Source organism: Sulfitobacter sp. KMM 9851, assembly GCF_057178245.1.
Map to the genome: position 1 here is coordinate 3,580,362 of NZ_CM169991.1, position 57,671 is coordinate 3,638,032.

The 57,671-nt window shown below is 59.8% G+C and carries 50 protein-coding genes, 2 tRNA genes, 1 pseudogene and 2 riboswitches (2 of these 55 cut by a window edge); of the genes and pseudogenes, 22 read left to right on the forward strand and 31 right to left on the reverse strand.

Going from position 1 to position 57,671, the window contains the following annotated elements; all coding sequences use genetic code 11:
- The 7 genes from ade to msrA all read left to right on the forward strand — a co-directional run.
- Window positions 1–462, forward strand: partial view of an adenine deaminase gene (gene ade, locus AC1965_RS17750; protein WP_483885155.1) — the end only. 1,341 nt of this gene lie to the left of the window's left edge; 462 of the gene's 1,803 nt are visible here — the last part of the coding sequence; its start codon lies off the left edge, out of view; it ends in the stop codon at window positions 460–462.
- Window positions 459–1,922: an AMP nucleosidase gene (locus tag AC1965_RS17755; RefSeq protein ID WP_483885156.1), complete on the forward strand. Its 1,464-nt coding sequence runs from the start codon at window positions 459–461 to the stop codon at window positions 1,920–1,922. Before ade ends, AC1965_RS17755 begins: the two co-directional genes overlap by 4 nt.
- Window positions 1,923–2,050: 128 nt before the next feature.
- Window positions 2,051–2,338, forward strand: a complete 288-nt coding sequence (locus AC1965_RS17760) for an HU family DNA-binding protein (protein WP_483885157.1) — start codon at window positions 2,051–2,053, stop codon at window positions 2,336–2,338.
- 213 nt (window positions 2,339–2,551) lie between these two features.
- Window positions 2,552–3,421: a DMT family transporter gene (locus AC1965_RS17765; protein ID WP_483885158.1), complete on the forward strand. Its 870-nt coding sequence runs from the start codon at window positions 2,552–2,554 to the stop codon at window positions 3,419–3,421.
- A gap of 69 nt (window positions 3,422–3,490) precedes the next feature.
- The gene (locus AC1965_RS17770) at window positions 3,491–4,474 is read left to right on the forward strand and encodes a GlxA family transcriptional regulator (RefSeq protein ID WP_483885159.1); all 984 of its coding nucleotides are present in this window, start codon (window positions 3,491–3,493) and stop codon (window positions 4,472–4,474) included.
- Window positions 4,475–4,595: 121 nt separating this feature from the next.
- Complete coding sequence (gene msrB / locus AC1965_RS17775) at window positions 4,596–5,045, forward strand: peptide-methionine (R)-S-oxide reductase MsrB (protein WP_483885160.1); 450 nt, start codon at window positions 4,596–4,598, stop codon at window positions 5,043–5,045.
- Window positions 5,042–5,551 carry a peptide-methionine (S)-S-oxide reductase MsrA gene (gene msrA / locus AC1965_RS17780; RefSeq protein WP_483885161.1) on the forward strand — a complete coding sequence of 170 codons (510 nt, stop codon included), beginning with the start codon at window positions 5,042–5,044 and terminating at the stop codon, window positions 5,549–5,551. Before msrB ends, msrA begins: the two co-directional genes overlap by 4 nt.
- Before the next feature lie 43 nt (window positions 5,552–5,594).
- Here the strand turns inward: msrA and AC1965_RS17785 are convergent, their stop codons facing one another.
- The 11 genes from AC1965_RS17785 to AC1965_RS17835 form a co-directional block, all read right to left on the reverse strand.
- Window positions 5,595–7,601 carry a hydantoinase/oxoprolinase N-terminal domain-containing protein gene (locus AC1965_RS17785; protein ID WP_483885162.1) on the reverse strand — a complete coding sequence of 669 codons (2,007 nt, stop codon included), beginning with the start codon at window positions 7,599–7,601 and terminating at the stop codon, window positions 5,595–5,597.
- 15 nt (window positions 7,602–7,616) lie between these two features.
- Complete coding sequence (gene queG, locus AC1965_RS17790) at window positions 7,617–8,654, reverse strand: tRNA epoxyqueuosine(34) reductase QueG (protein ID WP_483885163.1); 1,038 nt, start codon at window positions 8,652–8,654, stop codon at window positions 7,617–7,619.
- Window positions 8,655–8,702: 48 nt separating this feature from the next.
- On the reverse strand, window positions 8,703–9,368 hold the full coding sequence (fzlA, locus tag AC1965_RS17795) for an FtsZ-binding protein FzlA (protein ID WP_483887080.1): 666 nt from the start codon (window positions 9,366–9,368) through the stop codon (window positions 8,703–8,705).
- A 62-nt stretch (window positions 9,369–9,430) separates the two neighbouring features.
- Complete coding sequence (gene mtgA, locus AC1965_RS17800; RefSeq protein WP_483885164.1) at window positions 9,431–10,153, reverse strand: monofunctional biosynthetic peptidoglycan transglycosylase; 723 nt, start codon at window positions 10,151–10,153, stop codon at window positions 9,431–9,433.
- 7 nt (window positions 10,154–10,160) lie between these two features.
- Window positions 10,161–10,868 (reverse strand): SGNH/GDSL hydrolase family protein, encoded by a 708-nt coding sequence (locus tag AC1965_RS17805; protein WP_483885165.1) that lies wholly within the window; start codon window positions 10,866–10,868, stop codon window positions 10,161–10,163.
- Between the two features lie 316 nt (window positions 10,869–11,184).
- Window positions 11,185–15,717 carry a glutamate synthase large subunit gene (gene gltB / locus AC1965_RS17810; RefSeq protein ID WP_483885166.1) on the reverse strand — a complete coding sequence of 1,511 codons (4,533 nt, stop codon included), beginning with the start codon at window positions 15,715–15,717 and terminating at the stop codon, window positions 11,185–11,187.
- Window positions 15,714–16,148, reverse strand: coding sequence for a GFA family protein (locus AC1965_RS17815; RefSeq protein ID WP_483885167.1), 435 nt, complete (start codon window positions 16,146–16,148; stop codon window positions 15,714–15,716). The genes gltB and AC1965_RS17815 overlap by 4 nt, the downstream gene beginning before the upstream one ends.
- Window positions 16,145–16,582, reverse strand: coding sequence for a GFA family protein (locus AC1965_RS17820; protein ID WP_483885168.1), 438 nt, complete (start codon window positions 16,580–16,582; stop codon window positions 16,145–16,147). The genes AC1965_RS17815 and AC1965_RS17820 overlap by 4 nt, the downstream gene beginning before the upstream one ends.
- A 134-nt stretch (window positions 16,583–16,716) precedes the next feature.
- Complete coding sequence (locus AC1965_RS17825; RefSeq protein ID WP_483885169.1) at window positions 16,717–18,150, reverse strand: NAD(P)-dependent oxidoreductase; 1,434 nt, start codon at window positions 18,148–18,150, stop codon at window positions 16,717–16,719.
- Window positions 18,151–18,309: 159 nt separating this feature from the next.
- A complete protein-coding gene (locus tag AC1965_RS17830; protein WP_483885170.1) occupies window positions 18,310–19,116 on the reverse strand; it encodes an undecaprenyl-diphosphate phosphatase in 807 nt (268 codons plus the stop codon).
- Window positions 19,116–20,102, reverse strand: a complete 987-nt coding sequence (locus tag AC1965_RS17835; RefSeq protein ID WP_483885171.1) for a complex I NDUFA9 subunit family protein — start codon at window positions 20,100–20,102, stop codon at window positions 19,116–19,118. Before AC1965_RS17835 ends, AC1965_RS17830 begins: the two co-directional genes overlap by 1 nt.
- A gap of 171 nt (window positions 20,103–20,273) precedes the next feature.
- Here AC1965_RS17835 and AC1965_RS17840 point away from each other — a divergent pair.
- The 5 genes from AC1965_RS17840 (at window position 20,274) to rfbA (ending at window position 24,110) form a co-directional block, all read left to right on the forward strand.
- Window positions 20,274–20,359, forward strand: a tRNA-Leu gene (locus AC1965_RS17840).
- A gap of 309 nt (window positions 20,360–20,668) precedes the next feature.
- On the forward strand, window positions 20,669–21,235 hold the full coding sequence (gene rfbC / locus AC1965_RS17845) for a dTDP-4-dehydrorhamnose 3,5-epimerase (protein WP_483885172.1): 567 nt from the start codon (window positions 20,669–20,671) through the stop codon (window positions 21,233–21,235).
- Window positions 21,236–21,238: 3 nt separating this feature from the next.
- Entirely contained in the window at window positions 21,239–22,279 is a 1,041-nt protein-coding gene (gene rfbB / locus AC1965_RS17850) for a dTDP-glucose 4,6-dehydratase (protein WP_483885173.1), read from the forward strand.
- A complete protein-coding gene (rfbD, locus tag AC1965_RS17855) occupies window positions 22,276–23,127 on the forward strand; it encodes a dTDP-4-dehydrorhamnose reductase (RefSeq protein ID WP_483885174.1) in 852 nt (283 codons plus the stop codon). The genes rfbB and rfbD overlap by 4 nt, the downstream gene beginning before the upstream one ends.
- Window positions 23,128–23,228: 101 nt before the next feature.
- Window positions 23,229–24,110 (forward strand): glucose-1-phosphate thymidylyltransferase RfbA, encoded by an 882-nt coding sequence (gene rfbA / locus AC1965_RS17860; protein WP_483885175.1) that lies wholly within the window; start codon window positions 23,229–23,231, stop codon window positions 24,108–24,110.
- Window positions 24,111–24,299: 189 nt separating this feature from the next.
- On the opposite strand, the gene AC1965_RS17865 is transcribed toward rfbA, so the two are convergent.
- The 4 genes from AC1965_RS17865 to AC1965_RS17880 form a co-directional block, all read right to left on the reverse strand.
- Window positions 24,300–25,379 (reverse strand): DUF2793 domain-containing protein, encoded by a 1,080-nt coding sequence (locus AC1965_RS17865; protein WP_483885176.1) that lies wholly within the window; start codon window positions 25,377–25,379, stop codon window positions 24,300–24,302.
- Between the two features lie 129 nt (window positions 25,380–25,508).
- Window positions 25,509–26,930 (reverse strand): mannose-1-phosphate guanylyltransferase/mannose-6-phosphate isomerase, encoded by a 1,422-nt coding sequence (locus AC1965_RS17870; RefSeq protein ID WP_483885177.1) that lies wholly within the window; start codon window positions 26,928–26,930, stop codon window positions 25,509–25,511.
- 190 nt (window positions 26,931–27,120) lie between these two features.
- Window positions 27,121–29,385: a pre-peptidase C-terminal domain-containing protein gene (locus AC1965_RS17875; protein ID WP_483885178.1), complete on the reverse strand. Its 2,265-nt coding sequence runs from the start codon at window positions 29,383–29,385 to the stop codon at window positions 27,121–27,123.
- A gap of 117 nt (window positions 29,386–29,502) precedes the next feature.
- Complete coding sequence (locus AC1965_RS17880; protein WP_483885179.1) at window positions 29,503–31,956, reverse strand: calcium-binding protein; 2,454 nt, start codon at window positions 31,954–31,956, stop codon at window positions 29,503–29,505.
- Window positions 31,957–32,070: 114 nt separating this feature from the next.
- Here AC1965_RS17880 and AC1965_RS17885 point away from each other — a divergent pair, with 114 nt between their 5' ends.
- Window positions 32,071–32,994, forward strand: coding sequence for a glycosyltransferase (locus tag AC1965_RS17885; RefSeq protein ID WP_483885180.1), 924 nt, complete (start codon window positions 32,071–32,073; stop codon window positions 32,992–32,994).
- Between the two features lie 7 nt (window positions 32,995–33,001).
- Here AC1965_RS17885 and AC1965_RS17890 read toward each other — a convergent pair whose 3' ends face one another.
- Both AC1965_RS17890 and AC1965_RS17895 read right to left on the reverse strand, forming a co-directional pair.
- Window positions 33,002–33,655, reverse strand: a complete 654-nt coding sequence (locus AC1965_RS17890) for an ABC transporter ATP-binding protein (protein ID WP_483885181.1) — start codon at window positions 33,653–33,655, stop codon at window positions 33,002–33,004.
- A 9-nt stretch (window positions 33,656–33,664) separates the two neighbouring features.
- Window positions 33,665–34,849, reverse strand: coding sequence for a KpsE/RkpR family capsule polysaccharide export protein (locus tag AC1965_RS17895; RefSeq protein ID WP_483885182.1), 1,185 nt, complete (start codon window positions 34,847–34,849; stop codon window positions 33,665–33,667).
- Between the two features lie 123 nt (window positions 34,850–34,972).
- On the opposite strand from AC1965_RS17895, the gene AC1965_RS17900 reads away from it, so the two are divergent.
- Window positions 34,973–35,788: an ABC transporter permease gene (locus tag AC1965_RS17900; RefSeq protein WP_483885183.1), complete on the forward strand. Its 816-nt coding sequence runs from the start codon at window positions 34,973–34,975 to the stop codon at window positions 35,786–35,788.
- Window positions 35,789–35,818: 30 nt separating this feature from the next.
- Here the strand turns inward: AC1965_RS17900 and AC1965_RS17905 are convergent, their stop codons facing one another.
- The 4 genes from AC1965_RS17905 to AC1965_RS17920 all read right to left on the reverse strand — a co-directional run bounded on the left by AC1965_RS17905 (window position 35,819) and on the right by AC1965_RS17920 (window position 40,193).
- Entirely contained in the window at window positions 35,819–36,571 is a 753-nt protein-coding gene (locus tag AC1965_RS17905; protein ID WP_483885184.1) for a sulfotransferase family 2 domain-containing protein, read from the reverse strand.
- On the reverse strand, window positions 36,568–37,302 hold the full coding sequence (locus tag AC1965_RS17910) for a CatB-related O-acetyltransferase (RefSeq protein ID WP_483885185.1): 735 nt from the start codon (window positions 37,300–37,302) through the stop codon (window positions 36,568–36,570). The genes AC1965_RS17905 and AC1965_RS17910 overlap by 4 nt, the downstream gene beginning before the upstream one ends.
- 7 nt (window positions 37,303–37,309) lie before the next feature.
- On the reverse strand, window positions 37,310–39,790 hold the full coding sequence (locus tag AC1965_RS17915; protein WP_483885186.1) for a glycosyltransferase: 2,481 nt from the start codon (window positions 39,788–39,790) through the stop codon (window positions 37,310–37,312).
- A gap of 327 nt (window positions 39,791–40,117) precedes the next feature.
- Window positions 40,118–40,193, reverse strand: a tRNA-Lys gene (locus tag AC1965_RS17920).
- Window positions 40,194–40,298: 105 nt separating this feature from the next.
- Here AC1965_RS17920 and dapF point away from each other — a divergent pair.
- Together dapF and mtaB are read left to right on the forward strand one after the other, a co-directional pair.
- Window positions 40,299–41,132, forward strand: a complete 834-nt coding sequence (dapF, locus tag AC1965_RS17925; protein WP_483885187.1) for a diaminopimelate epimerase — start codon at window positions 40,299–40,301, stop codon at window positions 41,130–41,132.
- On the forward strand, window positions 41,129–42,382 hold the full coding sequence (gene mtaB / locus AC1965_RS17930) for a tRNA (N(6)-L-threonylcarbamoyladenosine(37)-C(2))-methylthiotransferase MtaB (protein WP_483885188.1): 1,254 nt from the start codon (window positions 41,129–41,131) through the stop codon (window positions 42,380–42,382). The genes dapF and mtaB overlap by 4 nt, the downstream gene beginning before the upstream one ends.
- 83 nt (window positions 42,383–42,465) lie before the next feature.
- Here the strand turns inward: mtaB and AC1965_RS17935 are convergent.
- The 5 genes and pseudogenes from AC1965_RS17935 to AC1965_RS17955 form a co-directional block, all read right to left on the reverse strand.
- Window positions 42,466–43,173 (reverse strand): annotated as a pseudogene (locus AC1965_RS17935) (cytochrome c1); the annotation flags it as partial.
- Between the two features lie 482 nt (window positions 43,174–43,655).
- A complete protein-coding gene (gene petB / locus AC1965_RS17940) occupies window positions 43,656–44,999 on the reverse strand; it encodes a cytochrome b (protein WP_483885189.1) in 1,344 nt (447 codons plus the stop codon).
- Between the two features lie 12 nt (window positions 45,000–45,011).
- On the reverse strand, window positions 45,012–45,572 hold the full coding sequence (petA, locus tag AC1965_RS17945) for a ubiquinol-cytochrome c reductase iron-sulfur subunit (protein WP_483885190.1): 561 nt from the start codon (window positions 45,570–45,572) through the stop codon (window positions 45,012–45,014).
- Between the two features lie 178 nt (window positions 45,573–45,750).
- Complete coding sequence (locus AC1965_RS17950; protein ID WP_483885191.1) at window positions 45,751–46,362, reverse strand: glutathione S-transferase; 612 nt, start codon at window positions 46,360–46,362, stop codon at window positions 45,751–45,753.
- Between the two features lie 62 nt (window positions 46,363–46,424).
- Window positions 46,425–47,039 (reverse strand): FMN-binding negative transcriptional regulator, encoded by a 615-nt coding sequence (locus AC1965_RS17955; protein ID WP_483885192.1) that lies wholly within the window; start codon window positions 47,037–47,039, stop codon window positions 46,425–46,427.
- Window positions 47,040–47,103: 64 nt separating this feature from the next.
- Window positions 47,104–47,245, forward strand: a riboswitch (FMN riboswitch).
- A 78-nt stretch (window positions 47,246–47,323) separates the two neighbouring features.
- Between AC1965_RS17955 and AC1965_RS17960 the strand changes: the two genes are divergently transcribed.
- Window positions 47,324–47,806, forward strand: a complete 483-nt coding sequence (locus tag AC1965_RS17960; protein ID WP_483885193.1) for a 6,7-dimethyl-8-ribityllumazine synthase — start codon at window positions 47,324–47,326, stop codon at window positions 47,804–47,806.
- On the opposite strand, the gene AC1965_RS17965 is transcribed toward AC1965_RS17960, so the two are convergent.
- From AC1965_RS17965 to thiB, 3 genes are read right to left on the reverse strand one after another with little or no spacing between them, the layout of a single operon-like run.
- The gene (locus AC1965_RS17965; protein ID WP_483885194.1) at window positions 47,803–48,495 is read right to left on the reverse strand and encodes a thiamine ABC transporter ATP-binding protein; all 693 of its coding nucleotides are present in this window, start codon (window positions 48,493–48,495) and stop codon (window positions 47,803–47,805) included. The genes AC1965_RS17960 and AC1965_RS17965 overlap by 4 nt on opposite strands.
- Window positions 48,482–50,038: a thiamine/thiamine pyrophosphate ABC transporter permease ThiP gene (locus tag AC1965_RS17970; RefSeq protein WP_483885195.1), complete on the reverse strand. Its 1,557-nt coding sequence runs from the start codon at window positions 50,036–50,038 to the stop codon at window positions 48,482–48,484. Before AC1965_RS17970 ends, AC1965_RS17965 begins: the two co-directional genes overlap by 14 nt.
- Complete coding sequence (gene thiB / locus AC1965_RS17975; RefSeq protein ID WP_483885196.1) at window positions 50,014–50,991, reverse strand: thiamine ABC transporter substrate binding subunit; 978 nt, start codon at window positions 50,989–50,991, stop codon at window positions 50,014–50,016. The genes AC1965_RS17970 and thiB overlap by 25 nt, the downstream gene beginning before the upstream one ends.
- 35 nt (window positions 50,992–51,026) lie before the next feature.
- Window positions 51,027–51,128: riboswitch (TPP riboswitch) on the reverse strand.
- 120 nt (window positions 51,129–51,248) lie between these two features.
- Here thiB and AC1965_RS17980 point away from each other — a divergent pair.
- The 4 genes from AC1965_RS17980 to cobO all read left to right on the forward strand — a co-directional run bounded on the left by AC1965_RS17980 (window position 51,249) and on the right by cobO (window position 54,912).
- Window positions 51,249–52,052 carry a hypothetical protein gene (locus tag AC1965_RS17980; protein ID WP_483885197.1) on the forward strand — a complete coding sequence of 268 codons (804 nt, stop codon included), beginning with the start codon at window positions 51,249–51,251 and terminating at the stop codon, window positions 52,050–52,052.
- Window positions 52,053–52,132: 80 nt separating this feature from the next.
- Window positions 52,133–53,242 carry a chorismate synthase gene (gene aroC / locus AC1965_RS17985; RefSeq protein ID WP_483885198.1) on the forward strand — a complete coding sequence of 370 codons (1,110 nt, stop codon included), beginning with the start codon at window positions 52,133–52,135 and terminating at the stop codon, window positions 53,240–53,242.
- 10 nt (window positions 53,243–53,252) lie between these two features.
- A complete protein-coding gene (locus AC1965_RS17990) occupies window positions 53,253–54,191 on the forward strand; it encodes a DMT family transporter (protein WP_483885199.1) in 939 nt (312 codons plus the stop codon).
- 115 nt (window positions 54,192–54,306) lie between these two features.
- Window positions 54,307–54,912: a cob(I)yrinic acid a,c-diamide adenosyltransferase gene (gene cobO, locus AC1965_RS17995; protein ID WP_483885200.1), complete on the forward strand. Its 606-nt coding sequence runs from the start codon at window positions 54,307–54,309 to the stop codon at window positions 54,910–54,912.
- Window positions 54,913–55,092: 180 nt separating this feature from the next.
- Here the strand turns inward: cobO and AC1965_RS18000 are convergent, their stop codons facing one another.
- Window positions 55,093–55,965 (reverse strand): DMT family transporter, encoded by an 873-nt coding sequence (locus AC1965_RS18000; protein ID WP_483885201.1) that lies wholly within the window; start codon window positions 55,963–55,965, stop codon window positions 55,093–55,095.
- Between the two features lie 100 nt (window positions 55,966–56,065).
- On the opposite strand from AC1965_RS18000, the gene AC1965_RS18005 reads away from it, so the two are divergent.
- Window positions 56,066–56,728, forward strand: coding sequence for a helix-turn-helix transcriptional regulator (locus AC1965_RS18005; RefSeq protein WP_483885202.1), 663 nt, complete (start codon window positions 56,066–56,068; stop codon window positions 56,726–56,728).
- A 48-nt stretch (window positions 56,729–56,776) separates the two neighbouring features.
- On the opposite strand, the gene AC1965_RS18010 is transcribed toward AC1965_RS18005, so the two are convergent.
- Window positions 56,777–57,671: the 3' portion of an alkaline phosphatase D family protein gene (locus tag AC1965_RS18010; protein WP_483885203.1), read on the reverse strand. It continues 653 nt past the right edge of the window; 895 of the gene's 1,548 nt are visible here — the last part of the coding sequence; the start codon falls outside the window, past its right edge; its stop codon occupies window positions 56,777–56,779.

A 57,671-nucleotide genomic window follows, 5' to 3' on the forward strand; every position in this document is an offset into this window, starting at 1 on the left:
TGCCAGATCGCGCTCGTCGAACGGCACCGCGCCAAGGGGACAGTGGTCAACGCCTTTGTCTCGGGCTTTGGCTATGAGGGCAAGATGGCTATGGCCTCCACCGTGGCCCATGACAGCCACCATATGATTGTCGTGGGCACCGATGCGCAGCAGATGGCGTTGGCCGCCAACCGGTTGCGCGCGGTGGGCGGCGGCATCACCATCTTCCGCGACGGCACCGAACTGGCACTGGTCGACCTGCCCATTGCCGGGTTGATGTCGGACAGCCCCGCCGCAGATGTCGCTGGCAAGGCCGACAAGATGATGCAGGCGATGCGCGATTGCGGCTGCACCCTCAACAACGCCTATATGCAACATTCACTTCTGGCCCTTGTTGTGATCCCGGAACTGCGGATCTCGGACCTGGGCCTTGTCGACGTCAAGAAATTTGAATTTATCCCTTTGTTAGAGCCACAAACATGACCACGATCCTGACCCCCGAAACCCTCCCGACCGAGAAATTTCGCGATGCGACCGCCGCGGTGGACCGCCTGACCGAGCTTTACAATCAGGCCACCGGATTCCTGCGGACCGAGTTTGCCAAGGCGATGGAGACCCAGGCCCCACCGACCCGCATCCGCGCCTTTTACCCTGAGGTGCGTTTTCGCACATCGTCTTACGCCCATGTCGATAGCCGTCTGGCCTTTGGCCATGTTTCCTCTCCCGGCACGTTTTCGGCCACGATCACCCGGCCCGACCTGTTCCGCAGCTACCTGATCCAGCAGATCGGCCTGCTGATCGAAAACCACGATCAACCAGTGATCATCGGCCCGTCCGAAACACCGATCCCTGTGCATTTCGCCATGTCCGCCGACCCATCGCTGAACGTCCCACAGGAAGGGGCGGCCGATTTCACGCTGCGCGATGTCTTTGACGTGCCCGACCTCAGCACCACCAACGATGATATCGTCAATGGCACCTATGTCCCGCCCGACAACGTGCGCCCGCTGGCCCCGTTCACGGCGCAGCGCGTGGATTATTCGCTCGCACGTCTGGCACATTATACCGCCACTGACCCGGAACATTTCCAGTGTCACGTGCTGTTCACCAACTACCAGTTCTACGTGACCGAGTTCGAGGAATACGCCCGCGCCATGCTGCGCGACCCCGACAGCGGCTATACCTCCTTTGTCTCCACCGGCAACGCCGAGATCACGGACGGTGATGCGCCCCTGCGCGAAACTCTCAAGACGCCGCAGATGCCCACCTACCACCTGAAACGCGCCGACGGGTCTGGGATCACGCTGGTCAACATCGGGGTTGGCCCCTCCAACGCCAAAACCGCGACCGATCACATCGCCGTGCTGCGGCCCCACGCCTGGCTGATGGTCGGCCACTGTGCCGGCCTGCGCAACACGCAGGCGCTGGGGGATTTTGTGCTCGCCCATGCCTACCTCCGCGAAGATCACGTGCTTGACGACGATCTGCCTGTCTGGGTGCCGATCCCGGCGCTCGCCGAAATCCAGATTGCGCTGGAACAATCCGTGGCACAGGTCACTCAGCTTGAAGGCTACGAACTTAAGCGTATCATGCGCACCGGCACCGTCGCCACGATCGACAACCGCAACTGGGAACTGCGCGACCAGTCCGGCCCGGTTCAGCGGCTCAGCCAATCACGCGCCGTGGCACTTGATATGGAAAGCGCCACAATCGCCGCCAACGGCTACCGCTTTCGGGTGCCCTATGGAACGCTGCTGTGCGTGTCGGATAAACCGCTGCATGGCGAATTAAAGCTACCCGGCATGGCCTCAGACTTCTATAAGACCCAAGTTGCGCGGCATTTGATGATTGGAATCCGTGCCATGGAACTGCTCCGCAGCACCCCGTTGGAGCGGATTCACAGCCGGAAACTGCGGTCATTCGACGAAACCGCGTTCCTGTAAGGGTAAAAACGGCAGAAAATCGCATATTTTCCTATTTTTGACGCCACTATTCGTTGTGTTATCCCACTACATACCGTTACATTCCGGCCATGAGGCCCTAAACTCGGGCAGTCTAAGGAGATAAAAAGATGGCAAAACCAATGACAAAGACTCAGCTCGTTGCTGCACTCGCAGAAGACATGGGCACAGACAAGAAATCCGCAGGCGCAGCACTTGACGCCGTTTGCGCGTTGATCACCCGCGAAGTATCCGGCGGCGGTGCAGTCACCCTGCCAGGCGTCGGCAAAATCTACTGCCGCGAACGCCCAGAGCGTATGGTGCGCAACCCTGCCACCGGCGAGCAGTTCAAGAAAGAAGCCGACAAGGTTGTCAAAATGACAATCGCAAAGGCGCTGAAAGACAGCGTGAACGAATAAGCCCCGGCTTTTTCAACAGTTCAAAGGGTCACCTTCGGGTGGCCCTTTTTTTGTGCGGTGGGGCGGAACAGCCCGGAATAACGCGCACAGCGCGCCGGGCATCGCCTGCCCGCCCCGCAGGCAGGCGATGCCCTCTCTCAACGACAGCCCCCACCTTGCCCTTCCCTGCAAATCCATCCATTGCTTGTCCCTAGGGCAAGGCAGGGGCAGCACATGGACATTCGCGCAATTTTGATGGGGCTGGCCTTTGCCATCATGTGGTCCTCGGCTTTCACTTCTGCCCGGATCATCGTCGCCGATGCCTCGCCGCTTTTCGCCCTTTCTCTGCGCTACCTGATCTCGGGCCTCATCGGCGTCGGCATCGCCTTGCTGCTGGGGCAAAGCTGGCGTTTGACCCCCGCCCAATGGCGCGCCACGATCATCTTTGGCGTTCTGCAAAACGCCGTCTACCTGGGCCTGAACTTCGTCGCCATGCAAACCATCGAAGCTTCCCTCGCTGCCATCATCGCCTCCACCATGCCGCTGCTGGTCGGCTTTGCCGCCTGGGCCTTCTTGGGCGAAAGGCTGCGGCCCCTCGGGGTTATCGGCCTGCTGGCCGGGATTGCGGGCGTCGCGATCATTATGGGCGCGCGTCTGGGTGGCGATGTTGACCTCACGGGCCTGCTGCTCTGTGCCATCGGGGTCATCGCCCTGACGGCGGCCACCCTGCTGGTGCGCGGTGCCACCTCGGGCGGCAATTTCCTGATGGTCGTGGGGCTGCAAATGCTGGTCGGCTGCGTAGCGCTGTCGCTTGCAACCCTCCTGTTCGAAACCCCGCGCATCGACCCGAATTGGAAACTTGCCGCCGCCTTTGCCTATACCTGCCTTGTGCCCGGTCTGGCGGCGACTGTGGTCTGGTTCTGGCTGGTCAACCGCATCGGGGCCACCCGTGGCGCCACCTTCCATTTTCTCAACCCGTTTTTCGGCGTCGCCATCGCGGCCTTGTTGCTGGGCGAAACCCTTGGCCCACGCGACATCCTTGGCGTGGCGATCATCGCAGGCGGCATCCTTGCCGTGCAAATCTCGCGGCAAAAACAAGCCTAGGTCTTTTCTGCGCCAAAGCGTGCCGCAGATAGGACGCCCCGCTGTCGAAATCTCGGCAAAACTGGCGGCATGACCAACACGCCGCCACCCAAAGCTTACGCCTTCGTGCTGATCCCGGGGTTTTCAACCCTGGGCTTTTCCTGTGCGCTGGACACGCTTTCGCTGGCCAATCATCACCCCTCCGGGCGGCAGTTTTATCGCTGGCGACTGATCTCCGAAACCGGCGCGCCGGTGGCGGCCTACAACGGCGTCACGATCGCCGTGGACAGCGCCCTGACCGACCTGCACCGCGACGAAACCCTGATCGTCTGCGCCGGCGAAAATGCGGGGCAAGGCAGCACCAAATCCCTGCTAAGTTGGCTGCGCCGCGAGACTCGCAAGGGGATGGACTTCGGCGCGCTATCCTCTGGCACCTATACGCTCGCGCTCGCCGGGCTGATCGGCGGAAAACGGGTGACCACCCATTGGGAATACAAATCCGCCCTGGCCGAAATGCTCCCCGATGTGATCATGGAAGACACCATCTTCTCGGTCGATGGCCGCGTCTTCACCTCTGCCGGGGGGGCCGCGTCGATGGACATGATGCTGCACCGCCTGCAACGCGACTACGGGGCAGACATGGCCACATGGGTCGCAGATCAAATGATCTACACCACCCCCCGCGCCCATAGCCACGGCCAGCGCATATCCCTGCAAGCGCCGCCGCAGATTCGAAACTCCAAACTGATGCAGGCCGTGCAGATCATGGAAACCAATCTCGAAGACCCCCTGCGCCCGGACGAGATTGCAGGCCGCGTCAGTCTCTCCACACGACAACTGGAACGGCTCTTTGCCAAATACCTGCAAACCTCGCCCAAACGTCACTACCTGCTGCTGCGCCTTGATAAGGCCCGCAACCTGCTGCGCCAAACAGACCTGTCCGTGACCAATGTCTGCGTCGCCTGCGGTTTTCAATCGCTCTCGCATTTCTCCAAAAGCTACCGCGCGACATATGGCATCCCGCCGGGGGTCGAGGCACAGGGCGGCAAGGTGTTGTGGTCCGCCCCCGCCTGACCACAGCCGCGCCCTCCGCCTTCACTTTCCAGTGCGCGCCACAGACAATCCCTTTGAATTTCCGCGCGCAACCCCATCTAATAGGCCACGCCCCGAACAGGGGTCCGAGTAGGAGAACGCCATGCCCCGTTACGAAAAGAATCCCGACGCCATCGCGGCGCTCACCCCCGAAGAATACCACGTCACCCAGGAAAGCGGCACAGAACGCCCCGGCACCGGCAAGCTGCTCAGCAACAAGGAGCCGGGCATCTACGTCGATATCGTCTCCGGCGAACCGCTCTTTGCCAGCGCCGACAAATACGAAAGCGGCTGCGGCTGGCCCAGCTTTACCAAACCGATCGAGCCCGCCCATGTAAGCGAGTTGCAAGACGCGTCGCTGGGCATGGTCCGCACCGAAGTGCGCAGCGCCCATGGCGACAGCCACCTCGGCCACGTCTTTCCCGACGGCCCACCAGACCGTGGCGGAATGCGCTATTGCATCAACTCCGCGTCCTTGCGTTTTGTCCACCGCGACGACATGCAGGCCGAAGGCTACGGCGAATATCTAGATCAAGTGGAGAACGTATCATGACTCATCAGCGCGCAGTATTGGCCGGTGGCTGCTTCTGGGGCATGCAGGATCTGATCCGCCGCCGCTTGGGCGTGATAGACACCCGCGTCGGATACACAGGCGGCGACGTACCGAATGCCACCTATCGCAACCACGGCACCCACGCCGAAGCGATCGAGATCACCTATGATCCGGCGAAAACAAGCTACCGGGAATTGCTGGAATTCTTCTTTCAGATTCATGATCCCACCACGATCAACCGCCAGGGCAATGACCGCGGGATGAGCTATCGCTCCGCAATCTACTATGTCGACGAAGCGCAGAAAAACACTGCGTTAGAGACGATTGCAGATGTCGAAGCCTCCGGCATCTGGCCGGGCAAGGTCGTGACCGACGTCGAACCTGTCAGCGATTTTTGGGTGGCCGAGCCAGAGCATCAGGACTATCTGGAGCGTATTCCAAACGGCTACACCTGCCATTTCCCGCGCGCCGACTGGGTGCTGCCCAAACGCGCAGCGGCTGAATAAACGATAATTCCAGAACGTGACCCCCGGAACCAGTTTGCGGGGGTCACCCCGCCGCCACCCGCGGGCGACCCGACGCCTCAACCGTGATCATCGCCTCAACAAAAACCTCCCGCGCCTCAACACCGGCCGTGCGGGTGTCGCGCGCGACGGTCACCTGAATATCCGCGGCCCCTGCCAATTCGGCATCCCGCGTCGCACGCGCGCGCAAAACAGTCTCTAACAACGCCATCGCGCTTTCCTGATCGCCGAAATCCTGCGGCCCCTCCAGCAGATGCACCCGGAATTTGCCCTCGCTCGGCGATGTGACACTGCCGCTTTGCCGCATCGTCACCCGGCCCACCACAGCCCCGATAGCATTGGCCACCCCCGCATGTTCCGGCAGGATCATCCTGGTTCCCAATGCCTCACCCACCGCCGGATAATAACACGCGGCAGAGGCGCCCAGACCGACCACCGGCACCGTCAGCCCGGTCTGCAACCGCACCAACCCGCTATGGCCTGCCAGCCCGCGTTGCATCAATACATGCCGCGCCAACACGTCCGGCGGCAGATCAAACTGCGGCTCTTCTTCCGCAATAGCAGCCTCTAACAAGGCCAAAACCGTCTGCTGCGTCAGTTGTGCCACTATCATCTCGGCCACGGCCTCTTCGCTGGTCGACAGCGTATTGCCTGCGCCGGTGCGCCTGCGCCCGAACAGCTGCAATGCCTTGCGCGCGGCGCCTGTGTCCCATTCCAGCACCCGCCCCAAAACATGGCTCGCGTCCGACGGCGTGACCCCCGCCACCTGCACCAATCCACGCTCCACCAGCCGGTTCAACGCACCCTGTTCCACCCGCGCGCGCAGGACATCGCCCAACGGATGAACCGCCTCTCCGATCCGCGCCAACAGCGCCGCCTCACGCGGGCCGATACCCTCCGCAGTCTGGCCCGCCACCGCGCGCACGAATCTGCCGTCATGCTCGCCCGGCATCGTACGCCGCAGTTGCGCGTCCAGCGCCGCGTGCACGACCTCCGGCGCTTCGACAGCAATCAGCGCAATCGGCAGCACCCGCTTTGGCCCCAGCGTCACCCCCCCGGTCAGCCCCTCCGCGATGAAATGCACCTCACTGTCGCCACCCAGCCCGCTGGTGCGCATGGCCACCGCTTCGACCATCGTCCGATAGGGGCCGACGCGCGCGCCAGCCGGGTCAATCGCGGGCCGCCCGTCACGCAGCAGCGCCACATCCGTGGTGGTGCCGCCAATGTCCGACACCAGCGCCAGATCGGCCTGCGTCAACCAACGCGCCCCCACGATCGACGCCGCAGGCCCGCTCAATATCGTCTCGATCGGCCGTTGCCGCGCCTGCGCGCTTGAAATCAGCGCCCCGTCGCCGCGCACCACCATCATCGGCGCATCAATCCCCAGCTCTCTCAGCTTGGCCTCTGCCCGCCCGATCAGCCGGTCAATCATCCCGATCAAACGCGCATTTAACACCGCCGTCAGCGCGCGCTTAGGCCCGTTCAGTTTTGCCGACAACTGATGTGACGCCGACACAGGCCGCCCGGTGATCTGCCCCACCAATTCCGCCGCCCGCACCTCATGCGCCGGGTTGCGCGTGGCAAACTGACTGGCCACGGCAAAGCCGCTCACATCGTCTTTATGTGTCTCTAAAAAGGCGATCAGCGCCGCTTCATCCAAGGCCACGCTCTCGGTTCCGGTATGGTCATGCCCGCCGGCTAACAGCAGACATGGGTCACCCTTTAGCGCATCCCCAAGCCCATGGGTCGCCAGATCACGCGCCTTGAACCCGATGTAAATCAGCGCCACGCGCCCGCCTTGCCCCTCGACCAGGGCATTGGTCGCCAATGTCGTGGACAGCGACGCCATGGCAATCTCGCCCGGTGCCACCCCCGATTGCGCCAACACCTGCCCCACGGCGCCGCCGACACCGATCGCCAGATCCTGCCGCGTCGTCAGCGCCTTGGCCGAGGCGACAACCACCTCATCGTCACGGATAAGCACCGCATCGGTATAGGTTCCGCCCGTATCCACACCCAATAACAACGCCACGCACGTCTCCCTGTCTTATTCCAGCCGCCCCACCGCCCAGCGTGCCGCCTCGGCCACCGTGGCATCCGCGTCTTCGGTCAGCCCTTGCGCCGCAGGTCGCAGGGCAGCTTGTCCTGAATTTCCAATGGCATAAAGTACATTTCGAATAAATCGGTCGCGCCCGATACGTTTCACAGGCGACCCCGAAAACCGCGCCCGAAACGCCACATCGTCAAGACGCACCAGATCGGCCAGATCAGACGGCGCCACCTCCCCCCCGTGATAGCGCATATCGCTGGCCGCCACGGCAAACTTGTTCCACGGACAGGCCGCCAAACAATCGTCACAGCCATAAATATGATTGCCCATCTTGGCCCGCAGCTCAGGCGCCACCGGCCCCTTATGTTCAATCGTCAGATAGGAAATACACCGCCGCGCATCCAACTGATAAGGCGCGGGAAACGCATCCGTCGGACAAACATCCAAACAGGCCCGGCACGATCCACAATGATCCACCTCTGCTGCGTCCGCAGGCAGCTCAAGCGTGGTGAAAATAGACCCTAAAAAGGCCCAGTTGCCAAAATCCCGGCTCAACAGATTGGTATGTTTGCCCTGCCACCCCAGCCCCGCCGCCTGCGCCAATGCCTTCTCCGGCACAGGCGCGGTATCGACAAAAACCTTAACCTCACAGGCCTCCTGCGCGATCAACCACCGCGCCAAACGCTTCAGCCGTTTCTTGACGATGTCATGATAATCCCGCCCCTGCGCGTAAACCGAAATCGCCCCCTTCTCAGCCTGCCCCAACACAGCACGCGGATCATGCTCCGGCGCATAGCTTTCGGCCAACATGATCACCGATCGCGCCTGCGGCCACAGCGCTGCCGGGTTGCCACGCCAGGCCATCCGCTCTTCCATCCAGCCCATCTGCCCATGATACCCGGCTGCCACAAAGGCTGCCAACCGCTCGGGCACCTGCGGCACATCCCAAGGGCGGCACACCCGGCACGCAACAAACCCCTCGGCCCGCGCCTCAGCCACCAACCGATCCTTCAAATCTTTACTTTTTTGGGTCAAAAATACCCTTCCGGGGGTCTGGGGGTGGAAAACCCCCAGCGCCGCCTCCTAGAAATCCAGGTTGTTATAATGCACAGGCGGCGGAAACCCCGGCACCTGATCCGCCAGAATGGACCGAAACGCCGGGCGCGATTTGATCTTGGCGTACCAGTCCTTCACCACATCCGACCGGTTCCAATCCACGTCCGAAATGTAATCCAGCGACGACAGATGCGCCGCTGCGGCAAAATCCGCCAGCGTCATCACATCGCCCCCCAACCAGCGGCGGTGATCCAGCAGCCAGGTCATGTAATCCAGATGGTATTTGATCGCCTTGGCCCCCGCTTTCACGTTCTTGCTGTCGGGATAGCCCTGCTTCATCACCTTCTTGTTCACCCGCTCATACAGCAGCTTCGACGTCACCTCGTCGTGGAACTTGTCATCGAACCAGCTCACAATCCGCCGTACTTCCAACCGCTGTACCGGGTCTTTCGGCAGCAGCCCCGCTTCGGGCCGGGTTTCCTCAATATATTCACAGATCGCGGCGCTTTCGGACATCATGATGCCATCCAGCCGCAGCACAGGCACTTTGCCCGCCGGATTGCGGCGCATGAAATCGGGGTCCTGCTCCCAATAGCGTTCCTCGACCAGCTCCACTTCAATCTTCTTCTCCGCGAGACTCAGCCGCACCTTGCGACAGAAAGGGGAAAGGGGAACATGAAACAAACGAGCCATCATAGGGAATCCGCTGGGAAAATTGGGGTGGTCCCCTTCCATGCCCTGCGCGGCGGGGATTTTCAACTCTCGAAACAGGCCGCCCGCCCGTCCGCGCGAATGGTCGCCGCCCCGTCGCGGATCTGTGCTGTGCGTTTGCGGACAAAGTTGCTGGGGTTCGCGGCCGATCGGTCCTTGGGCGCAGGCAGGATTGCAGCCAGACGCGCCGCCTGGGTCGCACTCAGGTCCGCCGCCGTCACACCAAAGTAATGCCGCGCCGCCGCTTCGACCCCGAAAACACCCTCGTCAAACTCCGCAACATTTAGATAGACCTCGACAATCCGGCGTTTTGACCAGATCAGTTCGACCACCGGGGTCATCATCGCTTCCATCGCTTTGCGCAGCCAGGATCGCCCCTGCCAAAGATAGACGTTCTTCACCACCTGCTGACTGATCGTCGACGCCCCACGCGCCGACCCCTGTTCAATTGCCAGCTTGATCGCCCGCAGATCAAAACCCCAATGATGGCAGAAATTTGCATCTTCGGCCGCCACGGCAGACCGCGCCATAACCGGGGCAATATCCGCCATCGCGACCCAGCGGTGTTCAACCCCGCCCAGCCTGCGACCCTCAGAAAACATATAGGCGGTGGTGGGCGGGTTGAATACCGCCCACAGCACGGTCAGCGCCACCGCCAGCATAAACACCACCGACACCGCGCGCAGCACCCACCAGACGATGCGCCGTTTGATGCGCCGCCCTGCGGGGGTCTTGGTTTTCTTGCTGCCTGCCTTGCGTGTCGCCATGGCCCAGCTATAGGGGGCTCCGACCGGTTTGTGAACGCCCCTCGCGCTGCGAAATCGCCTGCGCCATGTAGGCACCGATCAGGGCGGACCCGCGCGGCGAGGGGTGGATGTTATCTGCGGCAAACAGGCTGCGGTCGCCGCGATCAATCACATCCTCGGCGTCAACGAAATGAAACCCGTCCCGCCGTGCCGCCATCCGCGCCAGCCGTGCTTCCATTTCAACCAGATCATCCCGGCACCCGGCAAAGCCGCCGCGCCCGGACCCCGCGTAATACCCCATCCAGATCACCTGCGCCCCGGTCTGCGCCTGCATCCGCTGCACAAAGGCGGGGATGCTGCCGCTGGTGCCATCGTTGCTGATAAGCGCGTCCACCTGTGGACCACAGGCACCGCAGCCGCAATCGGCGCTCAGATCGTTGGCCCCGCCATTGATCACGATCCAGCGCCAGCGCCCGCCCGGCAACTGCCGCTTGATATCAAATCCAACCGCCCCGGCGATGGTCGAGTTGTTGTCGAACTGCGCCCCCGGCACCGCCCGGCTGACCACAACACGGCCCAGTTTCTGGCCAATCACATCGGGAATAGCCGCCCCTGATCCGCCGTTCCACGCCATCACGGAATCGCCCAGCGCCAGGATGTCACCACCGCCCCGCGGTGCGGCATCGGTACAGGCCGCGAGGCCCAGAACCATCACCACCATTAACTGTCGCAGCATACCGCGGACCCCTCGCACAAACACCGTCGAAAGGTAGCCCGCAGACAGACGGTTGCCAGCCCAGCCAACAACATACGCGCAAAGCGCGCGCCACGCCCATAATGCCACCCGCCCGGAGTCAAGCCGCAGGCGCCGGGCCATCGCCTGCCCGCCCCACGGGGAGGCGATTTATCAAGGCTGGGGTCAAGTTTGATAAGGCGCATTACCGCTGCACCATAAAGTGGCACGAATAGCCGTTTGCGTCGCCACCCCACGGACAGGCGCTCGCCCTCGTTACCCCCGCGCCGCCATAACCCGGCGACGCGGGGCAGTCACATCACTCCGCCGGAATTGCGGTCTCTTCCACAGCCAGCGGTGCAGGCAGATGCACCAGCATTTCCTTGGGGCAAACCTGCAAAAAGTTGTGCTTTTCGCTGTCCCAATGTTGCAGGATGTCCCCCGCCTTGCGGCTGCCGGTCTCTTGCAGATGCTGCTCCAGCAAGGTCTTCAACTGGTCAAGCCAGTGGTCAACGGTCACCGCGCAGGTGACAATGGTTTCGGCATTCATCAGCACCGGCGCGCGGCCTTCGGGATCATACAGATAGGCCATCCCTCCGGTCATCCCGGCGGCAAAATTCGCGCCGATCTCGCCCAGAATAACGGCCACACCACCGGTCATATATTCACAACCATTGCTGCCGCAGCCTTCGATCACCACATGCGCGCCAGAGTTGCGCACGGCAAAGCGTTCCCCGGCCCGACCGGCGGCAAAAAGATACCCCGCCGTCGCGCCATAAAGCACCGTGTTGCCAATGATGGTGTTTTCAGACGCTACAATCGGGCTGGCCATCGACGGCCGCACCACGATCATGCCACCCGACAGACCCTTGCCGACATAATCGTTGGCATCCCCAGACACTTCCAGCTTTAGCCCCGGTGCCGCAAAGGCCCCCAAGGACTGCCCGGCACTGCCCGTCAGCTTTACCGTCAGGTGATCAGGTTGCAGAGTGTTGCGCATCCCGAATTTGCTCACGATATGGCTGCTGATCCGCGTGCCGACCGTACGGTGCGTGTTCTGCACCGCATAGCTCAACTGCATCTTTTCGCCGTCCTTTAGGAACCGCGCCGCATCACGCACGATCTGTTCGTCCAGTGTGTCAATCACCACCTGACGCGGCTTATCCCGGTCATAGACGTTTTGGTGCGCCCCATCGACGGTGATCAACAGCGGGTTCAAATCCAGATCATCCAGATGCGCCGACCCCCGGCTGACCTGCGCCAACAGATCGGCCCGCCCGATGACATCATCCAGACTGCGCGCCCCAAGGCTGGCCAGAATCTCGCGCACTTCGGTCGCGTAGAAGGTGATCAGGTTCACAACCTTATCCGCATTGCCGGTGAACTTGTCCCGCAACGCTTCGTCCTGCGTACAAACGCCAACCGGGCAGGTGTTGCTCTGGCACTGGCGCACCATGATACAGCCCATCGCGATCAGCGCGGCAGTGCCGATGCCGTATTCCTCGGCCCCCAGCATCGCGGCCATCACAATGTCACGCCCGGTGCGCAAACCGCCATCGGTGCGCAATGTCACCCGGTCGCGCAGGTTGTTCATGCTCAGCACCTGATGCGCTTCGGTCAGGCCCATTTCCCACGGCAGACCTGCGTATTTGATCGAGGTCGCAGGCGATGCCCCGGTGCCGCCATTGTGGCCAGAAATCAGGATGATATCCGCCTTGGCCTTGGCCACACCTGCCGCAATGGTGCCGACACCGCTGGATGCCACCAGCTTTACCGTCACCTTGCAGCGCGGGTTGATCTGCTTGAGGTCATAAATCAGCTGCGCAAGGTCTTCGATGGAATAGATATCGTGGTGCGGCGGTGGAGAAATCAACATCACACCGGGCGTCGAATGGCGCAGCCGGGCAATCAGCTTGGTCACTTTCATGCCTGGCAACTGCCCGCCCTCGCCGGGCTTGGCCCCTTGGGCGACCTTGATCTCCAACTCTTCACACTGGTTCAGATACTCCGCCGTCACGCCAAAGCGCCCCGATGCCACCTGTTTGATCTTGGCGCTTGGGTTGTCGCCGTTCGCCTCTGGCACAAAATGCGCCGGATCTTCGCCGCCTTCGCCGCTGTCAGACTTCGCCCCGATACGGTTCATCGCCACGTTCAGCGTCTTATGCGCCTCTGGGCTCAGCGCGCCCAGCGACATGCCCGGTGTCACGAAACGCTTGCGGATCGAGGTGATGCTCTCCACCTCTTCCAGCCCGACAGGCGCGCCCAGTGGTTTGAAATCCAACAGATCGCGCAGATGGATCGGCGGGTTGCTCTGCATCTTTTTCGAATACTGCTGCCACATCTGATAGGACGCGCGGTTGCAGGCCATCTGCAACATATGCATGCTGCTGGCCTCCCAGGCGTGGGTTTCGCCGCTGCTGCGCGCCTTGTAGAAACCGCCGATGGGCATCACCACCCCATCCCCGCGCCAGCCCTTGTCATGCACTTCCTCGGCCTTGCGCTGAATGCCCAACACACCAATGCCGCTGATGCGGCTGGTCATACCGGGGAAGAATTCCGCACACATGGCGCGCGACAGGCCAACGGCCTCAAAGTTCAGCCCCCCGCGATACGACGAGATTACGCTGATCCCCATCTTCGCCATGATCTTCAACAGACCCTGATCAATCGCCTCCCGGTACTTCTGCACCGCCTGCGTCAGCGTCATGTCCAGCAATCCGCGCCCGATGCGATCGGCCAAGGAATCCTCAGCCAGATAGGCGTTCACCACGGTCGCGCCACAGCCCACCAGCACGGCAAAGTAATGCGCGTCCACACATTCCGCCGCCCGCACGTTAAGCGACGTGAACGTCCGCAGCCCCTTGCGCACCAAATGGCTGTGTACCGCACTGGTCGCCAGGATCATCGGCATCGCCACCTTATCGGCAGCGCTGAATTGATCCGTCAGCACCAGATGCCCCGCACCCGACCGCACCGCGTCCTCCGCCTCGGCCCGGATACGCGCCAAACCGGCGTTCAGATTGCCGCTGCCGGGGGCAAAGCTGCAATCAATCGTCACCGTGTCCGACTTGAAATGCGTCACCAGCTCATCAAACTGGGCATTGCCGACAAACGGACTGTCCAACACCAGAATTTCGGTCTGGCTGCTGTCCTCGTCCAACACGTTCTTCAGGTTCCCGAACCGCGTCTTCAAGCTCATCACCCGGTATTCGCGCAGACTGTCAATCGGCGGGTTCGTCACCTGGCTAAAGTTCTGGCGAAAGAAATGGCTCAGCGGGCGGTACTGGTTCGACAACACGGCTGACGGGGTATCATCACCCATGCTCGCCAGCGCCTCCTTGCCGTCCTCGGCCATCGGCGCCAGAATCTGCTCCAACTCCTCAATGGTATAGCCCGCAGCGACCTGCCGGCGGCGCAATTCGCCTGCCTCGAACAGCGGCTTTTCCGTCACCGCGCCCAGCGCATCATCCAGCTCGTTGATCTTGCCGACCCATTCACCAAACGGTTGGTTGGCAGACAGCTTGTCCTTGATCTCCTGATCATGAAACAGCTTGCCCTCTTCCATATCGACGGCAATCAACTGCCCCGGCCCCAGCGCGCCCTTGCGCACCACACGGGCCTCGTCCAGCGGCACCATCCCGGCCTCTGACCCGGCAATCAACATCCCATCAGACGTCACCACATAGCGCATCGGGCGCAGACCATTCCGGTCCAGCCCCGCACACACCCAACGCCCATCGGTCATCGCCAATGCCGCCGGGCCGTCCCACGGCTCCATCACCGAGTTGCAATAGGAATACATGTCGCGCCAGGCCTGCGGCAATTCCACCGCCTGCTTGGACCAGCTTTCCGGCACCAGCATGGTTTTCGCCATCGGCGCCGACCGGCCTGCCCGCACCAACACCTCAAACACCGCATCCAGCGCCGCGCTATCCGACGATCCCGCGGCCACGATCGGCTTAATATCCTCGGCCATCTCGCCAAAGGTGGACGACGCCATGCGAATCTCGTGGCTCTTCATCCAGTTCAGGTTGCCCTTCAGCGTGTTGACCTCGCCGTTATGGGCCAACATCCGAAACGGCTGCGCCAACCACCACTGCGGAAAGGTATTGGTCGAATAGCGCTGGTGATAGATCGCAAAGGCGCTGATGAATTGGTCGTCTTTCAGGTCGGGATAAAACTCCGCCACCTGTTCCGCCAACATCATGCCCTTATAGATGATCGACCGGCACGACATCGACGCGATGTACATCTGCGGCACCTGTGCTGCAATCGCGGCCTTCTCGATCCGACGCCGGATCACATATAGCTCACGCTCAAACGTATCTTCATCCACACCCTTGGCGTTAGAGATCAAGATCTGCTCAATCTCGGGCCGGGTCGCATTGGCCTTACCGCCCAGCACCGACACATCCACCGGAACATGACGCCAGCCATAAATGTAATACCCCATGCGCAGGACTTCGGTCTCAACGATGGTCCGACAGGTCTCTTGTGCCGCAAAGTTGGTGCGCGGCAAAAACACTTGCCCCACGGCAAACAGCTCGTCTTCGCGCGGGGTATGGCCGGTGCGCTTGACCTGGTCCCAAAAGAAATTGACCGGGATCTGCACATGAATACCCGCGCCATCGCCGGTCATCCCATCGGCATCCACCGCGCCGCGGTGCCAGATCGCTTTCAGCGCCTTGATCCCGTTCAACACCACTTCACGGGTTTTTTCGCCGTTGATGTTGACCACCAGACCAACCCCACAAGAGGAATGTTCCTCCTCCGGGCTATACAGCCCCTGTTCGGCCATCATCGCGCGTTTGGCTTCTTCGCGGGCAACCCAGGCGTCATCATATTTGGTCATGGCTTGTTTCCTTCCACAAACGCCGCAAATCCTGCTTCGACTTCGGCTTTGGTTTTGGTTGCGTGGTCCCCGGCAAAGGCATAGCCCGCTGGCTTCACATCTATGTAAATTTCGGTTTTCAATGTCAGCCCGGCGGCGTCATCGACCAGCCCGGCGGAAACGGAATAATAATCATGTCCCGGCAGCGTCAGATGATACCACAAGGTGCTGCCGCAGGCGTCACACCACGCGCGTTCCGCCCAGTCGGATGAAGCATAGGATTTCACCGGCCCTTCGTGCGTCAGGCTCCCCGGCTTGGCGTCGATCTCAAGAAAGGCACTGCCGGTCCAGCGGCGGCACATCTCGCAATGGCACGCACCCAGTTCATCTTTCAGCGCCTCAAACGTCACCGTCACCGCGCCGCACAGGCATTTGCCGTTGATCTTGCTCATTGGCTCTCCTCCACATGCTGGTTTTCGGCCTCGTAGTCGGCCTTGCTCACCCGCTGCAAATCCCCCGCCAGCGCCACACCCTCCGGCGCACGGTCGGCATAAACAACACGGGCCAACTTCGCCCCGCCAAACCCATCAAACAGCCCCGGTGCCAATTCCAGCACCTTGGTGCCATCGCCTTCGGTGTCGGCAAACCACACCGCCGTGCCACAATCCTCGCACCACGCCCGCTCGGCAAAACTGGACGAGGCATAGGTCTTGATCGGCCCGGCGCTCCGAACCCGGTCGCGCGGTATCTCCAGCGACATCAGCACCGATCCCGTCCACCGGGTGCACGCCCCGCAATGGCAGGCGGAAACCGTGCCAAGCGGCCCGGTCACGTCAACCGTTACCGCCCCACACAGGCAATGGCCGTGATGTACGTCTTCAGACATTCTTCACACCTTTCCCATTGTAGGTCATCAATGCTGACCTTTGGACTTTTGCACCTGAATCCAGCGTATGCACGCGCGGTGTACGCCCAGTGTACACCGTGTGACATTTAACCTGTTGGTAACAAATCTTCATGTCACTCCGCAGCTATGCGCTGCATGCCTTTGAAATTGCTCAATATTGCCTGCGCGCAGTCACGCCCGTCCTTGATCGCCCAAACCACAAGGCTGGCCCCGCGCACAATGTCCCCCACGGCATAGACACCTTCCAGCGCGGTGGCCCCGGTCACATAGTCGGCCTTGATCGTGCCCCAGCGGTTTACTGGCAGGTCCGGCTCGTCCCAGAGCGTCGGCAGGTCTTCGGGTTCAAACCCCAGCGCCATGATCACCAGATCGGCGTCTTCAACGTAATCCGCATCCTCGATCACCTCAGGCGCTTGGCGGCCCGTCACATCCGGCGCGCCAAGGCGCATCTTTTGCACCATCACACCGGTCACCGGATCACCGACAAAGCCCTTGGGCGCGCTGAGCCATTCAAACACCACGCCTTCTTCCTCGGCGTTTTGCACTTCTCGCTGGCTGCCCGGCATATTGGCCCGGTCGCGGCGGTACAGGCATTTCACGCTCTCCGCGCCTTGGCGGATCGACGTGCGCACACAGTCCATCGCCGTGTCGCCGCCACCGATTACAACCACCTTTTTACCCTCGGCATTCAGGCGGCCATTGTCGAATTCCGGCACGGCATCGCCAAAGCTTTTGCGGTTGCTTGCCGTCAGGAAATCAATCGCACGCTCCACGCCCAGACCACCCACACCGGGGGCCTGAATTTCCCTTGTTTTATAAACACCTGTGGCAATGATCACCGCGTCGTGCTTGCCCCGGATGGCGCCAAAGCTGATGTCGGTGCCGACGTCGCAATCCAGCACGAAATTCACCCCGCCCTCGGCAAGCTGATCGTTGCGGCGCATCACGATGTCTTTCTCCAGCTTAAAGCCGGGGATGCCATAGGTCAGCAGCCCGCCCGCGCGGTCATAGCGGTCATAGATCGTGACCTGCACGCCCTCGCGCCGCAGCACATCCGCCGCCGCCAACCCGCCGGGGCCAGCACCAATGATCGCCACGCTTTCGGTGCGCTCCTGTGCCGGTTTGATCGGCTTGACCCAGCCCTTTTCCCAGGCCGTATCGGTGATGTATTTCTCCACCGACCCGATGGTCACGGTGCCGTGGCCGGATTGTTCGATCACGCAGTTACCTTCGCACAGGCGGTCCTGCGGGCAGATACGGCCACAAATCTCGGGAAAGGTATTGGTGGCCTGTGACAGTTCATAGGCTTCCTGCAACCGCCCCTCGGCGGTCAGGCGCAGCCAATCGGGGATGTTGTTTTGCAACGGGCAATGGCTCTGGCAATAGGGCACGCCACACTGGCTACAGCGGCTGGATTGCTCCTTTGCCTTCTCGTCGGCGTACTCTGCATAAATCTCGTCGAAATCTGAGCGGCGTAGATTGGGCGGACGTTTCTCCGGCATGTCCCGCGCTACATCGGTAAATTTCAGCATGACCTGCTTTGCCATATTCCGTCCCTCTGACCAAATCCGTCTAAAGATCGAATAAGCCAAGCTCGGAATAAAGAAAAGACAGCACTGCTGACCTATTTATCGCTTTTGATGTGGTTGCTGTCCTGTCGCAATAGTTTTTTGAGGGTATTTAGTACCGGTTCGGACCTAACCACCTCAATACCCCACCATAAGCGCCCCCAGCGCCATCAAACCCACGATGAGTCGCCACCAGCCAAACAGCGCGTAGCCATGTTTGCTCACGTATTCCAACAACCAGCGCACCACGAGGACCGCTGTGATGAACGCCATGGCAAAGCCCACGGCAATTTCGCCCATCGCCGAGGCGTCCAGAACATCGCGATTTTTATAGATGTCATAGGCAAACGCCCCCGCCATCGTGGGCATCGACAGAAAGAACGAAAACTCCGCGGCCGCCCGTTTACTGGCCCCCAACATCAGCGCGCCGACGATCGTCGCACCTGATCGTGACACCCCCGGAATCATGGCAAGGCACTGAATAAATCCGATTTTCAGCGACATCGAGACTGGAAACTGCATCGCGTCCGGCTGCGTAGGTTCGGGCGCAATCCGGTCCACAACGACCAAAACGATCCCCCCCAGTATCAACATCACAGCAATCAGCACCGGCGTCTCGAACAGCACGTCCTTGATGAAATCATGCGCCAGCACCCCGATAAATACCGCAGGCAAAAAGGCGATCAGCACCGACAGAATAAACCGCCGCGCCGCAGGGTCATGGGGTGCATCGCGAAACACCGCCCACAGCCGCGCCGAATAGATCGTCAGGATCGCCAGCACCGCCCCGAGTTGGATCACCACCTCAAAGGTCTTGCCCGCGCTCTCAAATCCCAGGAAATGCCCGGCCAACAACAGATGCCCGGTGGACGACACCGGAATGAACTCCGTCAGCCCCTCTAGTAACCCCAGAAAGGCCGCGATCAGCGTTGTCGACGTCTCCATCAGCCGCGACGCAGGTTCCGGGCGGAATCCTTGATGGCGTCATACTGTCCCGATGGCCGGAACCGCCACAGATAGTCGGGCAGTACCGCCGTCATCGACACAGGCACGATCCCAAGGGCGGCAAAACCCTGCGCCCCTTCGGCCACGACATTGTCGCGCCGCAGGTTCTTGACCTGATCGCGCGTCAGTATCCCGTTGGACAGCAGCCCAAGGGTCATGGCCTGCATCATATCAAATCCAAACGCCAGCATCCGCGCCACGAACCAGGGCATGTTCAGCACCAGTCGGCGGCGATGGATCACATCCAGCATCCGCTGCATCAATCCGCCCAGCGTATCCACGTCCGGCCCGCCCAGCTCGTAAACACCCGGCGCCACATCTGCGGTCAGCGCCCGCTCTGCTGCGGCGGCAACATCATCCACATAAACCGGCTGAAACCGTGTCTGTGCGCCTGCGACCGGCAAGATCGGCCCCAACCGTGTCATCCCGGCAAACCGGTTAAAAAACTCATCCTCAGGCCCGAAAATGATCGAGGGGCGCAGGATCACCGCGTTTGGCATGTGCTTGAGAATGGCGGCTTCACCTTCGCCCTTGCTGCGGGCATATTCACTGTCGCTGTCCATATCCGCACCAATGGCCGACACATGCACGATCTGCGCCACGCCTTCATCTGCCGCAATGCTCGCGACACGTTCGGCCCCTTCGGACTGCACCGCGTCAAAGCTGTTCTTGCCGCCTTCGACCAGAATACCCACGCAGTTCACCACCGCATCGGCCCCCTGCATCGCCGCGCGCACCGACGCATCGTCGCGGATATTGCACAGCACAGGCTCGACTTGGCCAACCACACCATAAGGGCGCACGAACATCGCCTCATTCGGGCGGCGGGTTGCCACACGCACACGCCAGCCCGCCTTGGCCATCCGGCGCGCGATATAGCGCCCGACAAACCCCGACCCGCCGTAGATGGTGACCAGCTTAGCCATGATGCCGCTCCTGCACATTCAACATTTGCTACGGATGTACCTGCCCCGCTGCCGCCGGACAAGCCGCAATTGCCCCGCAAACCGCACAGCGCCCATAGGTTTTCGAAAATTCGCTCAAATTACAATTGACACCCCATCGCTTCACCCTTAGATGCACAGCTCACGATACGGGCCCAGGTGGCGGAATGGTAGACGCGCTAGCTTCAGGTGCTAGTACTGGCAACGGTGTGGAGGTTCGAGTCCTCTCCTGGGCACCAATATCAAGCAAAAAACCCTTGAAAACTTCGGTTTTCGAGGGTTTTTGCTTTTAAGCGCGCCGCAGATTGCGGGGCGGCGAAAATCGCGCCGTGCAGGATCAGGCCGATGGCTACCCCATCGGAAAATAGAAATTCCGGATAGGCGATGGCGCATTGGCCTGAGCTTCTATCGCGCTGACAAGTTTGCTGGCATCAGGATCGAAAGAAGGCCTCACAGCTTGCAGAACACAGCCGTTCCAAAGCTGCTTTTCGGGCTGGGTAGGGCTGTGTATAAGGCCGCAACGTGAGGCAGAGCACAAAGGGGCCGAAATGCTTGAAATAGAACCGACGGCGTTGCCGGGGGTCGTGTTGCTAACGCCACGACGGTTTGCTGACCCGCGAGGGTTCTTCAGCGAAAGCTGGAATCGTGCGCGCATGGCCGACGCTGGGTATGATTTTGATTTCGTCCAAGACAACCATTCACTGAGCCGCGAGCCTGGCACAATTCGTGGGCTGCATTTTCAATCGCCGCCCTGCGCGCAGACCAAACTGGTGCGCTGCGGGCAGGGTGTGCTGTTTGACGTCGCGGTTGATGTGCGCCGCGGCAGCCCGACCTATGGCAAATGGGTCGGCTATGAACTCAGCGCCGAAAACGGGCATCAACTGCTTGTCCCTGCCGGCTTTCTGCACGGTTTCGCCACCCGCGCGCCGGACACAGAGATCATTTACAAATGCACCGATTATTACGCGCCCGAATGTGACGGTGCGATCCGGTTTGATGACGCGGATATCGGCATTGACTGGGGATTGGGCAGCCAAGAGCCGATTTTGTCAGAAAAAGACGCTGTGGCACCACTGCTGCGGGACTTTGACACGCCGTTTGTTTTTGAAGGATAACGTATGACCAAGATCTTGATCACTGGCGGTGCCGGATTTATCGGCTCGGCGGTTGTACGGCTGGCAATCGCGCGGGGGCATGAGGTGATTAACCTTGATGCGCTGACCTACGCCGCCTGTCTCGACAACGTCGCCGGCGTGGCCGACGCCCCGAATTATACCTTCGTGCACGCCGACATTCGCGACCGCGCGGCGCTAGATGCTGTGTTTGCCACACATGCCCCCGACGCCGTGATGCATCTCGCGGCGGAATCCCACGTCGATCGGTCGATCGACGGCCCCGGCGATTTCATCGACACCAACATCACTGGCACCTACAATATGCTGGAGGCCGCACGCAGCCATTGGCAGGCCCGGGGGCGACCAGAGGATTTTCGCTTTCACCATATCTCAACGGACGAGGTTTTTGGGTCGCTCGGGGCCGAGGGCCAGTTCACTGAAACCACACCCTATGACCCGCGCAGCCCCTATTCTGCATCCAAGGCCGCGAGTGATCATCTGGTCCGCGCCTGGGCCGAAACCTATGGCCTGCCGGTGGTATTAACCAATTGCTCAAACAACTACGGCCCCTACCATTTCCCCGAAAAGCTGGTGCCGGTGGTGATTCTGAACGCACTCGCGGGCAAGCCGCTGCCGATCTACGGCAAAGGCGACAATGTGCGCGACTGGCTTTATGTCGAAGACCACGCCGATGCCCTGCTGCTGGTGCTGGAAAAGGGGGTGTTGGGTCGGTCCTACAACATCGGCGGCGAAAACGAGCGCAGCAATTTGGAACTGGTCCGTACGCTGTGCGCCATACTTGACCGTCTGCACCCAGCCGACAAACCCTATGCGGATTTGATCGAATTTGTCACAGACCGCCCCGGCCACGATGCGCGCTATGCCATCGACCCGTCCCGTATCCGTGACGAATTGGGCTGGCGGCCCTCTGTCACGGTCGAAGAAGGACTGAAGAAAACCGTGCAATGGTATCTCGACAACGAAAGCTGGTGGCGCGCGCTGCAAGATCGCCAAGGCGTGGGACAAAGACTGGGTAAAGTATGAATATTCTTGTTTTTGGCCGCACTGGCCAGGTTGCGAAAGAAATTCAGTCCCGTGCGTCGGTCACCGCCTTGGGGCGCGACGTGGTCGATCTGACCAATCCCGATGCCTGCGCCAAGGCGATTTTTGATCACGCACCTGACGTGGTGATCAACGCCGCCGCTTATACGGCGGTCGATGCCGCAGAGAAGGACAGCGAAACGGCCCATCAGGTCAACGCTGAGGCACCGGGGGCGATGGCACGTGCCTGTGCCAAACTTGGTATTCCGCTGGTTCATATCTCGACGGATTACGTATTCCCAGGCGAAGGCGAGACCCCTTGGCAGCCCGACGCCGCCACCAGCCCATTGGGCGTATATGGCGCGTCCAAACTGGCAGGCGAAATTGCGGTGCGCGCGGCCGGCGGGCCGCATGTGGTATTGCGTACCGCTTGGGTGTTTTCGGCTCACGGCAACAACTTTGTTAAAACCATGCTACGGCTAAGTGAAACGCGCGATGCTTTGAACGTGGTCGACGACCAGATCGGCGGCCCGACCCCGGCGGGCGACATTGCGGCCGCCTGCCTCAACATCGCCGCCCAGTTGCAACGCGACCCCGGCAAAAGTGGCACGTATCATTTTGCTGGACGCCCGGAGACAAGTTGGTGCGACTTTGCCAAAGCCATCTTTTCTGCCGCGGGTCGGGATGTAACCGTAACCGGCATCCCCAGCTCGGCCTATCCAACACCGACGGCCCGGCCACTAAATTCTCGGCTCGATTGCTCAACTACCATGACTCAATTCGGCATCTCCCGGCCCGATTGGCAGGCCGGCCTTGATCAGGTGTTGGCCGACCTGAACGCAGATCAGTGAATGCGCGAGCTTCTGCCCGGCGCGTTGGCAGGGGTTGACGCACGCCCGCAGACGCGGTTCATCCGCAGCAAAGATATTGATGTAGCAAGGATTATTTCACAATGACGACACGCAAAGGCATCATTCTGGCCGGCGGCTCGGGGACGCGGCTTTATCCGATCACCATCGGGGTGTCGAAGCAACTGTTGCCGATCTATGACAAGCCGATGGTCTACTATCCGCTGTCGGTCCTGATGCTCGCGGGCATCCGCGATATCGCTATCATCACCACCCCCGAGGATCAGGATCAGTTCAAACGCACGCTGGGCGATGGCAGCCAATGGGGCGTACAATTGACCTATATCGAACAACCAAGCCCGGACGGTTTGGCACAAGCCTATCTGCTGGCCGAAGATTTCCTTGCTGGCGCCCCCAGCGCGATGGTCTTGGGCGACAACATCTTTTTCGGGCATGGTTTGCCGGAGCTGCTGGCCGAAGCCGATACGTCAAACAGTGGCGGCACGGTGTTCGGTTACCGCGTGGCAGATCCAGAACGCTATGGCGTTGTCGATTTTGATAGCGATGGCAAAGTACGTTCGATCATCGAAAAGCCCGAGGTGCCGCCCTCGAACTATGCCGTCACCGGGCTTTACTTTCTCGATGGCACGGCCCCGGAACGGGCGCGCTCCGTACAACCATCGCCGCGCGGCGAGCTTGAGATTACCACGTTGCTGGAAACCTATCTCGCGGATGGCAGCCTTGTCGTACAGCAGATGGGGCGCGGCTATGCGTGGCTTGATACCGGCACACATGGCAGCCTTCTGGACGCCGGAAACTTTGTCCGCACCCTAGAAAAACGCCAGGGCCTGCAAACCGGCAGCCCCGATGAAATTGCTTTTGCCAGCGGCTGGATCACCGCCAAAGACCTGCGCGACCGGGCGGAGAAATTTCGCAAGAACGACTATGGTCAGTATCTAATGGCCTTGACCGGCGAAGCAGACTGAGCGCGTCGTGGCAAAGTTGAAAGCGGTTCAATCAACTTTGCCACAGGTTTCGACGGCAAGGTGACCGCCGCGCGTGCGGGATTTGTGGGCCGTTGATATCCATGCTGTCATGCCGTGATCTATTGCCCCCACCACGTAGACGTGAGTTGCAATCAGCTGCGACCGTCAGCCCGTCGGTTAGTCCCTCGGTCAGTCCCAGAAACCCACTGCGATAACGCGGATCACCACTGTTGCGCCGCTCGTGAAACTTGTCCCTGTCAGCGTACGGACCTGCACCTCCGCGCTGGCGGGCGTGACGGAACCAACCATCATCCCCGTCACCTCGTTCGGCGCGACGGGTGCCGCAGTTATGGCCAGAGAATCGGCGTTGATCGTCCCCAGAACCTGAGGCTCTGATCCGGCGGAAAACCCCGCCGGAAAGGTCCAACTGCCCGTGCAGATGCTGCCATCAACAAAGTTTAGCGTTACCTCGTGCTGGCAAATTTGACTGCCGTCCGCAAAGCGCGTGTAGACGCCATCTGCGTTGCTGCCGCGTTCAAACAGCGCACCAGTTGCGTCGCCGCCACTTAACCCGACAATGCCCAAGGCGTTGCCCCGGTGATACGCTGATTTCCCAGAAACCTCCGCACCCTGAGGGAAACGCGCGATACCCGATGATGGGTCCAAGCTCAGCCCGGTTGTCCATGCGCTGCCATCTGCACTGACGCGGACATCAAAACCATCAGAACCGGCCAAGCCCATTTCTGCCCGGCCACTGAACCCCGTTTGGAACACCAGACTCGCGGTATCGCCCGGCGTTGCCTTGTTGATTTTCAGTTGGTGTCCTGCACCCGCGTGGTTCAGTAGCACCGCGTCCGAGGAAACCACCAATTTGTTTGTGGCATCAGCGCTCGCATTGATACCCACCCCCGTCAAGTTTTCAAAACTCGGCAGTTCCGGCCGCCATTGGGCGCCATCAAAATACAGCGCCGTTTCTGTCGCGACGTCAAATACTTGCCAGCCGGGTTCAGCCTGCGCAAAGACCCATGCCGCCCCATCATATAGCGCGATCTCCTGCGCATGTCCGGCCCACAGACCACTGGCGCCACCGGCGACCAGATGCCGGGCCCCGCGCTCAGGAACTGCAGGCGGCGCATTCCGATCGCTGTCGGCAACAGCTGGCTGCACCAGCATATCCAGCCGGGCCAACGCTTCGTTATGGGTGACGTGTTTCTGCGCCTGCGCCGGGGCAATCAGGGGCAGCGCGAGGGCTGGGGACTGTTCGGACATGAATACCTCATCTCTATGATGGGGCAGACGCTAGGACACAGGGGTGAATAAGCGGTATGCGTGGCGCGCGCCGTGTTGCCCAGAAAGGCAACACAAAGCGTCCGGAATTAATCTTTGCAAGTCATCGTGTTAGCTTCGAGCGTAGACGTCTTCGTAGCGGATGATGTCGTCTTCACCTAGGTAGGTACCGGTCTGGACCTCGATCAAAACCATCGGCACCTTGCCGGGGTTTTCCATCCGGTGAACGGCACCCAACGGGATATAGACAGACTGGTTTTCTGCAATCAGGCGGACATCTTTGTCCACGGTCACGCGCGCAGTACCTTCGACAACGATCCAGTGTTCGGACCGATGGTGATGGCTTTGCAGGCTTAGTGCGGCGCCTGGGTTAACCACGATCCGCTTGACCTGAAAGCGCCCGCCGATCACCAGGCTTTCGTACCAACCCCATGGTCGATAATCGCGCGGCAATTGCACGGCCTGACTGGAGTTGCGAGCCTTCAAAACGCTTACCGCTTCCTTGACGCGCTGCGCTTGAGATTTATGAGCGACCAGCACCGCGTCATTCATGGCGACTGCGATGATATCGGTCAGACCGATCCCGACCAGCTCCAGCCCCTCACTGTCCGACCGCAGCAATGTATCGGCGCAATCGATCGCGGTGGCACCACTGGTACAGACATTGCCCTGTTCATCCGGCCCGGCTTCCAACCAAACCGCATCCCATCCGCCCAAGTCCGACCAACCCGCGGCAAACGGCATTACTGACAGAGTGTCTGCCTTTTCCATGATGGCGTAATCAATCGAAATATCTTCGACTTTTTCCCATGCGCTGGGGTCTAGCCGGGTAAAGCCAAGGTCCGTGCTGGCATTCTCAACTGCGGGGGTCACTGCGGCCAGCAGGTCTGGTGCGTGGCGCGCATAGGCCGCCAGAATCGCTTTGGCAGTGAACAGGAAGATGCCGGCATTCCAAAGGAACGTCCCCGCCGCCAACATCTCTTTGGCACGCGCCAGATCTGGCTTTTCCACAAACCGCGCCAAGCGTTGCGGGCTGCTTGCCCCGGGATCGCCTCCCGCCGCCATCTCGAGATAGCCATAGCCGGTTTCGGGACGATTTGGCGTGATGCCAAAAGTCACCAGATCGCCGGCCTGCGCCTGTGGCACTGCTGCCTGAACCGTTGCGCGAAATGCATCGGAATCTGCAATCACATGATCAGACGGTGCCACCAGCATCAGCGCGTCCGGATCACGCGCCGCCAGCCAAAGCGCCGCAGCCAGCACCGCAGGCGCGGTGTTGCGGCCCTCGGGTTCGATCAGGATGCCTTGGGGGGCTTGTTCAATCTGCGCCAACTGCTCGGTTACGATGAACCGAAATGGATCGCCGGTAAGGATGATTGGTGCGGCAAAGCCGTCGCCCGACAATCGCCGAGCGGAAGCTTGAAACAGGCTTTCATCTCCCATCAGGGCGGCGAATTGTTTGGGATACGACTTGCGCGACAATGGCCAAAGCCGCGTGCCCGATCCGCCGCTGAGAATGATGGGATGGATCATATTGTATCCTCGGAAGTGCATTTCATGAAAGTTGTATTCAGGATTGGTGCCAACGTACAGCCGTACCCGATGTCGGCTAGCACGAATGCCCAGCTACCAACCAATTTTCTGAAAGTGTCACCTTGATGCGAATCGGGCAGAAGCGTCGGCCGGAGCCTACCATCTTCTGCCCGATCCTTGTCCGTTCTGATCAGAAGATCAGCACATCGTCCGCCAAGCCCGTCAGCGTATTCAGCGATTCCAGTGTCAGTGTATTCCCACCACCAAAGTTGAACACGACCTGCCCCCCGACGACGCTTGCATAGGTATCGACAACCTGCTGCGCAGTCATGCCCGCGACGACGGTGATCACCGACGCCTGAATTGCGATGCGGTCGGCGTGCGCGCGCGTGAAATCTTCGACGACATCGTTGCCACCGTTAAAGACAAAGGTGTCATTATGCGTACCACCCCGTAGCGTATCGTCACCAGCACCACCGTCCAACCGATCCGCATGCGCACCACCGTTCAGATAGTCATTCCCGGCGCGACCATACAACTGGTCTGCACCTTCGCGGCCAAACAGGCGGTTGTTGCCCAGATCGCCATAGATCAAATCTGCAAACTGTCCGCCGGCCAGATCTTCGATGCTGTCATAGGTATCACCGGCGGCCTCGCCCGTGTTGTTACCACTGTTCATCAGGTCCAGCACCAGCGCGGTCAGGCTTTCGGAATATTGCGCCCGGTCACGGTGCATGCCGCCACGCAACACGTCGGCCCCCACGCCCCCAAACAGCACGTCATCACCAATGCCACCTTCCAGTGTATCTGTCCCACGGCGGCCAAATATGTAGTCGACGTTGGCCATCCCCTGAATCAGGTTATCGCCCAAATTGCCGCGCAGGTTGTCAAACCCCTGACTACCGATCAGATTTTCGATGCCGTCATAGGTGTCTCCAGCGGCAATGTTGGTATTGATTCCAGCAAACATCAGATCAACCCGAAGCGATCCGCGCGATCCGGTGTAATCCACCGTATCAATGCCTGCTCCACCGATGTGCTGATCAGCGCCGGCACCGCCCCGCAGCAAATCGTTACCACCGCCACCGTTCAAGATATTGTTCGCGGCGTTACCGATAAGGGTGTCGTCACCCGAACCGGCAGTGGCATTTTCAATCACCACGCCGGCAGCGATGGTAAAGCCGCCCGCAATTCCTGTGGCGCGCGACAGAAAACCGCCACCGCCTGCCTCGCCCAGCAACGTCGCCGCGCGCAGGTCGATCGAAACGTCCAATGCGCCAGTATAGCGGATTTCATCGGTGCCGCCCGTGTCCCAAATGGATTGCCAATGTGTACCAACACCATTGGCTCCGTCGAGGACATAGACATCGTTGCCCCCCGCCGTCGTGGTGTTGGCCCCATAAATTCGCTGCAACAGCGCGATATCCAACGCCATCGGCCCCGCCTCAGCGCCGTAGACATAGTCAAACGACATCCCGGTGCCTGATTCGCCAAGATTGAAACCACGGTTATACGACAGCGTCGTAAAGATACCTTGATTCAACCCATCTTGCCCAAAGCTGTTAAACGGGCCCGATACGCCCGGCATGATGTCTGACGTGCCGCCTGTGTCATGAGGATGCGCCAGCCCAAGGCCATGCAGAATCTCGTGAGTTATGGTTTGATACCCAAGGCCGCCAGATTCGAGGGTGCCGCCCGCTGTTCGATCCCACTCGGCGCCGTTAAACACGCCGAGGCCGCTCAGTGAACCATTTCCAGGTGGATAGAACTGGCCCAACAACCCAGCGCCCATTTCGTTGGTGTCGAGGATCATACGAAAATCGGCGCCGACAGGGGAGTTGACGAAAGTGAATGTCAGCCCAGTGACCGCTTCAATCTCATCGAAGGCGGCGCGAAACCGCGAAATCTCGTAGGCGTTAAAGCCTTCAGATGTGAAACCATCGGCAGCGAAACCAGCGACGCCAAAATAGACGGTCACATTGGAATCGGACAATTCGGTGCCCCAGGTTATCGTGTCGAGCGGATCATAGGTGACGCGCGGCACCTCTGTGACGACGATCTGGTACGTACCGGCATTTGACCCAAAGGCCCCAGCGTCGATGTAATAGACCCCACCGGTAAGCGCGGTAAAGGTGATCAGAGAATCAAGCCCCGGCCCCCCGTCATCATTAGAGGCAACGAGGTTGCCGGAGGCATCTCGAAGTTGCAGCAATGGGTCACTCAACCCAAGCCCATTCTGAGCGATCTGGACCGTCTGGCCTTCGGTCAACGTAATCGCGAACCAATCCCGGTCACCCGAGTCTTCAATGTTGCCAGTTACAGTGCCACCGACTGCCACCACGCCGGTTGTCGACGCGTCACCGGCAAAGTCGTCCGGCACATGGGCCGCCACCGACTGTGAAAGACCATCCGGACCAAAAAATTCAAATTCGTTTGTAAAAGCAGCTTGGGGCATGAAACAGTTCCTCGACCAATGAGCCCAACCCTATTAACGCTTTTTTTCCTTTTGGCATAGGAAGAAAGCCACATCGGGCGCATTGATAGCATCACTTTCAACCTAAGGTGCAGGACTTCAAAAAATCAAAATATAGTCCGCCATGTCACCCAAAGATGTTACCCCTTCCAAGGTCACGCTGCCTGCGGCGCCGAAATCAAGCACCAGATTGCCGCCTTGGATACTACCGTATTGTGATAAAACCTGCGCGGCAGTGATGCCGGCACCAAAGGGCAGCGCGGCGGCTTCCAACGCGACGCGGTCTGCATGTGAACGGGTGAAGTCCTCGACCACATCATGCCCGCCATTAAAGACAAACGTATCGTTGTGGGTTCCGCCGCGCAGGGTATCGTTTCCCAGCCCCCCATCCAGACGATCGGCATGTGCCCCGCCGTTCAGGTAATCATCACCCCAGCGCCCATAAAGCTGATCCGACCCCTCCCGACCAAAAAGCCGGTTGTCACCTCCATCGCCAGATATGTGGTCGTCATACCGCCCTCCGGCCAAGTCCTCGATACTGTCGTAAGTATCGCCAATGGCCTCGCCGGTGTTGCGGGACGGGTCATTGAGATCCAACACCAGCGCGGTCAGGCTCTCTGAATATTGCGCCCGATCACGGTGGGTTCCTCCGATCAGAAAATCGGCACCAACCCCACCAAAGAGAACATCGTCACCTACGCCGCCATCAAGGGTATCGTCACCACGACGACCAAAGATATAATCGACGTTGCCGCGGCCTTCGATCACGTTATCCCCCAGAGTGCCGCGCAGATTGTCAAAGCCGCGAGAGCCGATCAGGTTTTCGATACTGTCGTAAGTATCCCCCGCCGCAATGTTCGTATTGAGTTGCGCGTACATCATATCAACGCGCAGTGATCCGAACGACCCGGTGTAATCCGCGGTGTCCGTGCCATAGCCGCCGATCAGATGATCTGCACCGCTCCCCCCGTTCAGCGTGTCGTCGCCTGATCGGCCATTCAGCGTGTCGGCCCCGCCTTCGCCCACCAACATGTCATGGCCCCCGTAGCCATATAACTGCTCGGACAACGACGACCCGATGATCGCGGGCTGGGTGGCCATCTGCACTACGTCCACATGTCCCACGTCCAACAGATCGGCGTGAACGAAGTCATCAAAGTGCAATGGCACGCCGCCAGCGGTCCGAATCTCGATCGTTTGACCCTGATAGGTGATGTCCGCCCCATACCAGCGGCTTTGGAAATCCAATGCATCCAGACTGTAGAAACGCCCGAATTGTGACATGTCGATCCGGTCCACACCCAGTTGAAAATCCTGGATCACATCGCGTTGGTTGCCGTCGGGACGCAGGACAAAAATATCTTCACCCGCCCCGCCGACCAGCGTATCGCGCCCATTGCCACTGATCAGAACATCATTTCCCGCGCCGCCGGACAGCAATCCCCCGCCGTTGCCTGCCACCCGCATAATTGTGTCGCTGACATCAATTTCCCAGGCGCTTAGGGTGCCGGTGCCCTGCTCGGCCACGTGCAACAAGATGTTGCCATCGACTTCGGTCAGGCTCAGCGCATTAGGATTCATAAGCCCAACCGACAGATCTGACGCGATGGTTTCCAGATGCAGCAACCGCCCGTCCGGCATCATGGTCAGCAGGCTCAGCCCATCGTCGCTGCCGCCTGCGACGATATAGACGCGCCCACCCACTTCGATCGTCTGCATGACCGAAAGTCCGTCAAATCGCGTGTTCCGATCGTCGTTCACCTGATCCACCGGCGTCAGGCTGCCATCGCTACTCAGCCGCAAGACGGTGATCGACGCACTGCCCGATGCGCCAACCACAGCGTAACGGACCGCCCCGATCTGCACCAATTCAAGATGGCTCGGCCCGTTAATGCCCAGTCCATCCGCCGCCGACAGATGGTCCCGCGCGACCAACCCGTTCTGCGCGTCGACTGCAAAGCTACGGACCGCATTATCCGCCGCCGAGATGGTGACAACCAGATTCTGACTGCCGATCTGGATATGGGCCATGCTTAACGCATCCCACCCTGACGCGGCCTGACTGACATCGGTATGCCGCCACAAGTTGAAGTCACCAGAGCCCCCTTGCCGCCAGACATCAATACCATCGCCCCCCTGTCGGTACGTCAGCGCCAGGGTCTGTCCACCGGTTTCAACCAGGGTAAAATCACCAATCGCCCCCATGTCCTGGGCTAGACGGACCACTTCCGTGAGCGTGCCACTGGCGCCCACGGCATAGCCTGCAAGGCCAAGGCCGCTTCCTCCATGAACCCAAACCAATTCCTGACCATCAAGGCTCATGCGCCCTAACTGCGTCTGCATTCCAAGACCGGAACCGCCACCCAGATAGGTCTGCCCCAGAAAAGAAGGCAGCACTCCGCCAATGTTCCAACTGAGCACCTGTCCGGTTTCAGCCGCTGTCGCCTGCAGCAACAGCGCGCCACCCAGATCGACGACCTCAAGATCAGTCAACCCAGATAAAGCGAGGTCAGACAGACCGGCCACGCTGTAGTGATGCGCAAAATAGCCCATTAATTTTCCCACTCACATTCCCACCTGCATCACTCGCTGACAGGTTGGGACGGGCGACGGGCGAACCGGGGCAAAGTCGTGGCCTTTAGGAAAGATTTTGCTTAACTGGCGTCTATGTCAGACACATCCACACCCGTAACGATCGCCCTGTGCACCTATAACGGTGCCGCACATCTGCCCGCGCAGCTGCAAAGCTACCTTGATCAACGCGATGTTGATTGGCGGCTTTGGGTCAGTGATGACGGGTCAACCGATGTGACCCGCGACATTCTGAAAAATTTTGCCCAGCGGCACGACACTGAGCGTGACATTCGTATCGTCGACGGGCCGCGCGGTGGTTTCTGCGCCAATTTCATGTCGCTACTGTGCCACCCGGATTTCCCCGCAGGGCCGGTGGCCCTGTCCGATCAGGATGATGTCTGGCTGCCACATAAGCTGGCCCGCGCCCGCGACCAGATGAAGGGACAAACCGGCCCGGCAATCTATGGCGCACAAAGCCTGCACGTCGATAGCAGGCTGCGGCCCATTGGTCGGTCTTCTACCGCTGGCAGCCTACCCAGCTTTGGCAACGCGTTGGTGCAGAACATCGTCAGCGGCCACAGTTGCGTTCTTTCAGACGACGCGCTGGCGCTGGTGCGCAGTGCCGGGGTCCCGCAGGGCCTGCCCTATCATGACTGGTGGCTCTACATGCTGATCACCGGCGCTGGCGGGCAGGCAACCGTCGATGACGAAACGGTACTGATGTATCGCCAGCACGGCGAAAACCTGATGGGGGCGCATGATGGTTGGCAGGCCAAATTTACGCGCGCAAGGCAGGTCTTGGGGTCGGAATATGGCAGCTGGATCACGGCCAACACCCGCGCCCTTACACAGTGCTCGGATTTGCTCAATGCCCCAGCGCGGGCGGTTCTAGCGGATTTTCTGACTCCGGCGCGTGGCCTCGCCCGCGCGGCGCAACTGCACCGTCTTGGTATCAAACGTCAGGGCCGGATCGGAACCGCCTGTCTCTATACTGCGGCGGCGTTAGGGCACGTCTAGACGCGAACTATGCCATGTTACGGTTGTGATGGTCGATCGCGTCGTTCACGTCGTCGTAGTAGTACAGTTTTCCATTTTCCAGCACAGCGCCTGCGTCACACATTTCCCGGATTTGTCCCAGGCCATGTGACACGACCACAGCGCCGGCATGCTCCATCCGGGCGCGAAAGACCTCTGCACTTTTCTTGCGAAATGCCGCGTCGCCCACCGATGTCACTTCGTCCACTAGGTAGGTATCAAACGGAACAGCCATCGAAATACCAAAGGCCAGACGCGACTTCATGCCAGAAGAATAGCTGCGGAAAGGCAAATGGAAATGCCCACCAAGGCCGGCAAAATCCCCGACGAAATCAACCATCTCATCGGTATCAACACCGTAAATCCGTGCAATGAAACGTGCGTTCTGCGCACCCGTCAGCTCGCCATGAAACGAGCCTGCAAAACCGACCGGCCAAGAGATTGTCCCATGAGAGATGATCTTGCCCTCAGTAGGGTCCATGGTTCCGGCAATCATCTTGAGCAGGGTGGACTTGCCCGCGCCGTTACGGCCCAGCAGACCCACCGCGCGACCACGCGGAAAGGTCATGCTGATGTTATCGGCCACGACCTTGCGCTTGCCGCGGATCGAAAAGACCTTGGTCAGATTGCGAAACTCGATCATATCCGCGCCTCAGCGGCGGTCGCGCAGCGAATAAAACACCAGCAGCACGATCGCCCAAGTTACGAACAGGAACAACACCAGCAACCCCATCATCACCTTGCGTTGTGGATATTGTGACCGCTCGGCGAGAGTCGGCTGAATATGTGCTGCGAGGTAGCGGCTTTGGCGACGCGCCTCGGCCATTGCAGCATCACGCGTCGCCAAGGCTGAAACATAGGTCTGTTCGGCAAATTCGCGGTCTACGATCAAGCGCTCATATTCACCAACCAATGTGGAAAACAATTCCTGATTGCCGTCGTTGTTTCCAGTGATCCCGCGTTTGCGGCGTTCCTCATCAATGCGTTTTTCGATCACTGTGATTCGGCGCTGCGCCTGGCTGACACGTGGATCGCTACTTTGGGTTGTTTCAGCCAACAGATCGAGATCAATCAATGCCTCTGCCAGTTGCGCCTGTAAGGTACCCATCAGCCCGGCCTGCGTCTGCATGTCCACAGTCGGATCGACGATGCGATTCTGGTTGCGGAACAGCGTCACGGCCTCGCGCGCCGCTTTCAGCTTTTCAACCGCCTCGTTCAGATCAACGCGCGCATAGCGCACCGCATCCTCGCGGGCGATGGCGCTCAACTGGTTGATCATGTCAGAGCTTTCGCGGAAAATGCTCGTCGCGATGACCTGCGCATCGTCCGGGTCAAACGCCAGCACGCGAATTTCGATCAACCCACTGCCGCTGTCGTAGTAGATGTTCACCATCTTGCCCCAGTAATCCAGCAGGTCTTCGATCGTGCCATCCGTGTCGTAGGCAAATAGCGGGTCATATACCGGTTTTGACCAGATGTTCTCCAGATCCAGCTCCTTGTTCAGCACCGACACAAGTTTCTGGCTTTGGATGTACTCGTACAGAATATCCGTGTCGGACGAGCTGGAACCGGACAATTCGGTGATCCCGCCAAGAATCTCCACCGCAGAGGAGACTTCTTCCTTGCGCACAGAGAAGCCGACCGTCGAAGCATACTGATCGTCGGCCACCATCCACAGGTAAAACGCAGCGATCCACGCCGGAACAAACACCATTGCCATAAAGCTCAGGATCAGGCCGGAATGGCGTTTGCGCAGACGCGCGGGCTTCACCGGCGGGCGCACGGCGGATGTGGCGGTTTGTTGATTGGTGTCAGGGGTGGCGGTGGCTTGTGTCAATCCGGGCTCCCGCCGCTTGGGCGTTTTCTAATCTCTGTCCGCAGTCATACGAAACCTGCCCTTTGAATGCCAGCGCAATGGGTAGTAAGAACAAAGCTCAACGTCCCGTGCAAAAGGCCGCCCATGCCGTCCTCTTCGATCCTGCTTCCCACCTCCCGCGCTGTGCGTGCCCGCCGCTTTGCCAGCCTGCGCACAATCAGTGCGCTGGTTCTGCGCGAAATGGTCACAACCTACGGTCGGTCGCCGGGCGGATACCTGTGGGCGGTCATAGAACCTGTTGCCGGGATTGCCCTGCTGACGCTGATTTTTTCTGCTGGATTTCGGGCGCCCGCACTGGGAACAAACTTTCCGATTTTCTATGCGACGGGGATGCTGCCGTTTTTGATGTACAATGACTTGGCAGGAAAGGTGGCGCTGTCGTTGCTGTTTTCAAAGCCCTTAATGGCCTACCCGGCTGTTACCTTTGTCGACGCCATCATCGCACGGTTCATCGTCAACCTGCTGACCCAGGTGTTGGTTGTGTATATCACCTTTGGCGGCATCATGCTGATCTTTGACACGCGATTGCTGCCGGATTATCCGACCATCGTCACAGCCTTCGGCCTTGCTGCATTGCTAGGACTGGGGGTGGGGACAATGAATTGCTACCTGTTCACAAGGTTCCCGGTGTGGCAACGCGCATGGTCGATCCTTATGCGGCCAATGTTTATTATTTCCTGTATCTTCTTCACATTCGAAACCATCCCACAGCCCTATAACGATTACCTTTGGTACAACCCTCTGGTGCACGTCGTAGGGCTGGTGCGGCGCGGCTTCTATTCCAGCTACGATGGCAGCTACATTTCGGTGCTCTATCTGTTGGCGTTGTCGCTGGGGCTTCTCATGTCAGGGCTGCTGTTGCTGCGCCGACATCACCGCTTCTTGCTGAATGACGGCTGATCAGTCGACGGTCTTTGTGCCAAGAAAGGCTCAGACCGCGAGGCCCTCGGCCAATAGCGCCTCATCCTGACTTACAAAGGCGTTCAATTTCGCAACGGAAGCATCCTGCTCGAACCGCGCCAGCAGCTTGGGCCAACGGGCTTCGTCCGCGCTGTGCCCACCAGTGTTGTGATAGGTTTGCGCCACGCTGATCGGCGCTCCAAGTCGCGTCTCGATATCTGCTTCTAGGGCGCTCAGCGCATCAATGCTGTATAGTGCGTCAAGCTGAGCCATGCCGTCGCGGGCTTGAGCCAATATTTCAGCCTGAGATTTACCCGTCAAATCGCGACGGCCACGCATCTTGCGCGTTGCGAAATACGAACAATAAAAGTTGTCGTAGTGGTCGCGGACAAAGTTCTGCCACGCCGCGTCTCCGCCAAAGAAATAGTCTTCGGCAGACAGTTCGATGATCTGACGCTTTCCCTTGTTATGGGGCAGCAGCAGTTCGTCCGCAGTCAGAGCGCGGGCTTCTTTCAGCAAATACAGGTAAAAGGAGGCGATCCGTTCACGGGGATCACGCAGTACCGAAAATACAAATCGGTCGTCAGGCAGTGTGTCCAGCTCAACCCAATCAATATGCCCAGAATAGAGCCGGTATCCCGTCGGCATCTGCGGCCCGTTCGGCGCCTGTGTGTGCGTGCGCACGGGGCTCACATGCTCTGCCCCCCCAACGGCGCTGACAAGCGCGTTGTGGATGGTTTGGCCTGCCGTTTTGGGAATGTGCAGAAAGACGATCGTTGTCACGCTTTGGCCTCGGACAAATCAAACACCGTCGGCTCGAATGGGGGTTCCTTTTCCCGCATAGCCAGAACGCCGATAACAAAATCGTGCAGCTTGGAGGGCTGCAAATGTTTCAACTGCCAAGGCGCATAACGCCACCATTCGCCACGTAACATTGGCGAGATAAGGGATGGCGGCAGGCGGAATTTCTTGATGACCGCCGGGTTGCCCGCGACAACGGCAAAAGGCGGCACGTCGCGCGCCACAACGGCATGCGCCGCCACGATCGCGCCGTGCCCAATGGTCACGCCAGCCTTGATCAGGGCACCATGACCGATCCAAACGTCGTTACCAATTGTCGTGATCTGCACCTTGGTTGGCGCCCCTTCGTTCGGAAAGCGGTAACTATGATAGTCCTCCGCCCCCTCAAAGCCGCCATCAAGGTCAAACAGGCGATCGTGCAAGTAGAATGCTGGGCTGGTTGAGGCCCAGGTCAACGGGTGATCCTGGCGCCCGATCTGAACATTTTCACCAAACGAACAATACCGTCCAATGCGGGCTGCAAAACAATAGCCAGACACCTGATAGGAAAACGCGCCCAGATGAATAGAATGCTCGTAATCTGTCCATTTCAGGCTCGACGGCGCTTCGAGCCGTGTGTTCGCAGGCAAGTTGACGGACCGGGACATTCCGCGGTTCAAGGCTTCGATACCTTGGTCGCGCAGTTGGCTGATAGGGACGGAAATTTTGCTCATGGTCAGCCTATTGGGCGTTTGGCAGCATAAATTCAAGCAACTTTGTGACATCATCGCGTACCGCGGCCAGCGGAATCGTGCCACCCTGACCGCGCGCTTCGGCTACCGCCGCAACGCTTTGTCCCTGTGCCCCAAGATCAAAACTCCAGACGGGCAGGCCCGTCGCTATCGCCTCGTGAGTGGCGTAGGAAAATGTTTCAGGCCAGATTGAAGGGATCAGCCACTGACTGATGCCGTAACGCGCCACCAGCCCAGGTATATCCTCCAAAACGTAGCTGCCATGCACCCGCGCCGGTTCCGCCAGCGTATAGGTTGGATCGATATTACCGATAACGACAAGCCGGGCACGCTTGCTCTTGGCCAACTGCCTGCTCAGATCTTGTAAAAGGGACGCTCCCTTTTGCAGGCCGATATTTCCCAATATGCCGATCACCGGCACATCGTCGGCGGCTTGGCCGGGCGACACGGTGGGTACAGGGTGTAGAATTTCATGCGGTCGAATGCGGATTCGAGTGGAAGTCTGCGGATATGCCTCTGCCACGATGTCGGCACTGTCACCTGAGAACACTGTGATGTGGTCGGCGCTCTGCATCATCTCACCCCAGGCCGCGCGCCAGTCCGACAATGTCAAATGTTGCCCGGCCGCAGTCGTGATCTGGTGCGCGCGGCCATGCGGCGCTTCGGCCTTGGGAACGCCGCGATAAACGCCGTCTTCGTCCAGCAGCGTGTAAGAAGGGCTAAGCGGCAGGAAGTCGTGAAATAGAACTTCCAGCTCGTGCGCGGCGCCATCTGCCATTTCCGTCAACAACGCCGGCACGGCAAGCGGTTCACGCGCGCCGACTGCACAGGAGTAGACCATCCGCCGCGCTGGCAAGAGATCCAGCATCTGTTTAACCAGATCAATGTCATCGGTTTCGCCGCGCAGCACGCTGCCACCCTGACTGTAAAGCTCGATTTGCCAGGCCAACGCACCACCGACGCGCAGTATAACGGCGGCGGCATTATCATTTTCGCTTAGATCGTCAGAGATACGGCGCTGCAAGTAGTGTTCCGCGCCGCCCCCCATGTCATGCGCAAGATAGACCGGCACTGCCGTTTCGGCGCGCATCCCTGCCCAGGCCAGCCCCAAGGCCAGACGCGGCGAACTGAGCGGATCGTGCTGAATGAAATCCTGCACCAACTGGTCATAGCCCTGATAGCGGTCAGCAATGATCTGGTTGTTTGCCAGCACAAGCTTCAGTTTTTCCGTGCTTCCGAACGAGCTTCCCCCACGGTGTTCGACGAACATCCCCGCATGGCCCAGATGCCTCCCGCCATGGCGCTGGGTCACCCGGCGACACCAATCCACCTCCTCGCCGTAACCCCGGCCAAAAATGGTATCGAATTGCGGTTCGAGGGTGACATATTTGATGTTCATCGCCATGCAAAACCCAACCCCTGTCGGCGCGTCCGCGAAGGTCGCGTCGGGGTTCAGCCGCTGGGCCACATTATCCAGCGCGTCAGCCTGCCCTGGGGTCAGATCGCTCGGCTTGCCCATGGTGGGAACATTGAAAATCTCAGCATCGTTTGACATGGGTGTGACACTTGCCACATTTTGATGGCTCAGCATGGGCGCAATCAGCCGACTGGCCCAGCCTGCGGGTACAAATGCATCTGAATTTAGCAAAACAACGTGATCACCATGGGGCAGCGCGGCCTCGAAAGCGCGATTAACCGAACGAATAAACCCCTGATTGACCTCATTTTCGATGATCTGCACATAGTCGACGACATCAGCAGGCAGGTCGGCATGCCACTGCTGTAGAAACGGGCGCACGCGGTCATCCGGCGACGCATCTTCAACGATAATCAACCGATAGGGCAGATCAGTGTTGTCCAGTACCCGCTGAAGCACTTCTTGAAGAAGATCAAAGGCATTATAGACAGGCAGAATTATGGTGATCGCCGTATCTGTTTTGACCGGCACGACAGTCGCCCCCGGCGCTGTATCCAAAAAAAGATCGCTGCGCAGCAACTGCGCTTTGATCCCTTCGTTGAAACCCATAATCGATTTGACCCGCGCGCGCGCTGCGGGATCACGGCGCGTGAACCACGCAAACGCAGCAGGCAGGGCACGCAGCCCGTCACGGATAAATGGCGCGGCAAGCCGACGGCGCATGACGGATAGGTCACGCCGGTTAAAATCAGGCAGGGCATAGACGTATTGACTGCCGTTGTGGCGGGCCCAAAAATGTTTCCGGCCCAAGTTCATTGGCAGATCCAGCACGAAACCGGGGGTGGCATAGGTAGCGCCATTGCGTCGCCGCGGCACATCTTCCCGAAAAAGGAAGGGCGACTTCTGACGACGCTCGTCGCCGCAGATCAGACCAACCATTTCACCGTGGACCCAGCCTTCGACAACCAAACGACCATGGCGCAGACTGATACGGTCAAGAAACCCGAAGACCTCGCCTTCGGTGTCTATCAGATCAAATCCCCGTTTTTCCAAGGTGCCATGCTGAATTGCATAGCGCTTAAATAGTTGTATGAGCCGCGCCAGCACTAGGTGCCCCCATGATAAGTTCGAGCAATCGATCTAAAGCGTCTGTGCCAGATAAATCTCAACAGATGATTTAGTCCCTGCAAAACCTTGTGTCTATGCCGCGCACCCCGCTCAGCGCAATTATGGCAGTTGTACGCCAACAGGCCGGGCACAGGTCTGAGACAGCGGCGTACCCGCGCGATGCCATTTATTAATCACTGCTGTGTCAGCAGCATGACACATATCGCTACCCAATTAGGGTATCGTCTGTGCCACTTTGACATTGGGTAAAAGTGGTGAGCCCGTCCGGGTTCGAACCGGAGACCTACTGATTAAAAGTCAGTTGCTCTACCAACTGAGCTACAGGCCCACTAGGCGGCTTACTAGAAACCTGCGCCAACAGGGTCAAGCCCTTAACGTACGAAATTCGTGCGACATGCTGGATAAGTTCACCTTGCACGGTTATATGCGCCAAATGTGTAGCGATATTACCTCCGGTTTGCCCTTTATGAAGATGCACGGGCTTGGCAACGACTTTGTCGTGCTCGATGCGCGCGCGCGGGCCATGCCTGTCACCCCGTCCATGGCTCAGGCGATCGGCCATCGGCAATTTGGTGTGGGATTTGATCAGCTTGCGGTGATTTCCAACGGTACAGGCGATGCACATCTGACGTTTTTCAACGTTGACGGCAGCGAATCCGCGGCCTGCGGTAATGCGACACGCTGTATTGCGCGGTATTTGATGGACGAATCCGGAGGTGATTCTGTGCAGTTGACCACGCCGCGCGGTGATCTGGCCGCGCGCGATTCGGGAAATGGGATGACATCGGTCAACATGGGCCAGCCGCAACTGGATTGGCACGACGTACCGCTGGCGCGCGAGATGGACACGCTGCACCTTCCAATCCAAGGCGATCCCGTCGCCACCGGTATGGGAAATCCGCATTGCACATTTTTCGTAGACGATGCCGACGCGGTGGACCTTTCTATACTCGGCCCAAAGGCCGAACATGACCCACTGTTCCCCGAGCGGACAAATGTGCAGGTGGCCCATATCATCGGCCCCGACCATATTCGGATGCGGGTCTGGGAGCGGGGCGTGGGCGTCACCTTGGCCTCCGGCTCGTCCTCTTGCGCCACTGCGGTTGCTGCAGCCCGCAGGGGCCTTTCAGGGCGCGCTGTGCGTATTGATCTGGATGGCGGCACGCTGCACATTGACTGGCGCGATGATGGCGTCTGGATGACGGGGCCAAGCATGCATGTGTTCAGCGGCATCCTGACACCTGAATTTCTGGCCAGCCTCAAATGAACGCCCCAGTTTTCAGCACTATGGGGTGTCGGCTCAACGCCTATGAAACCGAGGCGATGAAGGATCTTGCCCAACAGGCAGGCCTGGAAAACGCGGTTGTCGTAAACACCTGCGCCGTCACCGCCGAGGCCGTTCGCAAGGCGCGGCAGGACATTCGCAAGTTGCGCAAGGCACATCCCGACGCCCGGCTGATCGTCACCGGCTGCGCGGCCCAGACCGAACCCGAAACCTTTGCCGCCATGCCAGAGGTCGATGCCGTGATCGGCAACACCGAAAAGATGGTGGGGGCCACATGGCAGGGCCTAGCCGCTGATTTTATTGGCAAAACCGAATCCCTGCAGGTCGATGACATCATGTCAGTGACCGAAACCGCCGGACATTTGATCGACGGGTTTGGCACCCGGTCCCGCGCCTATGTGCAGGTGCAGAACGGTTGTGACCACCGCTGTACCTTCTGCATCATTCCCTATGGCCGGGGCAATTCGCGGTCTGTGCCGGCCGGTGTGGTTGTGGACCAGATCAAGCGGTTGGTCGACAAGGGCTTTAACGAGGTCGTGCTGACCGGGGTCGACCTGACCTCTTGGGGGGCCGATCTGCCCGCGACGCCACGCTTGGGCGATCTGGTGATGCGTATTCTGCGGCTGGTCCCGGATTTACCGCGCTTGAGGATATCATCTATTGATTCGATTGAGGTGGATGAGAACCTGATGCAAGCCATCGCAACCGAATCGCGACTGATGCCACATTTGCATCTGTCGCTACAGCACGGCGACGACATGATCCTGAAACGCATGAAACGCCGCCACCTGCGCGATGATGCGATTCTCTTTGCCCAGGAAGCGCGCGCACTACGGCCAGACATGACCTTTGGTGCGGATATCATCGCAGGTTTCCCGACAGAGACCGAGGCAATGTTCGAAAACTCGCTGGCGCTGGTGCGTGAATGCGACCTCACCTGGCTGCATGTGTTTCCCTATTCCGCGCGCCCCGGCACCCCTGCGGCCCGGATGCCTGCCGTGAACGGCGCCGCCATCAAGGAGCGCGCCGCGCGATTGCGCGCAGCAGGGGCCGCACAAGTCGACCGCCATCTCACGCAGCAAGTAGGCGTGACGCATCACATTCTGATGGAAAACCCACATATGGGGCGCACGGCGCAGTTTACTGAAGTGACCTTTGAGGCCGCGCAGGCGGAAGGCCAGATCGTGACTGCGGAGATTACAGGCATTTCAGGGCAGCAGCTTACCGCCTGAACCTGTCCCTAACCGGATAACGCAAAACCCCCGCAGGCTGGCTGCGGGGGTTTTTGTTTTTGTCGTGGGCGTGATCCGGTGGATCAGCTTTCCTTGCGATACTTCACAGGGGCCCAAAGCTTTTTATTGGTCAGGTACAAAAGGACCGACAGAAGTGTCAGCAGCAGCACACCGGCAAAACCAGCCTGCTTTCGCGCGCCCAGCTTGGGCTCGGCTGTCCACATCAGGAAGGCAGATACATCTTCGGACATGTGGTGCAGGTCATTGGCATGGCCATCGACAAATTCCACCTGCTCGTCCGCCAACGGGGGTGCCATTGAGATCCAGCCACCAGGGAAGACGGTATTTTCATACAGAACCGTGCCCGCCTGCTCCTTTTCCTCACCAGTGTAGCCGGTCAGCAAAGCGGTGATATATTCCGGCCCGCCGATACCTTTCATAAACTGGTTGATACCCAGACCATAAGGCCCGTGGAACGCCGCCCGCTTTTTCGCCATCAGCGACAGGTCAGGCGCGTTGGGCAGGCCGGAACCGGGGAAGTGATCCACCGGCGTTGCGGGACGTGTGTCGTCCAAATCCGCGTCGAATACGTCAAAGCCTTTGGCGTATTCGATCACTTGATCTTCTGGCAGATGCGGGCCGCCTTCGTCACCCAGCGTGCGCAGGGCGACATATTGCAGACCGTGACAGGCCGAACAGACCTCGGTGTAGATTTGCAGACCGCGCTGAAGCTGGTTCACATCATAGGCACCAAACGGCCCGTCGAAAGAGAAGTCGATGTTCTCGATATGCGGGGTCGCGTGGGCATCGCCGGCGTGATCGTCGCCGTCTGCCGTGGCTGCATGATCACCTTCTTCGGTGGCATGCTCGTCCTCGGCGGCTTCGTCGTGTGCGTCGGCTTCAGCTTCTTCAGTCTCGGCGGCTTCGGCTTCAGGCTCGGCGGTTTCCGCTTCCTCTGTTGCTTCTGCGGGCTCTTCTGCCGCGGGCTCTTCTTCGGTGGCCTCAGCCGCTTCTTCAGCGGCTGGGGCTTCTTCGGTCACTTCTGCTTCAGCCTCGGCTACTGGGGCTTCGGATGCCGCAGGGGCATCCGTTGCCGGTGCCTCGGCGCCAGTGACTGCCTGATCATCGACCGCCTGTTGTTCGTCCGTAACCGTTGGTGTCTGCACCAATTCGTCGGTTGCAGTTGCCTGCGCCAGAACCATCGACCCGGGCAGAATAAGCCCCAGCGTGACCGCAGCAGAAAGAAGGTTTGTTTTTAACATTGTCATGTTCCTTATTCCGCCGGGTTCACAAGCGTCTTAGTGCCGCCCACCTTGGGCGCATAATGCGCGTCAAAGTCGGCCTCGATGGTTTCTGGCTGCGGCAGCGGCTTTTCGATCACACCCAGAAGCGGCAGGATGATTAGGAAGTAGGCGAACCAATAGGCCGAAGCGATCAGCGAGAAGGTCGCGTAGGGTTCCTCTGCGGGCATTGCCCCCAGCCACATCAGCGCGAAGAAGTCGATCACCAGCAGGGCAAACCACCACTTGAACATCGGACGATAGCGGCCCGAACGTACAGAAGAGGTATCCAACCAAGGCACCAGCGCCATCACGGCAATCGCTCCAAACATCGCCAGCACGCCAAAGAACTTGGCGTCGATGATGCCACCGGTCACGAAGGACGCGATCTGCACCACCCATACCTCGGACGTAAAGGCCCGGAGGATGGCGTAGAAGGGCAAGAAGTACCATTCCGGCACGATGTGTGCAGGGGTGCTGAGCGGGTTCGCCTCGATATAGTTATCGGGGTGGCCGAGATAGTTCGGCATGAAGCCAACGATGGCAAAGAAGATCGTCAGAATGACCGCCAAGGCGAACAGATCCTTGATCACGAAGTAGGGCCAGAAGGGCAGCGTGTCTTTCTTGGCTTCTTCCTTGGAACCGCGACGCACCTCAACACCGGTTGGGTTGTTGTTGCCCGTGGTGTGGAAGGCCCAGATGTGTACGATCACCAGACCAGCAATCACGAAGGGCAGCAGGTAGTGCAGGCTGAAGAAACGGTTCAGCGTGGCGTTATCAACAGCAGGCCCGCCCAGAAGGAAGGTTTGCAGGCTTTCCCCGATGAACGGAATCGCGCCAAAGAGGCCGGTGATCACGGTTGCACCCCAGAAGGACATCTGCCCCCATGGCAGTACGTACCCCATAAAGCCGGTAGCCATCATCAGCAGGTAGATCAACATGCCGATGATCCACGTGATCTCACGCGGGGCCTTGTAGGACCCGTAGTAGAGACCGCGGAAGATGTGGGCATAGACCGCTACAAAGAACAGCGACGCGCCGTTCATGTGTAGATAGCGCAGCATATAACCACCATTCACGTCACGCATGATGTGTTCGACCGACGCAAACGCCATGTCGACATGTGGTGTATAGTGCATCACCAGGACGATGCCGGTGATGATTTGCAACGCCAGACAGAACGTAAGAACGATGCCCCAGATCCACATCCAGTTCAGGTTCTTCGGTGTCGGGATCATCAATGTATCATAGAGCAGGCCAACAACGTTAAGGCGGCTTGATAGCCACTTTTCGCCTTTGGTTTTCGGCTCGTAATGGTCGTGAGGAATTCCAGCCATGTATCTGCTCCCTTAACCCAGTTTGATCGTGGTTTCATCCACGAATTCGGCGACAGGAACCGGCAGATTGCGCGGTGCTGGCCCTTTGCGGATGCGACCGGATGTATCGTAGTGCGACCCGTGGCAGGGGCAGAACCAGCCGCCAAAATCGCCAGCGTCACCCAGTGGCACACAGCCAAGGTGCGTACAAACACCCATCTGGACCAACCATTCACCAGCTTCGTCGAGGCTGCGGTTTTCATCGGTGGCCGGAACGCTGCCGGACAGGTTGCCATTGTTGGCTTCCGGGTCTGGCAGGTTGCTTACCTCGACTTCGCGCGCCTGCGCGATTTCGTCTTCGGAACGGCGGCGAATGAACACCGGCTTGCCCAACCATTTGACGGTCAACTGTGTCCCGACATCCACACCTGAAACATCCACGCGAATGGACGACAGCGCCTTAACATCGGCAGAGGGGTTCATCTGGTTGACCAAAGGCCAGACGGCAGCACCAACGGCGACAGCACCTGTACCAGCTGTGGCATAATACAGGAAATCCCTCCGGGTGCCTGCGTGTTCTTCTGCTTGGGACACGGGTTTACTCCAATTTCTTGGCCATTTGGGGCCATCAGACATAGGGGCGGCACAAGGAATGCCACCTGACTTCAAAGCGGTATCTACCGACACAGGCCGCGCCCGTCCAGATGTCAAAGGCGCGCAATCGGAAAGATGGTCGCCGTTAAGGGGCAAAAATACCGCTAATGTGGCAATATCAACCCTGTGGCGGGGCCGTTTTTACCATCTCGGGGCGCGAATCAAACGCGTCAAACCATTTTGCCAGCGCATCGTTACCCTTGCGCCAGTCGCGCGCCCCATGACGAAAATCTACATATCCCAAAGCGCAGGCAATCGCGATTTGGCCCATATCCAGCGGGCCGGCAAGATGACTCATCCAGCGCGTATTCAGCGCGCTACAGGTGGCGGCGATCTTGCCCCACTGTCCTTCGACCCAATCTGACATCTGCAATTCCTCGGGCCGCAAGCGCGCCTCGTAAGTCATCAGCAGCGCGGCATCCAAAATCCCGTCTGCCGTCGCCTCCAGCGTCAAAGTGTCCCACTTGCCCGCGCCGCTTGGGTACAGATTGCCCCCAGCGCGATCATCGAGATAGGCGCAGATCACGCGGCTGTCGTACAACGTGGGGCCATCGGGGCGCTCAAGTGCGGGCACCTTGCTGAGTGGGTTTTTTGACCGAAACCCGGCAGCCGGGGCCAGCGGCGTCCCAGACGTGGGTTCAAGCGTTACATCATCCAGCTGACCGGTGACATGCAGCAGCACCATGACCTTGCGCACATAGGGCGAGGTCGGGGAGTAAAAGAGTTTCATGGCAAATGTCCCTTGTTGTTGCGGGGCACTATTCCTTGGCACAGTTCAGGACGCAATGACGATTACGCACCGCGCATCAGCGCTGCCAGAACTCCGGGTTCTGTGCCAAAACCATAGGCCTGCATATTGTCTGCCGCTGCCAGACGCACCGCATCGGCTTTGTTCTGGCCCAGCTTCCACGTGCCATCGACGCCGGTAATCTGCATCCGGCAAGGTACAATCATGCGCAGCATCTTGTCGCGGGCCTGGGGCGTCATCTTGTTGAGGGTCCAAGGGGTCTTGGGGGCCAGGCGCGACTCGTAGACCGCAGATTGCCGCGCCAAAAGATCTGGCAGCTCTACGGAAGGGCGCAGTTCCAGCGTGCCGGTCAGATGGACGGCCACGTAGTTCCATGTCGGGACCTGATCGTCGATCCCGTACCAATCGGGCGACACATAGCTGTCTGCACCGGTAACGGCGATCCGCACGGCCTGCGCCGTTTTCAGCGCCCGCGCGATAGGGTTTGAGCGCACCAGATGCAACTCTGCCACATCGCCGCTGTCATTCAGAATAAAGGGCACATGCGACATCAGTGGCCCATCGCCGCCGTTCACCGCCAAAACCCCAAAGGCGGTTTCGCGGGCTGAGGCAAGGTTTTGCGTGGCTTCGGCAGTGTGGTAAATCGGGTTCGGGTGCATGGCGAAAATCCTCTGACGAAGGTCGTTTCGGTATTGCAGGGAAAAGCACAACTTGGCAACTTATGTGGATTCTCAGGGCGGGGTGCAATTCCCCACCGGCGGTAAGCGGTCCATCCGCAAGCCCGCGAGCGGCCCCAAACGGGGTGTCAGCAGATCTGGTGTAACTCCAGAGCCGACGGTCATAGTCCGGATGAAAGAGAATGCGAAAACAGGCGGGCTGCTGGCCTGCACCTGTGATCGTGATCGCCTTGGGTGGACGTGTCTGGACCTGAAGGAGATCTCAAATGACACAAGATAGTTCCACCCGCTTTGCCTTTGTGCGCGCACGCTGGCATGCGGATATTGTTGACCGGTCACTAGACGGGTTTACCGACGTCATCGACACCTCGCAGGTCGATGTATTCGACGTGCCGGGCGCTTTCGAGATGCCCCTCATGGCACAGCAACTGGCGAAAACCGGGCGCTATAATGCGATCGTCTGCGCCGCCTTTGTGGTGGACGGCGGGATATACCGGCATGATTTTGTCGCGCGTACCGTGGTGGACGGGTTGATGCGCGTCGGGTTGGACCATGATCTGCCGGTGTTGTCGGTGTCACTGACCCCGCACCACTATCAGGAAACGGACCACCATAACGCCATCTACCGTGACCATTTCATCACCAAAGGCCGCGAGGCGGCACAGGCCGCGTTAAGCATCACTGAGGCGTTGGATGCGTTTTCTTTAAAAGAAAACGGTGCGGAAATTTCAAAAATTTCCGCCGCCTAGCCCAAATAGGCGCGCAAGGCCGGTGGCGGGTTGTCCAACAGCTCTGCCGCCGGTTTCGGCGCATGGGCGATGCCATCGGCGACAAAGATCGCCGCATCTGCAATGCGCTGCACGTCGCCTGGTGCATGGGTGACCATGATCAGTGTCGCGTCGGTTTCGGCCACCAGATCCTGCACCAGATCCAGCATTTCATTGCGCAGTGCCGGGCCAAGCGCGGCAAAGGGTTCATCCAGCAACAACAACGGCCGCGCCTGCACTAGAACCCGCGCCAATGCCGCACGGCTTTGCTGCCCACCGGACAATGCGCCGGGGCGCTTGCTGCCATGATCCGACAGACCGACACGTTCCAGCGCGGCGTCAACGCGAAACAGAGTGTCGGCGTTCATGCGCAGATCAGGGCGAAGCCCCAGTGCTACGTTCTGCGTCACCGTCAGATGCGGGAACAGGTTGTTGTCCTGAAACAGCATTGTCATGGCGCGCTGCCCAGGCGCGTGGTCCGTGATGTCCAAACCTTGCCAAGTCACCCGCCCCGACTGCACAGGGACAAAGCCGCAGATCGCGCCCAACAGCGTCGATTTGCCCGACCCCGAGGGACCGATCACGGCGTATTTTCGCCCCGCTTCCATCTTCATATTCGCGCTCATGGCGAAATCGCCCTGCACGATGCGCACGTTCTCAAGCGTCAGCATACCAGCGTCCCCATTTATCACAGACAAAAAAAACCGCCATCGCCAGTACAAGCAGGATCAGTGCCGCCCCTGCCGCGGCCTCCATCCGGTAGGCGCCCATCAGGCGGTACATTTGCAAGGGCAACGTCGCGCGATCTTGATCGGCAAACAGCGCAATCACGCCCAGATCACCAACCGACATTGCCCCCGTAAGCCCGGCAGCAAAGCCTAATTGCATCCGCATGCGTGGCAAGATCACCCAACGCCAGAGCGGCCAGCCCGTCAGGTGCAGCATCTGCGTCAGTCGCCCGTAATCGCTCAACGTGTCGCGCAGCCGGGGCACGAGGATACGCAGCACAAACGGCAGTGCCATCAGCGCATTGACCAAAGCCGTGGCAGGCAGGCTCAGCAGGGCTGGATCCAACACCGGGTTTAGCAAGATGAACCAGCCCGTACCGATCATCAACGGCGAGGCGGCAAGGCCCAGCAGGCCGATCGCCTCGACGCCGCCACGCTGGCGACTGGCGATCCATCCGGCCATCGGCAGGGCCAGCGCGGCCAGCACCAGCACGCTTAGCCCTGCAACCAGCAGCGTGTTCACCGTGGCCTGCCAGATCGACAGCGGCAACTGCGGCAACCCGACCACTCCGCGCAGCACGACCGCCACCATCGGCAGCAATAGAAACAGCGCGGCCAGTGTGATGACGGCGATATCCAGCAGGCGTTGCCCACCGTCGCGTGCATCCCAACGCCGGATTGCGCGGTCAAGCCCGCCACCCAATGAAATGGCCGGGATCAACCACAGCGCCAGCACCGCGGCGGTGCCCGCCAGCAACAATTGCACGAGAGACAGCAAGGCCGCCCGCCCAAGGTCGAAATCAAATCGGAACGCCTGATAGATCGCCAGTTCAACCGTCGTTGCGCGGGGCCCGCCCCCCAGCGTCAGCGCCACCGCAAAACTCGTCAGGCAGATCACAAAGATAAGCGCAGCAACGCCCGGCAGCACTTGCCGCAGCATCGGCCACTCCAGCGCCAAAAACACCGCACGCGGCGTCAGTTGCAATTGACCTGCAAGACGAAACCGCTCTGCCGGGATGCTTTGCCAGCCTTGCAGCAGCAGCCGCGTGGCCAGCGGCAGGTTAAAGAACACATGCGCCAGCACCACACCCTGAAGCCCGTAGATCGACAGGCTGGGCAGACCCAGCATGGCGCCCAATTGGTTCAAAACGCCCGAGCGGCCAAAGATCGTAAGCACGCCGATAACCGCGACGATCACTGGCAGAATGAACGGCGCACCGAGCAGCGTGATCAACGCCCCGCGCCCGACAAAGCGTCGCCGCGCCAGCGCCCGGGCTACCGGCACCGCCAGAACGACCGAAATCAGCGCCGACAGCATTGCCTGATAGGCAGTAAACCGGATCGCCGCCCAGTCGGCTGCCCCCAATCCGCTGCCCACTTCGGCGCCGGAGAACACCGCGAATAACGCTGACAGGATGAGCACGGCGACAAGCGCCGCCGCGGTCACCCCTGCTTCACAAGCTATTGAGACAGGGCGGTCAGCCATTCTTCCAGAGCCTTATCGCGCAATGTGGGAATATCATCGCTGGGCAACAGCAGCGCCTTGCCCGGAATGATCATGCCGTCAAACCCTGCGGGCAAACCCCCTTGGGGCGTCACGGCGGGATACATCCAGTTGGTCGTGGGCAGCACCGATTGCGCCGCGTCGGACACCAGAAAAGACAGGAACTGATCGGCAAGATCAGGCTGATCCGAAGCTGCCAATTTTCCCGCGACTTCGATCTGCATGTAATGACCTTCGTCAAAGAGCGCTGCCGCCTTGCTGTCGTCGTCTTCCGCGATCAGATGATAGGCCGGCGAGGTGGTATAGCTCAGCACCATGTCTGCCTCGCCCTCAAGGAACAGCCCATACGCCTCGGACCAGCCTTTGGTCACCGTCACGACGTTGTCTGCCAGCCCCTCCCAGATGGCAGGCGCATCGTCACCATAGGCCGCCTTGACCCACATCAGCAGCCCCAGACCGGGGGTCGAGGAACGCGGGTCCTGAATCACGATTTTCAGATCACTTTCCGCCAGCGCTTTGAAATTTGCAGGTGCGGTCAGATCGGCATTGTGGACAAAAGCGAAATAGCCCCAGTCGTAGGGCACAAAGATATCGTCGTCCCAGCTGATTGGCAGGTTGAATTCGGCGCTGGTGTTACTGGGCGCAAACAGGCCGGTTTGTTTGGCTGTGGCAATCAGGCTGGTGTCCAACCCCAGCACGATATCCGCGTCAGACCGGTTGCCTTCCAGCTTGAGCCGGGCCAGCAAGGCCGCACCGTCGCCCATGCCGACAAATTTCAGATCGCACTCGCAGACCTGTTCAAACTGCGCCTCGATAGCCGGGCCTGGTCCCCATTCAGACACAAAACTGTCGTAGGTATAGACCGTCAGTTCTGGCGTCTCGGCAATTGCCGCCGAGGCGCCCATCAGGCCCGCTGCAAGTGTAAGATACTTCATGGCATCCTCCATTATGCGGCGTCAGAAAAGTGTTGGATGGATGTCCAGACCTTCCCTCCGCCGGTGTTAACCGGTTCAGGTTCAACGGGTCCACGCATCATGCGTATCTCAGCCTTGCGGCCCCCCGAGGTAAACCCAGACGTAGTACAGGTGATCCCGACGCGCAACAGATACTCAATATTAAAACCTGAGCATGTGTTGTTAACTCAGTTTCACGTAGGCTCGTGAAAGTATTAAATTTTCCATAAGGCATACTCATGAGATCAGGCATTGTTACGGCGGCCATAACGGCACTGACACTGGGCACATCGGCATCCGCGCAAGGTTTTGAATATGGCGGAACTATCGTTTCTTTGACCTATGCGCATGAGCATGACGATTTCCGGGACCGAAAAAGAAACACGCATAGAGTGTCATCAACTACCGCGTTTTCCTACGATGATGTGCTGGGGGAAGTGTTTCTGGCTTACACCAATCAGAAATTTGGCCCCCAAACTTCATCTGAAGCCAAAACAACCGGCTTGCGTTTGCTTTACCAGCTCTCGGATGCCTTTGCAGTCGGTGTTTATGGCCATTACAATGACACTTCGGCCAGCTTGTTCGGCGGCGTTGACGACAGTAATGTGTCTCGCGGCATCGAAGTGCGCGGGACTATCAGCACGTTCACATACAACGCCTTCGCGGGGCGGAATGCAAAGTTGCGCGGAGCGGTTGGAGGATATGACAACTGGCACAGTGCTGGCCTGAATCTGGGTCACGACCTGTCTGATAACGCCCATGTCTTTTTCGAGGCCCAGCGTGATTACTATTACAATTATGGGTCAAAAGTTGAAGTTGACGCCTTCAGACTGGGCCTGACCTATGACATCGGCAGCCTATCAGCTGCCGCAGGACAACCAATATACCTGACTGGCGAACTGAGTCGCTTTTCATCGGCACTCTCAAATCGCGCCTATGCGCACCAAGTCGCCTTGACGGTTAGTATTCCATTGGGCGGCTGGGCGGCAAAGCCCACAGCCTTTCGCGGCGCTCGCAACCTCTTCACCAGCTTGGATTACTGATATCTATTGCCCCGCGCCCTGCCGCCCTTGGCAAGCGCGGGGCATCGCTTTATGCCGTTCCTTGAACTGGGAGAACGCGCATGAGCCTGAACAGCTTTGGTCATTTGTATCGGGTCACCACCTGGGGTGAAAGCCACGGGCCCGCGTTGGGTGCGACCATTGACGGCTGCCCGCCCGGCGTGCCGATTAACGAGGCCATGATCCAGCAGTGGCTGGACAAGCGAAAACCGGGGCAGAACAAATACACCACCCAGCGGCGCGAGGCGGATGAGGTACGCATTCTGTCGGGCACCTTTGAAGGGGTGACCACCGGCACGCCGGTGCAGTTGATGATCGAGAACACCGATCAGCGGTCCAAAGATTACGGGGATATCAAGGACAAGTTCCGCCCCGGCCATGCCGACATCACCTATTTCCAGAAATACGGCATCCGGGACTACCGTGGTGGCGGACGGTCGTCGGCGCGCGAAACGGCAGCACGGGTTGCCGCCGGGGGTCTGGCCCGCGAGGCGATCAAGCTCTTGGCGCCAAATGTGGATATTACCGGCTACATGGCGCAGATGGGCCCGCACAAGATCGACCGTGAGGCGTTCGACTGGGATCAGATCGAACAAAACCCGTTCTGGGTGCCCGATGCCGGGGCGGCTGTCGACTGGGCCGAATATCTGGACGGGCTGCGCAAGTCGGGTAGCAGCGTGGGCGCGGTAATCGAAGTGGTCGCGCGCGGCGTGCCTGCCGGGTTGGGTGCGCCGGTCTATGGCAAGCTAGACACCGATCTGGCCGCCGCAATGATGAGTATAAACGCCGTCAAGGGTGTCGAAATCGGCGAAGGCATGTCGGCGGCAATGCTGACAGGTGAGTTGAACGCAGACGAGATATTCATGGGGCCGGATGGTCCGCAATACTCCTCGAACCACGCGGGCGGTATTCTGGGCGGGATCAGCACCGGGCAGGATGTTGTGGTGCGTTTCGCGGTCAAGCCGACATCAAGCATCCTGACCACGCGGCGCACCATCACCAAACAGGGCGAAGAGACCGAGATCATCACCAAGGGCCGACACGACCCTTGCGTCGGCATCCGCGCCGTCCCGGTGGGTGAGGCGATGATGGCTTGTGTCATCCTGGATCACCTGCTGCTGCACCGCGGCCAGATCGGCACCAACCGTGGACGGATCGGGCCACAGGCGTGAGGCACCTGCCATGAAGGTCGACGATTTTTCTGCCCGCCCGGCGCTGGGTATCGCGCTAAAGATCATGGCGATTTTACTGTTCACCTTCATGTCTGCCATCATCAAGGCCATTGCCGATGATGTGCCGTCTGGTCAGGCGGTGTTTTTCCGGTCGTTCTTTGCCATTCCCGTGATCCTGATCTGGCTGGCGCAGCGCGGCAAGCTGTCGGTGGGGCTGAAAACCCGCAACCCGATGGGTCACGTTTGGCGCGGATTGTTCGGCACCACCGCGATGGGGCTGACATTCACCGGGCTGGGCCTGCTGCCCTTGCCTGAAGTCACCGCAATCGGTTTTGCCACACCCATCTTCACGGTCATTCTGGCAGCGGTTTTACTCGGGGAAAAGATCAGGTTTTACCGGGTGATCGCGGTGGCAGTGGGGCTGCTGGGCGTGATGATTATCCTGTGGCCGCGATTCAGCAACATCGGCACGATGGAGCAGACGGCGACCATAGGCGCTTTGCTTATTGTGATTGCGACCATGTTGCGCAGTCTGGTGCAGATACACATCCGGCAATTGGTGCAGCACGAAGACACTGCTGCGATCGTGTTTTACTTCTCGGTAACGGCATCGTTGCTGGCGTTGTTGACCCTGCCGTTTGGCTGGGTGGTGCCTGACGCGAGGACTCTTTCGCTTTTGGTACTTGCCGGGTTTATCGGTGGTGTTGCGCAGATATTTATTACGTCGGCCTATCGCTTTGGATCGGCGTCGATGCTGGCGCCCTATGATTATACGTCGATGATATTTGCCATCGTAATCGGCTATATTTTCTTTGCCGAGTTGCCGACCTTTGTCATGCTCAGCGGGGCCTTACTGGTTATTGCCGCCGGAGTGCTGGTGATCTGGCGTGAACGCCAACTGGGCGTCGAGCGTGGCAAGGCGCGGTCTGTGACGGACCCCAAGGCGTAAGCGCTGATGCGCTGGCCCGCTCCGACCCGCCGAAGCGGGGTGCGTCGCAGATGTGGGGTTTCGCCCGCAAGAGGGGGTGCTTATGGTGCCACGAACCCGGACCGAGGAGAGAGCCATGAGTGACGCGAATTCAGACCCGCACAAAGCCAAAATGCAGGCCCGTCAGGCCGAGCAGCGCGCCAAAGTGGCCGAGTTGCAGGACCCTGAAAAGGGTCTGGTTCTGGTGCATACTGGGGCGGGAAAAGGCAAGTCCTCCAGTGCCTTCGGGGTTGTGATCCGCGCTTTGGGGTGGAAGCAAAGTGTTGGTGTGGTGCAGTTCATCAAGGGCAAGTGGAAGACCGGCGAGCGGTTGTTTTTTGAACAGACCGGCGGTGTGAAGTGGCACACGATGGGGGAAGGGTTCACTTGGGATACCCAAGACAAGGAACGCGATATTGCGGCGGCGCAGGCGGCGTTCGCCAAGGCCTGCGAGATGATGGCCAGCGGCGAATTTGACCTTGTGGTATTGGACGAGATCAACATCGCGATCCGCTATGAATACTTGAGCATTGCCGAGGTGATTGCGGGGCTTGAGGCGCGGGACAAGCGCACGGCGGTGATTTTGACGGGGCGTGATGCCAAGCCGGAGATTTGTGACTTTGCCGATCTGGTCACCGAGATGACGGAAGTGAAACATCCGTTCAAGGCCGGGATCAAAGCGCAGCGCGGGGTGGATTTTTAACGCCCCCGCGCAAAGTTCGGTGGTCGGATTGCCCGAAACGGGCGAATCGTAGGTTAACGGCCTGAAAAACAGGGGTTTGGGCGATGCACAACCTGTACAGGCCCCGTACAGCACCTGTACAGCGGGCGGACACCGGAGGGTGGGGTTAACAAGGCGCGCGCTGGGTTTGTTACTTAAGTCTTAACGCGCCTGTTGGCGCAGGTGCCACATCACAGCCGTCAGCACCACCGCGCCGCCAAGCAGGGTGGGGGTGCTGGGCGTTTCCGCGAACACCAGCCAGACCCAGACCGGGGCCAATGGGGCATCCAGCGCGGTGATCAGCGCGGTTTCGACGGCGGGCAGCATGCGCGCGCCGAGGGCGAAGAGCGCGAGGCCGAGGGCGGAGTTGATCAGGCCGAAGGCGGCGAGCAGGGCCAGATCGCTGGGCGTGACCATCAGCCCTTGGGCAAAGGGGAGTGCGGCGAGGCCGCTGAGCAGGGCCGAGACTGCGGCGGCGGCCAGCACCGGGATGTTTTGCCAGCGGCGCAGGATTACCATTATCAGGGCCAACGCCACGGTCATGCCGAAGGCCAGCAGATCGCCCAGCAAGCTGCCATCCCCGCCCATGCCAACCATCACCACAACACCAGCTAGTGCCACAAGGCTGGCGCAGAGCGCGCTGCGGGCGGGGCGTTCGGACAGCAGCAGCCATGCAAGGGCGGCGGCGACCAGCGGCACGGTGGCATAGACAATGGCGACATGGGCCACGGTGGTCAGGCGCAGGCCGGTGATGAAACACAACATGCCAAGGGCAGAAATGACGGCGAACCCCCAACCGGGCGCGCCGAGATGCGCCAGATCGCGCCAAGCCTGCCGCCCGTGCAGCGCCAGCGCCACGGCAAATATGCCCAGCGCGCCGAACATGCCACGCCAGAACAGCATGGTGCCGGTGTCGGTATCGATCATCCGGGTGAAGAGGCCCGCGGTGGACCATGCCACCGCCGCCCCGGTGACCAGCAAGAGGCCGAGGGAGTAGCGGCCCGTGAGCTGCGTTGCGCTTGCGTGGTCTGGCATATTTGGGCCCCCGATGATCCTGAGGAGCAGTGTAGCGCCACTCTGCTGACATGTATCTGTCAGCAGGGTTGTGGTAGGTTGTGTGAAAGGGGAAATGGCCATGCGATCCAGCCGGATGTTCGAGATTATTCAGATGTTGCGCGCGGCCTCGGCACCCTGCACGGCGGCGCAGATTGCCGAAGCGCTAGAGGTGACCAAGCGCACGGTTTACCGGGACATTGCCAGCCTGCAGGGGATGCGGGTGCCGATCGAGGGGGCGGCGGGTGTGGGGTACATCATGCGGCCCGGATATAACCTGCCGCCGGTGAATTTCGATGTGGAGGAAGCGGAGGCGGTGACCGTGGGGTTGAGCATGATCGCGCGCACCGGCGATACCGGGCTGGTGCAGGCGGCGCAGCGGGCGGCGCGCAAGCTGGCCGAGGCGACGCAAGTGGGGCCGACGTTGTTTGCATCGAACTGGGGGCCGGAGGTGCCTGAGCGGGTGGATATGAGCGTGCTTAGGCGCAGCATTCGAGACGAGCGGGTGCTGGCGTTGCAATACGCCGATGCGGCCGGGGTGGTGACGTGGCGGCGCGTGTTGCCGCTGGCGGTGATCTATTACTCGGACGCGGTCGTCTTGGCGGCCTGGTGCGAGCTGCGGCAGGATTTCCGGCATTTTCGCGCGGATCGGGTGATTGAGGTTGAGGTGCTGGCGGAGGGGTTTGCCGAGCGCGGGGCGGGGTTGCGGCGCGATTGGGCGGCGGGGCATTTGGCGGGGATTTGACCCCGGCTTTCACCAATGATGTGAAAACCGGGGTCAAGAATAGTCGCGTCAGATCGCCGCCCCAACCGGGTCGAGCGTGACGGTGTAAAGCTCGGTGTCGGCGCGGTCCATCAGGCGGACTTTCATCTGCTGGGTTTGCGCGTCGATGTCGACAAGGCCAAAGAACTGCAACCCCGCTGAGGGCGGAAGGTTGGCCTGCCCGGCCTCGGGCGCTTTGACGAACTTCAGCTCGGGCCCGAACGTCGCATCCAGATCGTTGGGGCCAAAGGTGCCGGCATGCAGCGGGCCAGAGACAAATTCCCAGAAGGGATCAAAGTCCTGAAACTGCGCCTTTTCGGGGTTGTAGTAATGCGCGGCGGTATAGTGCACATCGGCGGTGAACCAGACGACATTGTCGATGCGCGCGGTTTTGATAAAGCGCAGCAGGCCCGCGATTTCCAGCTCGCGCCCCTTGGCGGGGCCGTTGTCGCCGTTGCCGACCGCCTCTGCCCCGCCACCAACGACTAGGCCCAGTGGCATGTCGCAGGCGATGACCTTCCAAGTGGCGCTGGAATTGGTCAGCTCGCGTTTCAGCCAGGCCATTTGCTCGTCGCCAAGGATCTGCGTCGCCTGCGACATTTCGGTTTGCAGGTTTTCGCTGTTGGCACCGCGATAGCTGCGCAGGTCGAGGAAGAACACATCAAGCATCGGGCCGTAGTTGATCTTGCGGTAGACGCGGCCCGGTTCGGACGGGGTGATGCGCAGGGGGGTCATTTCGTGAAACGCTTGGGACGCGCGGGCGGCGAGGACGTGGATGGATTTTTCGCTATAGCGGTCGTCTTCCATCAGGCTGCGGGACGAGGACCAGTTGTTCACCACCTCGTGGTCATCCCACTGCATGAAGGTGGGTACCACGGCGTTCAGGGCGCGCACGTGGTCGTCCATCATGTTGTATTTCCACTGG

Excerpts from the sequence above, each read along its gene's own strand:
- AC1965_RS17910 (WP_483885185.1), bottom strand. The coding sequence starts at position 37,302 with ATGAGCAAAATTTCCGTCCCTATCAGCCAACTGCGCGACCAAGGTATC.
- AC1965_RS17830 (WP_483885170.1), bottom strand. The coding sequence starts at position 19,116 with ATGGAGACGTCGACAACGCTGATCGCGGCCTTTCTGGGGTTACTAGAG.
- thiB (WP_483885196.1), bottom strand. The coding sequence starts at position 50,991 with ATGAAGTATCTTACACTTGCAGCGGGCCTGATGGGCGCCTCGGCGGCA.
- AC1965_RS17805 (WP_483885165.1), bottom strand. The coding sequence starts at position 10,868 with ATGCTGCGACAGTTAATGGTGGTGATGGTTCTGGGCCTCGCGGCCTGT.
- AC1965_RS17820 (WP_483885168.1), bottom strand. The coding sequence starts at position 16,582 with ATGTCTGAAGACGTACATCACGGCCATTGCCTGTGTGGGGCGGTAACG.
- AC1965_RS17885 (WP_483885180.1), top strand. The coding sequence starts at position 32,071 with ATGTCAGACACATCCACACCCGTAACGATCGCCCTGTGCACCTATAAC.
- dapF (WP_483885187.1), top strand. The coding sequence starts at position 40,299 with ATGTGTAGCGATATTACCTCCGGTTTGCCCTTTATGAAGATGCACGGG.
- rfbA (WP_483885175.1), top strand. The coding sequence starts at position 23,229 with ATGACGACACGCAAAGGCATCATTCTGGCCGGCGGCTCGGGGACGCGG.
- aroC (WP_483885198.1), top strand. The coding sequence starts at position 52,133 with ATGAGCCTGAACAGCTTTGGTCATTTGTATCGGGTCACCACCTGGGGT.
- AC1965_RS17815 (WP_483885167.1), bottom strand. The coding sequence starts at position 16,148 with ATGAGCAAGATCAACGGCAAATGCCTGTGCGGCGCGGTGACGGTGACG.
- AC1965_RS17870 (WP_483885177.1), bottom strand. The coding sequence starts at position 26,930 with ATGATCCATCCCATCATTCTCAGCGGCGGATCGGGCACGCGGCTTTGG.
- AC1965_RS17880 (WP_483885179.1), bottom strand. The coding sequence starts at position 31,956 with ATGGGCTATTTTGCGCATCACTACAGCGTGGCCGGTCTGTCTGACCTC.
- rfbD (WP_483885174.1), top strand. The coding sequence starts at position 22,276 with ATGAATATTCTTGTTTTTGGCCGCACTGGCCAGGTTGCGAAAGAAATT.
- AC1965_RS17980 (WP_483885197.1), top strand. The coding sequence starts at position 51,249 with ATGAGATCAGGCATTGTTACGGCGGCCATAACGGCACTGACACTGGGC.
- AC1965_RS17755 (WP_483885156.1), top strand. The coding sequence starts at position 459 with ATGACCACGATCCTGACCCCCGAAACCCTCCCGACCGAGAAATTTCGC.
- AC1965_RS17760 (WP_483885157.1), top strand. The coding sequence starts at position 2,051 with ATGGCAAAACCAATGACAAAGACTCAGCTCGTTGCTGCACTCGCAGAA.
- gltB (WP_483885166.1), bottom strand. The coding sequence starts at position 15,717 with ATGACCAAATATGATGACGCCTGGGTTGCCCGCGAAGAAGCCAAACGC.
- AC1965_RS17960 (WP_483885193.1), top strand. The coding sequence starts at position 47,324 with ATGACACAAGATAGTTCCACCCGCTTTGCCTTTGTGCGCGCACGCTGG.
- AC1965_RS17890 (WP_483885181.1), bottom strand. The coding sequence starts at position 33,655 with ATGATCGAGTTTCGCAATCTGACCAAGGTCTTTTCGATCCGCGGCAAG.
- msrB (WP_483885160.1), top strand. The coding sequence starts at position 4,596 with ATGCCCCGTTACGAAAAGAATCCCGACGCCATCGCGGCGCTCACCCCC.
- AC1965_RS17825 (WP_483885169.1), bottom strand. The coding sequence starts at position 18,150 with ATGGCAAAGCAGGTCATGCTGAAATTTACCGATGTAGCGCGGGACATG.
- AC1965_RS17900 (WP_483885183.1), top strand. The coding sequence starts at position 34,973 with ATGCCGTCCTCTTCGATCCTGCTTCCCACCTCCCGCGCTGTGCGTGCC.
- msrA (WP_483885161.1), top strand. The coding sequence starts at position 5,042 with ATGACTCATCAGCGCGCAGTATTGGCCGGTGGCTGCTTCTGGGGCATG.
- AC1965_RS17965 (WP_483885194.1), bottom strand. The coding sequence starts at position 48,495 with ATGCTGACGCTTGAGAACGTGCGCATCGTGCAGGGCGATTTCGCCATG.
- mtgA (WP_483885164.1), bottom strand. The coding sequence starts at position 10,153 with ATGGCGACACGCAAGGCAGGCAGCAAGAAAACCAAGACCCCCGCAGGG.
- cobO (WP_483885200.1), top strand. The coding sequence starts at position 54,307 with ATGAGTGACGCGAATTCAGACCCGCACAAAGCCAAAATGCAGGCCCGT.
- AC1965_RS17875 (WP_483885178.1), bottom strand. The coding sequence starts at position 29,385 with ATGCCCCAAGCTGCTTTTACAAACGAATTTGAATTTTTTGGTCCGGAT.
- AC1965_RS17970 (WP_483885195.1), bottom strand. The coding sequence starts at position 50,038 with ATGGCTGACCGCCCTGTCTCAATAGCTTGTGAAGCAGGGGTGACCGCG.
- AC1965_RS18000 (WP_483885201.1), bottom strand. The coding sequence starts at position 55,965 with ATGCCAGACCACGCAAGCGCAACGCAGCTCACGGGCCGCTACTCCCTC.
- fzlA (WP_483887080.1), bottom strand. The coding sequence starts at position 9,368 with ATGGCTCGTTTGTTTCATGTTCCCCTTTCCCCTTTCTGTCGCAAGGTG.
- AC1965_RS17770 (WP_483885159.1), top strand. The coding sequence starts at position 3,491 with ATGACCAACACGCCGCCACCCAAAGCTTACGCCTTCGTGCTGATCCCG.
- mtaB (WP_483885188.1), top strand. The coding sequence starts at position 41,129 with ATGAACGCCCCAGTTTTCAGCACTATGGGGTGTCGGCTCAACGCCTAT.
- AC1965_RS17955 (WP_483885192.1), bottom strand. The coding sequence starts at position 47,039 with ATGCACCCGAACCCGATTTACCACACTGCCGAAGCCACGCAAAACCTT.
- AC1965_RS17990 (WP_483885199.1), top strand. The coding sequence starts at position 53,253 with ATGAAGGTCGACGATTTTTCTGCCCGCCCGGCGCTGGGTATCGCGCTA.
- rfbC (WP_483885172.1), top strand. The coding sequence starts at position 20,669 with ATGCTTGAAATAGAACCGACGGCGTTGCCGGGGGTCGTGTTGCTAACG.
- AC1965_RS17835 (WP_483885171.1), bottom strand. The coding sequence starts at position 20,102 with ATGGCTAAGCTGGTCACCATCTACGGCGGGTCGGGGTTTGTCGGGCGC.
- petB (WP_483885189.1), bottom strand. The coding sequence starts at position 44,999 with ATGGCTGGAATTCCTCACGACCATTACGAGCCGAAAACCAAAGGCGAA.
- AC1965_RS17765 (WP_483885158.1), top strand. The coding sequence starts at position 2,552 with ATGGACATTCGCGCAATTTTGATGGGGCTGGCCTTTGCCATCATGTGG.
- rfbB (WP_483885173.1), top strand. The coding sequence starts at position 21,239 with ATGACCAAGATCTTGATCACTGGCGGTGCCGGATTTATCGGCTCGGCG.
- AC1965_RS18005 (WP_483885202.1), top strand. The coding sequence starts at position 56,066 with ATGCGATCCAGCCGGATGTTCGAGATTATTCAGATGTTGCGCGCGGCC.
- AC1965_RS17950 (WP_483885191.1), bottom strand. The coding sequence starts at position 46,362 with ATGAAACTCTTTTACTCCCCGACCTCGCCCTATGTGCGCAAGGTCATG.
- AC1965_RS17865 (WP_483885176.1), bottom strand. The coding sequence starts at position 25,379 with ATGTCCGAACAGTCCCCAGCCCTCGCGCTGCCCCTGATTGCCCCGGCG.